This is a genomic window from Leclercia sp. GHBNCSD, assembly GCF_055805075.1.
The window spans coordinates 2,351,840-2,407,800 of sequence record NZ_JBQVYO010000001.1 but is presented as its reverse complement, the minus strand read 5'-3'; the positions used below and the strand labels follow the sequence as shown (position 1 = coordinate 2,407,800).

Here is a 55,961-nt window from a genome sequence, read left to right as displayed (position 1 = left end):
TCTTGGTGGCTTCTGCCGGCGCTTCTGGCTTCGCGTCAGGCTTAGCATCCGCTTTCGGCGCTGGCTTGATGTCCAGCAACTCTACGTCGAATACCAGGGTGGAGTTAGCCGGGATACCCGGGACACCCGTTTTGCCATAAGCCAGATCCGGTGGGATGACCAGCTTGATTTTACCGCCTTTCTTGATGTTCTTCAGGCCTTCAGTCCAGCCAGGGATAACACCATCAAGACGGAATGAGAGTGGCTCACCGCGGGTGTAAGAGTTATCGAACTCTTTACCGTCGGTCAGGGTACCTTTGTAGTTCACAACGACGGTATCGCTGTCTTTCGGTGCCTCGCCAGTCCCTTCTTTCTCTACTTTGTAGACCAGGCCAGTAGGAGAAGTTTTTGCGCCTTTCTCTTTAGCGAAAGCGTCACGGAAGGTTTTGCCTTTCGCTTCGTTCTCAGCCGCGTCTTTCTCCATCTTCTCCTGCGCTGCGCCTTTCACGCGCGCTTCGAAAGCCTGCAGAGTTTGCTCGATTTCCTGGTCAGACAGTTTGCTCTTGTCTGCAAAAGCATCCTGTACGCCCGCGATCAGCTGCGCCTGATCCAGCTTGATGCCCAGTTTTTCTTGCTCTTTCAGAGAGTTTTCCATGTAACGGCCCAGAGATGCGCCCAGTGCGTAGGCTGATTTCTGGTCGTCATTTTTGAACGCCGCATTGCTGTCAGCAGTCGCAGCAGGTTTCGCCGCGGTATCGGCAGCGAAAGTCAGCGGCGCATGCAAAGCGACAGCCATCGTGGTCGCCAGCAGCGTTACTTTAAACAGTGATTTCATCCATTTCTCCAGGGCCGGGGACTCTCACCCCGTGTTAAGCGTAAATGAGTAGCGTACTATAAAACGTTGAGGAACAAATCTACAGGTAGACACCCCTGATTAGCACCACATTTCAGACTATTTTTGTTTAAATTAGTTTCGCAGCAAGGGGATGTTTACTGCGCGCAAGGATAATCTCAGGTAAAATTCGCCGCCGCCAGCCCCGGACGGGTTTAACGAAACAAACGAGGTGAATCATGCAGAATAGAGAGATGGAAGCACGTCTGGCTGAGCTTGAAAGCCGCCTGGCTTTTCAGGAGATCACCATCGATGAGCTGAATCAGACCGTCACCGCCCACGAGCTGGAGATGGCAAAGCTGCGGGATCTGATGCGTCTGTTAACGGAAAAAGTAAAAGCCTCCCAGGCATCGCACATCGCGTCGCAGTCGGAAGAGACGCCGCCACCCCATTATTGAGACGTAAAAAAAGCGGGAATATCCCGCTTTTTTGTGCCTTAAGGCGTAACGCTTAGTGGCAACCGCAGCCGCCGTTACCGCCGCAGCCGCCTTTACCGTGCTCGTGGCCATGGTCGTGGCCATGGTCGTGATCGTGGCCGTGACCACCGCAGCAGCCATCGTGACCGTGATCGTGGTCATGACCGTGCGCACCATGAACGTGGCCGTGAGCCAGCTCTTCTTCAGTGGCTTCGCGGATCGCAACCACTTCAACGTTGAACTTCAGGTTCTGGCCAGCCAGCATGTGGTTGCCGTCAACCACAACGTGGTCGTCTTCAACTTCGGTAATTTCTACTGGAACCGGACCCTGGTCAGTTTCAGCCAGGAAACGCATGCCAACCTGCAGCTCATCAACGCCCATGAAGACGTCTTTAGGAACACGCTGAACCAGGTTTTCATCGTACTGACCGTAAGCGTCGTTTGCGCCTACAGCAACGTCAAATTTGTCACCAACTTCATGACCGTCCAGCGCGTTTTCCAGGCCGGAGATCAGGGAACCGTGACCGTGCAGGTAGTCCAGCGGCGCACTCACCGGAGACTCATCAACCAACACACCGTCTTCTGTACGTACCTGATAGGCCAGGCTGACCACCAGGTCTTTTGCTACTTTCATGATATCTCCTGAGCGTGGGAAAATTGCTGGCGCAGATTGTAGCCGAATTCTGCACCCGTGTACCCTTTAGCTTAAAAAAACTCGGGGCATATCGCTAGTCCGGATGAAAAATGCCGATCACTTGTTCTTCTTTGCGAACGTGATCGCGCACTTCTTTATCGGCTTCACGCATCTGGTGACCGCACTTAACACACTCAACAATATCGATATTGTTCTCTCGCCACATGGCCAGTGAATCCTGAGCCTGGCAGGCCGGGCATTTCGCGCCGGCGATAAAACGTTTACGTACCGCCATTCTTTACCTCGTTATTCATATTCATCCCAGCCGTCCGGCTGCCGACGCTCCTGCTGCATCTCACGCTGGAAAATCTCTTCCAGCTCGCGACGCGCCTCCCGTACGCGGGAAATCTGCACCGTATCGGTGTGGACCGGCATCAACTCGCGCAGCATGCGCATATCAAGACGACGGAAATGTAACTGCGCGCGCTGGGCCTGATGAGGATGCATACCCAACGTCACTAATGCTTTACGCCCCAGCTCCAGCGCACTGGAGAAGGTCTCGCGGGTAAAATACTTTACCCCTGCCTGAAGCAGCTCATGTGCCTCAACACGCCCTCGCGCCCGGGCCAGGATGTGCAGATGGGGAAAGTGCTGCTGGCAGATCTCCACCAGCTTCAGGGTGTCTTCCGGATCATTACAGGTGATAACAATCGACTCCGCCGCCTCTGCGCCTGCGGAGCGCAGCAGTTCGACCTGTGTAGCATCGCCGTAATAGACCTTATAACCGTACTTACGCATCAGGTTTACCGCGCTGATGTCGCGCTCAAGCACCGTCACGCGCATTTTATTCGCCATCAGCAGACGCCCGATCACCTGCCCAAACCGCCCGAAGCCCACCACAATCACCTGCGGTTTATCGTCCTCCACAAAGGGCGCTTCATGCTCATCTTCCGGGGCATTCATCCGGCGAGACAGCTGCTTATCGATAAGCTTCATGAGCAGCGGCGTGGTCATCATCGACAGCGTCACGGTCACTAACAGCAGCGCCATCTGGTCATCCTGAAACAATCTCTGGGACGATGCTGTGGAGAAGAGCACAAAAGCGAATTCGCCCCCCTGGCTCAGCACCCCGGCAAGCTGCGCCTTTTCCGCCTGCCGCAGGCCGTAAACCCGCGCCAGCCCATACAGCACCGCCATTTTAACCGTGACCAGCACGGCAACGCTCATCACCACCCACAGGATATGGGTGTAGAGCACGCCGAGATTGAGCGCCATACCGACAGAGATAAAGAACAGCCCTAACAGCAGCCCTTTAAAGGGATCGATGGCAATTTCCAGTTCATGCCGGTACTCACTCTCCGCCAGCAGCACACCCGCGATAAAAGTACCGAGCGCCATCGACAGGCCCAGCGCATCCATAAACAGGGCCGATCCCAGCACCAGCAGCAGCGTCGCGGCGGTAAATACCTCGCGTACGCCGGAGGCGGCAATAAACCGGAACACCGGGCGGAGCAGATAGCGCCCTCCCACCAGCATGCCGGCAAAGGCCAACACCTTCATGCCGATCTTCATCCAGTCGAAATGCTCCTCTCCCGATCCTGCCAGCAGTGGAACCAGGGCCAGCGCGGGGATCACCGCCAGATCCTGAAACAGCAGGATCGAGAAGCCCAGCTGCCCCGCTTCGTTGCGGTTCATGCCCTTATCGCGCATCAGCTGTAACGCCATTGCCGTAGAGGACATCGCCAGACCAATCCCGCCAACCACCGCGGCCTGCCATGAGAACTGGGTCAGCATCAGGAGTCCACCGAGGATCACCGCGCTGCACAGCACCTGCGCGGCACCCACACCAAAGATCGAGCGCCGTAGTTGCCAGAGCTTCGTCGGGTTCAGCTCAAGGCCGATAATAAACATCAGAAAGACGACGCCCAGCTCCGAGAAGTGCAGGATTTCGTCCACATCGCTGATGAACCCCAGCCCCCACGGACCGATGGCGATGCCCGCCAGCAGATAGCCGAGCACCGCGCCAATCCCCAGACGCGATGCCAACGGCACCGCCACCACGGCGGCAAACAGGAACAACACGCCTGCCAGTAAAAGATCTGAGCCTTCCATCAGTGACCTCCCGTCAGATTTGGCCCCGCCAGCCACTCACCGTACGCGCGGGCATGGCTGGCCAGCTCATCCTGATGCTGCCGACGAGCCCAGTAGATAATGATCGGACTCAGCCAGTGCATGCGGCACATGGCCGCAGTCAGCTCGAACGGGCGTAAGATCTCGTTCATCGAGTAGCGGTTAAGCCCATCGTGGCGATACGCACTCTCCGGCTCGCCAGTGGTAATGACGCTCCGCCAGGACTTTCCCGCCAGCTGGTTTCCTCCCACCCCACTGGCAAATCCACGGCTCAGGACGCGATCCAGCCACTCTTTCAGCAGCGCGGGGCAGCTGTAGGTGTAGAGAGGATGCTGAAATACGATGACGTCGTGCTGACGCAGCAGCTCCTGCTCATAGGGAATATCGATAAAAAAATCGGGGTAGTGCGCGTAAAGATCGTGCACTGTCACATTACTTAGCTGTAATGCCGGTTGTAGCAAAACCCGGTTGGCGACCGAGTCCTGAGACTCCGGATGGGCATACAGCAGCAGCACTTTGGCTGTCTGGGACATCATTCCTCTCCCGGGTCGTCATCACTGTTGTTTTGGGCTACCATGGCACACCCACGCGGCGCGTGGCGGCACATTTAACCTGATTATAATGACAACTTAACATAGTCGGAACATACGGCGCTCTATGATTGTTTTCTCCTCATTACAAATTCGTCGCGGCGTACGTGTCCTGCTGGACAACGCTACAGCCACCATTAACCCGGGCCAGAAAGTCGGCCTGGTGGGCAAAAACGGCTGCGGTAAATCCACGTTACTGTCATTGCTGAAAAACGAAATCAGTGCCGACGGCGGTAATTTTACCTACCCCGGCAACTGGCAGCTGGCCTGGGTAAACCAGGAGACGCCAGCCCTGAGCGTACCGGCGATGGATTATGTTATCGACGGCGATCGGGAATACCGCAAGCTGGAAGCGGAGCTGCATGCCGCCAACGAACGCAACGACGGCCATGCGATTGCCACCGTGCATGGCAAACTCGACGCTATTGATGCCTGGACTATTCGCTCCCGCGCCGCCAGCCTGTTGCACGGCCTGGGATTCAGTAACGAGCAGCTGGAACGCCCGGTCAGCGATTTCTCCGGTGGCTGGCGCATGCGCCTTAACCTGGCCCAGGCGCTGATCTGCCGCTCTGACCTGCTACTGCTCGATGAACCGACTAACCACCTCGATCTGGATGCGGTGATCTGGCTGGAGAAGTGGCTGAAGAGCTATCAGGGCACGCTGATCCTGATCTCCCACGACCGTGACTTCCTTGACCCGGTGGTGGATAAAATTATTCATATCGAACAGGAAACGATGTTCGAGTACACCGGCAACTACAGTTCGTTTGAGCGCCAGCGCGCGGTACGCCTCTCCCAGCAGCAGGCGATGTACGAAAGCCAGCAGCAGCGCGTGGCGCACCTGCAGAGCTTTGTCGATCGCTTCAAGGCGAAAGCATCAAAAGCCAAACAGGCCCAGAGCCGCATTAAGATGCTGGAACGCATGGAGATGATCGCCCCGGCGCACGTCGACAACCCGTTCCACTTTAGCTTCCGCGCGCCGGAAAGCCTGCCCAACCCGCTGCTGAAAATGGAAAAGGTCAGCGCGGGCTATGGCGAGCGCATCATCCTGGACTCCATCAAACTCAACCTGGTGCCGGGTTCCCGCATCGGTCTGCTCGGGCGCAATGGCGCCGGTAAATCGACGCTGATTAAGCTGCTGGCGGGCGAGCTTACGCCGGTACGTGGCGATATTGGTCTGGCGAAGGGCATCAAGCTTGGCTACTTCGCTCAGCATCAGCTGGAATTTTTGCGCGCGGACGAATCGCCACTACAGCACCTGGCGCGTCTGGCCCCGCAGGAGATGGAGCAGAAGCTGCGGGATTATCTGGGCGGCTTCGGCTTCCAGGGCGATAAAGTGACCGAGAATACTGAGCGCTTCTCCGGCGGCGAAAAAGCGCGTCTGGTGCTGGCCCTCATCGTCTGGCAGCGCCCTAACCTGCTGCTGCTCGATGAACCGACTAACCACCTGGATCTGGACATGCGCCAGGCGCTGACCGAGGCGCTGATTGAGTTCGAAGGCGCGCTGGTGGTCGTTTCGCACGATCGTCACCTGATCCGCTCCACCACCGACGATCTCTACCTGGTGCACGACAGTAAAGTAGAGCCTTTCGACGGCGATCTGGAAGATTATCAGCAATGGCTGACGGACGTACAGAAGCAGGAAAACCAGCCGGAAGAAGCTGCGAAAGAGAACGCCAACAGCGCCCAGGCCCGTAAGGATCAGAAGCGTCGCGAAGCTGAACTGCGCACCCAAACCCAGCCGCTGCGTAAAGAGATCACCCGTCTGGAAAAAGAGATGGAGAAGCTCAACGCCACGCTGGCCACCGTGGAAGAGAAGCTGGGCGACAGCGGCCTGTATGACCAGACTCGTAAAGCCGAGCTAACCGAGTGCCTGCAGGTGCAGGCTAAAACCAAATCCAGCCTTGAGGAGTGCGAAATGGCCTGGCTGGAGGCGCAGGAGCAGCTCGAAGAGATGCTGCAGGCGGACTAATCCTTCCTGGCTTAGCAGGCGGCAACTCAACCGCCTGATAAGCCGCGATTAAACAAATGTAAAAAGTATCAGGCTGTATAGTAAAAGCAGACCACACAAATACTTCACAACCCTATGACACAAACAATCCCATCCGAATTTAACTTTACGCCCGACGAGAGCGCGACCTTTGTCCCCATGCGGGGCCTGTCGAATCGACACCTGCAGACCATGCTGCCGCGTCTTATCCGTCGTAAAGTGCGTTTTACCCCTTTCTGGCAGCGCCTTGACCTGCCGGATGATGACTTCGTTGACTTAGCCTGGAGCGAAGATCCGCTTCAGGCACAGCACAAACCCCGGCTGGTGGTCTTTCACGGTCTGGAGGGCAGCCTGCACAGCCCCTATGCTCATGGTCTGATTGAGGCGGCGAAAGCGCGCGGTTGGCTGGGCGTGGTAATGCATTTCAGAGGCTGTAGCGGCGAACCCAATCGCCAGAAACGCATCTATCACTCTGGCGAAACAGAAGATGGTACCTGGTTCCTGCGCTGGCTGGCAGAGACTCACGGCCCTGCCCCCACCGCTGCGGTAGGCTATTCGCTGGGGGGAAACATGCTGGCCTGCCTGCTGGCAAAAGAGGGGGACGCTATTCCGCTGGACGCCGCCGTTATCGTTTCTGCTCCGTTTATGCTGGAACAGTGCAGCTATCATATGGATAAGGGCTTTTCGCGCGTCTATCAGCACTACCTGCTTAACCTGCTGAAAGGCAACGCCTCACGTAAACTGAAAGCCTATCCGGGCTCGCTGCCGGTCAACCTGGAGCAGCTCAAGCGCATGCGACGCATTCGTGAATTTGACGATCTGATCACCGCGAAAATCCATGGCTTTGCCGATGCGATTGACTACTATCGCCAGTGCAGCGCCATGCCGTTGCTGAATCAAATCACCCGGCCTACGCTGATTATTCACGCGAAAGACGATCCGTTTATGGATCATCACTCGATTCCGGCGCCGGAACATTTACCGGCAAACGTAGAGTATCAACTGACCGAACATGGTGGGCACGTGGGCTTTATCAGCGGAACGCTGCGTAGACCGCAGATGTGGCTGGAGACACGTATCCCGGACTGGCTAACCCCCTATCTGGAAAAATAGACATGATCATTCCCTGGCAGGATCTGGCTCCCGAAACGCTGGATAATCTGATTGAAAGCTTTGTGTTACGCGAAGGCACCGATTATGGTGAAGAGGAACGTTCGCTTGAGCAGAAGGTCGCTGATATCAGGCGCCAGCTGCAAAGCGGTGAGGTGCTGGTCGTATGGTCCGAGTTGCACGAAACTGTCAACATCATGCCTCGCAATCAATTTCGCGGTTAACCGCGACATCTTTCCACTCAGGGAGTTGCTATGTCCGCCAGACATCCGGTTATCGCCGTCACAGGGTCGAGTGGTGCAGGTACCACCACCACCAGCCTCGCCTTTCGTAAGATCTTCTCGCAACTGCATCTGCGTGCCGCGGAGGTCGAAGGCGACAGCTTTCACCGCTACACCCGCCCTGAGATGGATATGGCCATCCGCAAGGCCCGTGATTTAGGCAAACATATCAGCTACTTTGGCCCCGATGCTAACGACTTTGGCCTGCTGGAGCAGACCTTCGCAGAGTACGGGCGAAGCGGCACGGGCCAGTCGCGCAAATACCTGCATACCTATGACGAAGCGGTACCGTGGAACCAGGTTCCGGGCACCTTTACGCCCTGGCAGCCGCTGCCAGAACCCACCGACGTGCTGTTTTATGAAGGTCTGCACGGCGGGGTCGTCACGCCGCACCATGACGTGGCGCGCCATGTCGATCTGCTGGTGGGCGTCGTACCCATTGTAAACCTGGAGTGGATCCAGAAGCTGACGCGGGATACCAGCGAACGCGGCCATTCCCGAGAAGCGGTGATGGATTCGGTGGTTCGCTCCATGGAAGATTACATTAACTTCCTCACGCCGCAGTTTTCCCGCACCCATATTAACTTCCAGCGCGTCCCGACCGTGGACACCTCTAACCCCTTTGCCGCAAAAGCGATCCCGTCGCTGGATGAGAGCTTTGTGGTGATCCATTTCCGCAATCTGGACAATATCGATTACCCCTGGCTGCTGGCGATGCTGCAGGGCTCGTTTATCTCGCACATGAATACGCTGGTGGTCCCGGGCGGGAAGATGGGACTGGCGATGGAGTTGATCATGACGCCGCTGGTACAGCGGTTAATGGAAGGGAAGAAGATCGATTGAGGCTTGTAGGCCGGGCAAACGAAGTGCCGCCCGGCGTTTGATCCAGGACTTACGCCTCGATCACTTCATACGAATGGGTAATATTGACCGCTTTTTCCAGCATCAGCGCCACGGAGCAGTACTTCTCCGCAGAGAGATCCACCGCGCGGGAGACCGCAGCCTCTTTTAGCGCTTTGCCGGTTACCACGAAATGAAGGTTGATATGGGTAAAGAGACGCGGCGCTTCATCCCGGCGCTCTGAAGTCAGTTTCACTTCGCAATCGGTCACATCGTGACGCCCTTTTTGCAGAATCGAGACCACGTCGATAGCGCTGCATCCCCCTGCCGCCATCAGAACCACTTCCATCGGGCTGGGTGCTTTATCACCGGAGTTGCCATCCATCAGAATCTGGTGCCCCGAGGCGGACTCACCGAGGAACGTTAACCCTTCAACCCATTTCACACGTGCTTGCATTTTAACTCACTCCAGGCTTGCATTTTTTCTGTCAGATTACGCGCCAGTAACAATTCTGGCAAAGGAAGTCGACCTGCATCAAGCTGAAGCGAGACACCAGGAGACACGCGGCAAAACCTATGCTAAAACAGTCGTGATGCTACAGTAATACATTGACGTTGCACATGTATGCAGAGGACATCACACATTACAGGCTGCTAATTATTGTGACAGCCAGATCCCCAGGTAAGGGGAAGAATTCGATTGCAACCCCAGAGCGAAGGTAGAAAGCCTGACTCTGGAGACAGCTTATAACAGAGGATAACAGCGCATGGTGCTTGGCAAACCGCAAACAGACCCGACTCTCGAATGGTTCTTGTCTCATTGCCACATTCATAAGTACCCATCGAAGAGCACGCTGATTCACCAGGGTGAAAAAGCGGAAACGTTGTATTACATCGTCAAAGGCTCAGTGGCAGTGCTGATCAAAGATGAAGAAGGCAAAGAGATGATCCTCTCTTACCTGAATCAGGGAGACTTTATCGGTGAACTGGGCCTGTTTGAAGAAGGTCAGGAGCGTAGCGCCTGGGTCCGGGCAAAAACTGCGTGTGAAGTGGCTGAGATCTCTTATAAGAAATTCCGCCAGCTGATCCAGGTTAACCCGGATATCCTGATGCGCCTCTCTTCGCAGATGGCTCGCCGTCTGCAGGTCACCTCTGAGAAAGTGGGTAACCTCGCCTTCCTGGACGTGACGGGCCGTATCGCTCAGACGCTGCTGAACCTGGCGAAACAGCCAGACGCCATGACCCACCCGGACGGTATGCAAATTAAAATTACCCGTCAGGAGATCGGTCAGATCGTCGGTTGTTCCCGTGAGACAGTGGGTCGTATTCTGAAAATGCTGGAAGATCAGAACCTGATTTCCGCCCACGGTAAAACCATCGTGGTTTACGGAACACGTTAATTCCGCTAAGACGGCGTGGCATCGCATGATGACACGCCGTTTTTGTCTCTCTCACCCATGTGGCGCAGGCTCATTTATCACCCGGAAGTTAACTACGCACTACGGCAAACCCTGGTGCTGTGTCTCCCTGTGGCTGTGGGGTTAGTTCTCGGTTATCTGCAATACGGCCTTCTGTTTTCTCTTGTTCCCGCCTGCTGCAACATTGCGGGTCTCGACACGCCCCATAAACGCTTTTTTAAACGCCTGATAATTGGCGGCTGCCTGTTTGCCGGCTGTAGTCTGGCGGTACAATTGCTGCTGGCGCGTGATATTCCGCTGCCCCTCATTCTGACCGCACTGGCGATGACGTTAGGGGTCACGGCGGAGATCAGCGCCCTCCACGCCCGCCTGCTGCCCGCCTCGCTGATTGCGGCCATCTTTACCCTGAGCCTGGCGGGGAATTTACCGATCTGGGCGCCGCTGCTGATCTACGCCCTGGGGACACTCTGGTACGGGCTGTTTAACTGGTTCTGGTTCTGGCTGTGGCGGGAGCAGCCGCTGCGTGAATCCCTGAGCGTACTCTACCGCCAGCTGGCTGATTACTGTGAAGCCAAATATACCCTGCTGACCCAGCACACCGACCCGGAAAAATCGCTGCCGCCGCTGCTGGCGCGCCAGCAGAAGGTGGTGGACCTGATTAGTCAGTGTTACCAGCAACTGCATATGCTGGCGGCGAACAGGAATCATGAATACAAGCGGCTGCTGCGTATCTTCCAGGTGGGGCTGGATCTGCAGGAGCATATCTCCGTTAGCCTGCATCATCCGCAAGAGGTGCAAAAGCTGGTCGAGCGCAGCCACGCTGAAGCGGTGATCCGCTGGAACGCGCAGACCGTCGCCGCCCGGCTGCGGGTATTGGCCGACGATATTCTCTATCACCGCTATCCCACCCGCTTTAACATGGACAAACAGCTCGGCGCGCTGGAGAAAATTGCCCGCCAGCATGCGGATAACCCGGTCGGCCAGTTCGCCGCCTGGCACTTCAGCCGTATTGCCCGCGTGCTTCGCACCCAACGCCCGCTCTACCCGCGTGACCTGATGGCGGATAAGCAGAAGCGCCTGCCGCTGATCCCCGCCCTGAGAAGCTATCTGTCGCTAAAGTCTGCCGCCCTGCGTAATGCGGCACGTATCAGCGTCATGCTGAGTATCGCCAGCCTGATGGGTATGGCGCTGCACCTGCCTAAGCCTTACTGGATCTTAATGACCGTTCTGCTGGTGACGCAAAACGGCTACAGCGCCACGCGGGTGCGCATCCTCCACCGGGCAGGCGGCACGATGGCGGGGCTGATTATTGCGGGGATCACCCTGCACCTTCACGTCCCGGAAGGCTATACCCTGACGGGTATGCTGCTGGTAACGCTGGTGAGTTACCTCATCATCCGTAAGAACTACGGCTGGGCGACGGTGGGCTTTACGCTGACCGCGGTCTACACCCTGCAACTGATTACGCTCAATGGTGAGCAGTTTATTATCGCCCGGCTGGCAGATACGCTGATTGGCTGCCTGATTGCCTTTGGCGGCATGGTGTGGCTGTGGCCGCAGTGGCAGAGCGGATTGCTGCGACAGAACGCCCACGACGCGCTGGAGGCCGACCAGGAGGCCATCCGCCTGATCCTCAGCGACGATCCGCAACCCACGCCGCTGGCCTGGCAGCGCATGAAGGTCAACCAGGCGCATAATGCCCTGTTCAACTCCCTCAACCAGGCGATGCAGGAGCCGGGCTTCAATTCGGCCTATCTGGCGGATATGAAACTGTGGGTGACGCACAGCCAGTTTATCGTCGAGCATATCAACGCAATGACGACCCTGGCGCGGGAGCATACGATGCTGACGCCAGACCTGGCGCAGCGTTATTTGCAGTCGTGTGAAATCGGCCTTCAGCGCTGCCAGCAGCGCCTGGAGTATGATGAGCCGGGTGAGAGTGGGGACAGCAATATTCTGGAAGCGCCAGAGACGCTGACGCACGGCCCGATGAGCACGCTGGAACAGCATCTGCAGCGCATTCTGGGGCATCTGAATACTATGCACACCATTTCGTCGGTGGCCTGGCGCCAGCGTCCACATCATGGCATCTGGTTGATCCGGCGTTTGAAACGCACACCGTATTAAACGCCGGGTGGCGCTGCGCTTACCCGGCCTACGGTCTTGTAGGCCCGTGCAAGCGTAGCGCCGCCGGGCTACACAGCTACTGCTGAACCACCCGCTTCACCGCCTGCGCAAAGCGGGTCATCCCCTCTTCGATATCCTGGCTTTCCACCAGCAGCGACGGCGCAAAGCGCATCACGTCCGGCCCGGCGTTGAGCACCATCGTCCCTTCGCTGGCGGCGGCGTAGAGAAAATCGCGCGCCCGGCCTTTGTACTGCGGCTTCAGTTCGGCACCAATCAACAGTCCCATGCCACGGATATCACTGAAGACATCGTACTGCGCATCGATCTGCTGGAGATGCTTCACAAACTGCTCGCGCTTCGTATTGACGCCGCTCAGCACTTCCGGGGTATTGATGATATCGAACGCCGCTCCGGCAACCGCGCACGCCAGCGGGTTGCCGCCATAGGTCGAGCCGTGAGAGCCCACGTGGAATGCCGATGCGATATCCTGCGTGGTGAGCACGGCGCTCACCGGGAAGCCACCCCCGAGCGCTTTGGCGCTGGTCAGGATGTCCGGCGTCACGCCGTAGTGCATATAAGCAAAGAGATCCCCAGTACGGCCCATGCCGCTCTGCACTTCGTCAAAGACCAGCAGGGCCTGGTGCTGATCGCACAGATCGCGTAGCCCCTGCAGGAATTCTGGCGTTGCCGCCATCACGCCGCCTTCACCCTGGATCGGCTCAACCACCACCGCGCAGGTGTGATCGTCCATCACCGCTTTTACCGCATGCAGATCGTTAAACGGCACGTGGATGATGTCGGCCGGTTTCGGGCCAAAACCATCGGAATATTTTGGCTGACCGCCCACGGTCACGGTAAACAGCGAACGGCCATGAAACGCATTGTGGAAGGCGATGATTTTGGTTTTAAACGGGCTGTGGCGGGTGGAGGCGTAATAACGGGCCAGCTTGAAAGCGGTTTCGTTGGCTTCGGTGCCGGAGTTCATAAACAGCACACGCTCGGCAAAGGTAGCCTCGATGATTTTGCGCCCGAGACGTAGCGCAGGTTCGTTGGTAAAGACGTTGCTGGTGTGCCACAGGGTTTCGCCCTGGGTTTTCAGCGCCTCGACCAGCGCCGGGTGGCAGTGACCTAACGCCGTCACCGCAATGCCGCCCGCAAAATCAATGTACTCTTTGCCCTGCTGATCCCAGACGCGGCTGCCTTTCCCCTTCACCGGGATAAACTCAGCCGGTGCATAAACTGGCAGTATCACTTCATCGAATGTTGCGCGCGTAATTGCAGATTGTTCAGTTGCCATGTAACCCCACCCTTTTTTAAGTACAAAGCAGAAGTGAAAATATAATCACGAAATATGCTTAAAAAATCACTTTATGGCAACTAAAAATCAACGATTGAGGAAATTAGCCAGCAGCTGGTGGCCCTGTTCGCTGAGAATGCTTTCGGGGTGGAACTGCACCCCTTCCAGATCCCATTCACGGTGACGGATACCCATGATCTCCTGCGTTTCGCTCCAGGCGGTGACCTCAAAGCAGTCGGGTAAGGTGGGCGGATCGATAATCAGTGAGTGATAGCGGGTGACGGTAAGGGGGTTGTTCAGACCGCAGAAAACTCCGACGCCGTTGTGCGTCACCGGGGAGGTTTTGCCATGCATCACTTTCGCTGCCCGCACAATGGTGGCGCCAAAGACCTGGGCGATGGCCTGATGCCCGAGGCAGACGCCCAGAATCGGCACTTCACCGGCATAGCGCTGGATCACCGCCAGCGAGATGCCAGACTCATCCGGCGTGCAGGGGCCGGGGGAGATAACGATTTTTTGCGGATTGAGCGTGGCGACATCCTCCAGCGAGAGTGCGTCGTTGCGCCGGACCACCACCTCCGCCCCCAGCTCGCAAAAATACTGGTACAGGTTCCAGGTGAAGGAATCGTAGTTATCAATCAGCAGAATCATGGCGGCTCCTGAAAAAATGGCCGCCCTATTCTACTCAGTTTCCCCGGCTTCGCTTACCACTTTACTGAAGATTGCGTTCAACGCGCTCAGATCCCCCATCGCACCGCTCTGGTTGGCCTGCGCCCACTCTTCCGGATCGATATCGCGCCAGTCAAGCTGGTAGCCCGCATGGATCGCCAGCTGCTCAAAGAAGATGCGCTGAACAATACCGTTGCCGATGCGGAACGGATGCAGAACGTTGATCTCGCAATAGTAGTGGCTGAGGCGGTTAATGAACTCCTCTCTCTCCAGCCCAACGAGATAGCCCTCCTCCTCCAGATCCTGCATCAGGGCGTTGCCCTCTTTTTCGATGTAGGCGAAGTGGCAGAAGCGGGTATCGCCCTGGTAAATATCCATCTCACGAATATCACCCGCCCAGTCAAAGATATCCTGATAGATATGCTGATGAATGGCGCACAGATGTGGGAGGCCGCGCAGCAGCGGCCCCAGCCCCAGGGTTGCCGCTCGCAGTGCGGTAAATTCATACGCCGCCTGCGCCAGACGCTCCGCCTGGCGGATGCCCAGCCGGTTACGCATGACATTCAGGCCGGGATAGAGATAGGGATCGCGATCGTTGCCGTATTTATCGCTCATACTGCCTCCTGAGCTCCTCAAGACGCAGTTCTGCCTCGTCGGCATTGAGCGTGACTAAGGGACTATCGACGCCTTCAAGACGGCGACTGGCCTGAAAATTCGCGTTTCGCTGTTGTTCCCAAAGACGGGATTTTTGCTTATCAGTGAGTTTTTTCACCCTTTTCCTCCCTGCTTGTGCCCGTGTTGCCACAAGTATAAGCAGCAAACTGCGGTTTCGCAGGGAGGTAAAGGCAACGCGGGCAAAACCTGCCCGCGCCATTACGGATTAAGGCAGGACTTTCGCAGAGAGGATAACTATCGGTTTTGACGGCACATTCTGGTAAGGGCCGACGTCGTGCGTCTGCACCTGAGAAATTTTATCGGCTACATCCATGCCTTTCACAATTTTACCAAATACCGCATAGCCAAAGTCACGCTGGCCGTGGTCAAGGAAGGCGTTGTCCGCCACGTTGAGGAAGAACTGGCTGGTTGCGCTGTCTTTATCGGCGGTACGCGCCATAGAGATGGTGCCGCGGGTGTTACGCAGGCCGTTATCCGCTTCGTTCTTGATTGGCGGGTTTGGCTGCTTCTGCTGCATCTGATCGTTGAAGCCGCCGCCCTGCACCATAAAGCCCGGGATCACACGGTGGAACGTAGTGCCGTTATAAAAACCGCTGTTGACATAATCGAGGAAGTTTTTCACAGAAACGGGAGCTTTCTGACTGTTCAGTTCCAGCTCAATGTTGCCGGCAGAGGTGGTCAACAGAACGTGCGGGTCTCCTTTCGCTGCCAGCGCAGCAGGAGAGAGGGCTGAAAGAGCGAATACAGCCGCGACAGCCGCCAGAGTTGATTTGAGCATGAGAATTCCTTAACAAAGCGCAGTAAAGAAAGCGAATGGCTTGATTCTAAAGAGCAGTATGAATCCAGGCCAGCCCTTTACCTAATTTTACCTATTTGAAACAGATGTAACCGCCCGGCAAAGTCGTGCCAGCACCATTAACGTGATTAATATCACTATTTATAATGCAATGAATGATTAATTTGACCTAAAAGATTTAATTAGATCACATTCACGATTAAAATCTGGCCGCTCGCAGCGCAGCCAATGCGCTTTACACTTCTCTTCACAGGCCAGTCATGACTAACAGCAATCGTATCAAGCTCACATGGATCAGCTTCTTCTCCTACGCCCTCACCGGTGCGTTGGTAATTGTCACCGGGATGGTGATGGGAAATATCGCAGACTATTTCAACCTGCCCGTTTCCAGCATGAGTAACACCTTCACCTTTCTTAACGCCGGGATCCTGATCTCCATTTTTCTCAATGCCTGGCTGATGGAAATCGTCCCACTGAAAACCCAGCTGCGTTTTGGCTTTGTGCTGATGGTGCTTGCCGTGGCGGGTCTGATGCTCAGCCATAGCATCGCATTGTTCTCCGCCGCCATGTTTGTGCTGGGTCTGGTCAGCGGCATCACCATGTCGATTGGTACCTTCCTCATTACCCACATGTATGAAGGCCGTCAGCGCGGCGCGCGACTGCTCTTCACCGACTCCTTCTTCAGCATGGCAGGGATGATCTTCCCGATTGTGGCCGCCGCGCTGCTGGCCCGCAGCATTGAGTGGTACTGGGTTTACGCCTGCATTGGTCTGGTCTACGTGGCGATCTTTATTCTGACCTTCGGCTGTGACTTCCCGGTCCTGGGCAAAAAAGCGCAGACCACCAGCGAGCCGGTGGTGAAAGAAAAATGGGGGATTGGTGTCCTGTTCCTCTCCATCGCCGCCCTCTGCTACATCCTGGGTCAACTGGGCTTTATCTCTTGGGTGCCGGAGTATGCCAAAGGTCTGGGGATGAGCCTGAACGATGCCGGTAAGCTGGTGAGTGACTTCTGGATGTCCTACATGTTCGGCATGTGGGCGTTCAGCTTTATCCTGCGCTTCTTCGATCTGCAGCGGATCCTCACCGTGCTGGCGGGCGCCGCCACCGTGCTGATGTACCTGTTTATCAACGGCTCTCCGGAGCAGATGCCGTGGTTTATCCTGACGCTCGGCTTCTTCTCCAGCGCCATTTACACCTCGATCATCACTCTGGGCTCCCTGCAGACCAAAGTGGCTTCGCCGAAGCTGGTTAACTTCGTGCTGACCTGCGGCACCATCGGCACCATGCTGACCTTCGTGGTAACCGGCCCGATTGTGGCGCACAGCGGCCCGCTGGCAGCGTTACACACCGCCAATGGTCTTTATGCCGTGGTATTTGTAATGTGCCTGGTGCTGGGCTTCGTCACCCGCCACCGCCAGCATAACGCGGCGGCAGCGACGCACTAATCCTTATGCCCCTTTGCGCTCAGTAAAGGGGCTGTTTTTGGTAAAGCATACCTCTTCCCCACCGCTGTCCATCTGAACCCATGTCTGGGCTAACTGCGTGGCGGCAATGACCCTGCCCTGACGAATCGACCAGCGCACAGGCACCTGACAACGCACCGCCTCAAAGCCACTTTCCGCGGGCAGAATCACCAGATTCGCCGGATTCCCCGTCTCAATACCGTAATCGCTCAGCCCAAACGTTCTGGCGCTGTTATAGGTGATCAAGTTAAGTCCGCTATCAATTTGCTGATACCCCATCATCTGACAGACATGCAGCCCCATATGCAGCACCTGCAACATATTGCCGGTGCCCAGCGGATACCACGGATCAAACACGTCGTCATGGCCGAAGCAGACGTTGACGCCCGCCTCAAACAGCTCCTTCACGCGGGTAATGCCGCGCCGCTTCGGATAATCATCAAAGCGCCCCTGCAGATGGATATTCACCAGCGGATTGGCCACAAAGTTAATCCCGGAGAGCTTCAGCAGACGAAACAGCCGCGAAGTGTAAGCCCCGTTATAAGAGTGCATGGCGGTGGTATGGCTGGCAGTGACGCGCGGGCCGATCCCGGCCTCATACGCCAGCGTCGCCACCGTTTCGACAAACCGTGACTGTTCATCGTCGATCTCATCGCAGTGAATATCCAGCGGCCGGTCGTACTTCTTCGCCAGTTCAAAGGCGATATGCAGGGACTGGACGCCATACTCCCGGGTGAATTCGAAGTGCGGGATGGCGCCCACCACATCCGCCCCGAGCTTTAAGGCCTCTTCCAGCAGCGCCGCGCCATTCGGGTAAGAGAGAATCCCTTCCTGCGGGAAGGCCACAATCTGCAGCGTCACCCACGGGGCGACCTCCTGCTTCACCTCCAGCATCGCTTTCAGGGCGGTCAGCGTCGGGTCGGAGACATCCACATGGGTGCGCACAAACTGGATGCCGTTGGCGATCTGCCACTTCAGGGTTTTCCAGGCCCGGGCTTTGACATCCTCATGGCTGAGCAGCGCTTTGCGCTCTGCCCAACGCTCTATGCCTTCAAACAGCGTCCCGGACTGGTTCCAGTTCGGCTCACCTGCGGTCTGGGTGGTATCCAGGTGGATATGCGGTTCGATAAAAGGCGGGATGGCTAACCCTCCGCGGGCATTCAACACTTCATAGCTCTCAACCTGCTTTTCGCCCGTCGGGGTGATTTCGCCAAAACGACCGTTCTCAATAGTCAGTTGCCAAAAGCCGTCACGGCCCGGTAAACGGACGTTCTGAATAAGCCAAAGCGGTGCTGTAGACATCATATTCTCCCTAAGATGGGGGCTGAAATTCAGGAGTAGCTGAAATTAAAAACTAGCCTCCTGATTTGTACACATAATCATCGATTATGAAAAGCCTGCGATTTCCACGACTTATAAAAAACCTGACAAATCAGGCATCTACCCACTAAGGAGTAGTTGAAGGCGTATTTGATTTGCATCAATAAGCGCCGTTGCTGAATCGTTAAGGTAGGCAGTAATAGAAAAGAAATCGAGGCAAAAATGAGCAAAGTCAGACTCGCTATTATCGGTAACGGCATGGTCGGTCACCGCTTTATTGAGGATCTACTCGATAAAGCCGATGCCGCCCAGTTCGACATTACCGTGTTCTGTGAAGAACCCCGTAAGGCGTACGACCGCGTGCACCTCTCCTCCTATTTCTCTCACCACACCGCCGAGGAGCTCTCTCTGGTGCGCGAAGGTTTTTACGAGAAACATGGCGTGAAGGTGCTGGTGGGCGAGCGCGCTATCACCATCAACCGTCAGGAAAAAGTGATTCATTCCAGTGCGGGACGCACGGTTTTTTACGACAAGCTGATCATGGCGACTGGCTCCTATCCGTGGATCCCGCCGATCAAAGGCTCGGAAACTCAGGACTGCTTTGTCTATCGCACCATTGAAGATCTCAACGCCATCGAATCCTGCGCCCGTCGCAGTAAACGCGGCGCGGTAGTCGGCGGCGGCCTGCTCGGCCTCGAAGCCGCTGGCGCACTGAAGAACTTAGGCGTTGAAACCCACGTCATCGAATTTGCCCCGATGCTGATGGCAGAGCAGCTTGACCACATGGGTGGCGAGCAGCTCAAACGCAAAATTGAGAGCATGGGTGTGAAAGTTCACACCAGCAAAAATACCAAAGAGATCGTGCAGGAAGGCACCGAGGCGCGTAAAACCATGCGCTTTGCCGACGGCAGCGAGCTGGAAGTCGACTTTATCGTCTTCTCCACCGGTATTCGCCCACGCGACAAGCTGGCCACCCAGTGCGGCCTGGCGGTTGCCCAGCGCGGCGGGATCATGATCAACTCTACCTGCCAGACCTCCGATCCGGATATCTACGCCATCGGCGAGTGCGCCAGCTGGGAAAACCACGTCTACGGTCTGGTCGCCCCTGGCTACAAAATGGCGCAGGTCGCCGTTGACCATATCCTCGGCAATGAAAACGCCTTCGAAGGCGCGGACATGAGCGCCAAGCTGAAACTGCTGGGCGTGGACGTAGGCGGTATCGGCGATGCGCATGGCCGTACGCCAAACTCCCGCAGCTACGTCTATCTCGACGAAAGCAAAGAGGTCTATAAACGTCTTATCGTCAGCGAAGATAACAAAACCCTGCTCGGCGCGGTGCTGGTGGGTGACACCAGCGATTTCGGCAACCTGCTGCAGCTGGTGCTGAACGCTATCGAACTGCCGGAGAACCCGGATGCGCTGATCCTGCCTGCTCATGCGGCCAGCGGCAAACCCTCTATCGGTGTCGATAAGCTGCCGGACAGCGCGCAGATCTGCTCCTGCTTCGATGTCACCAAAGGCATGCTGATTTCTGCCATCAACAAAGGCTGCCACACCGTGGCGGCGCTGAAAGCGGAAACCAAAGCCGGTACCGGCTGCGGCGGCTGTATCCCACTGGTGACCCAGGTGCTCAACGCCGAGCTGGCGAAACAGGGTATCGAAGTGAACAACAACCTGTGCGAGCACTTCGCTTACTCTCGCCAGGAGCTGTACCACCTGATCCGCGTGGAAGGCATCAAATCCTTCGACGAGCTGCTGCAAAAACATGGCCAGGGTTATGGCTGTGAAGTGTGTAAACCGACCGTCGGTTCTCTGCTGGCCTCCTGCTGGAATGAGTATGTGCTCAAACCACAGCACACGCCGCTGCAGGACACCAACGACAACTTCCTGGCGAACATCCAGAAAGATGGCACCTACTCGGTGATCCCACGCTCTGCCGGCGGCGAAATCACCCCGGAAGGGCTGGTGGCGGTCGGCCGCATCGCCCGCGAATTTAACCTCTACACCAAAATCACCGGCTCCCAGCGTATCGGCCTGTTCGGTGCGCAGAAAGATGACCTGCCGGAAATCTGGCGTCAGCTGATTGAAGCGGGCTTCGAAACCGGTCACGCCTATGCCAAAGCGCTGCGTATGGCGAAAACCTGCGTCGGCAGCACCTGGTGCCGTTACGGCGTGGGCGACAGCGTCGGCTTCGGCGTCGAGCTGGAAAACCGCTACAAAGGTATTCGTACCCCGCACAAAATGAAGTTCGGCGTCTCCGGCTGTACCCGTGAATGTGCCGAAGCGCAGGGTAAAGATGTGGGTATCATCGCCACTGAGAAAGGCTGGAACCTGTACGTCTGCGGTAACGGCGGGATGAAACCACGCCATGCAGATCTGCTGGCGGCGGATATCGACCGTGAAACGCTGATCAAATACCTCGACCGCTTCATGATGTTCTACATCCGTACCGCGGACAAACTGACCCGTACCGCGCCGTGGCTGGATAACCTGGAAGGCGGCATCGACTACCTGAAGTCCGTCATCATCGACGACAAGCTCGGCCTGAACGCGACGCTGGAAGAAGAGATGGCTCGCCTTCGCGACGCCGTGATTTGCGAATGGACAGAAACCGTCAACACCCCGTCGGCGCAGGTTCGCTTCAAACACTTTATCAACAGCAACCAGCGCGATCCGAGCGTGCAGGTCGTGCCTGAGCGCGAGCAGCATCGCCCGGCAACGCCGTATGAACGTATTCCGGTGATGCTGGTGGAGGAAAACGTATGAGCCAGTGGGTAAACATCTGCAACATCGACGAGATCCTGCCTGCCACCGGCGTATGCGCGCTGTTAGGTCATGAGCAGGTTGCCATTTTCCGTCCGCGCCACGACGAACAGGTTTTTGCCATCAGCAATATCGACCCGTTCTTTGAGGCCAGCGTGCTTTCCCGTGGGATTATCGCTGAGCATCAGGGGGAGCTGTGGGTTGCCAGCCCGCTGAAAAAGCAGCGCTTCCGCCTGAGCGACGGCCACTGTATGGAAGACGAAACCCGCTCCGTTAAACACTATGACGTTCGCGTGAAGGACGGCAAGGTGCAGCTGAGAGGCTGATTGAAACGGGGGCGCAATGCCCCCGCTATTTGTTTTGATTTTGATGTTGTAGGCCCGGCAAGCGCTGCGCCGCCGGGCAATTGCCGGGTGGCGGAGCAGGCTCCTTATCCGGCCTACAACGTATTTATTCTTTCTTTCATTACTATTCTGGATAATCAAATGTTTACAGACACCATCAATAAGTGTGCGGCTAACGCTGCCCGGATTGCACGCCTCAGTAAAAACAGTCCTCTCGGCTTCTGGATCAGCTCCGCCATGGCGGGCGCCTATGTCGGCCTGGGGATCATTTTAATTTTCACTCTTGGTAACCTCGTCGACCCGTCTGTGCGTCCGCTGGTGATGGGCGCCACCTTCGGGATCGCTTTAACCCTGGTCATCATCGCCGGTTCTGAACTGTTCACCGGTCACACCATGTTCCTGACGCTGGGTGTCAAAGCGGGCACCATCACTCAGGGCCAGATGTGGGGCATTCTGCCGCAGACCTGGCTCGGTAACCTGGTGGGCTCGGTGTTTGTCGCGCTGCTGTATAGCTGGGGCGGCGGAAGCCTGTTGCCGGTCGATACCAGCCTCGTGCACACCGTCGCGCTGGCAAAAACTACCGCCCCGGCGATGGTGCTCTTCTTTAAAGGCGCGCTCTGTAACTGGCTGGTTTGCCTGGCTATCTGGATGGCAATCCGTACTGACGGCGCCGCGAAGTTCATCGCTATCTGGTGGTGTCTGCTGGCCTTTATCGCCTCTGGCTACGAACACTCCATCGCCAACATGACGCTGTTTGCCCTCTCCTGGTTCGGTCACCACAGCGAAGCGTATACCCTGTCAGGTATCGGCCATAACCTGTTGTGGGTAACGCTTGGCAATACCCTTTCCGGGGTTGTATTTATGGGTTGGGGTTACTGGTATGCTACCCCTAAAGCGGAGCGTCCGACTCCTGCAACCATCGCAACCGTTCAGGCGAAAGCCAACCAGTAAGAGGTAATGTCGTGGATCACCTGCCAATATTCTGTCAATTACGCAATCGTGACTGCCTGCTCGTAGGTGGTGGCGATGTGGCTGAACGCAAAGCCCGCCTGCTGTTAGACGCAGGTGCCCGACTTACCGTCAACGCCCTCGACTTCGCCCCGCAATTCACCGTGTGGGCGCAGGAAGGGATGCTCACCCTCGTTGAGGGTGAGTTCAACGAAACGCTGCTCGATACCTGCTGGCTGACCATCGCCGCCACCGACGACGATGCGGTTAACCAGCGCGTTAGCGATGCCTGTGAAGCGCGGCGGATCTTCTGCAACGTGGTGGATGCGCCGAAAGAGGCGAGCTTTATCATGCCGTCGATTATCGACCGCTCGCCGTTGATGGTCGCTGTCTCCTCCGGTGGCACCTCGCCGGTACTGGCGCGCCTGCTGCGTGAAAAGCTGGAAGCCATTCTGCCGCAGCATTTAGGCCAGGTGGCCCAGTATGCGGGGCAGCTGCGAAGCCGTGTGAAAAAGCAGTTTGCCACCGTGGGCGAACGCCGTCGTTTCTGGGAAAAATTCTTTGTGAACGACCGGCTGGCGCAGTCGCTGGCGAATCAGGATCAAAAGGCCGTGGATGAAACCACCGAGCAACTGATCAATGCCCCGCTCGATCACCGGGGCGAAGTGGTGCTGGTGGGTGCCGGTCCGGGTGATGCCGGCCTGTTAACCCTGAAAGGGCTACAGCAGATCCAGCAGGCGGATATCGTGGTCTATGACCGCCTGGTCTCTGACGACATTATGAACCTGGTGCGCCGGGATGCCGACCGGGTGTTTGTCGGCAAGCGCGCAGGTTATCACTGCGTTCCGCAGGAAGAGATTAACCAGATCCTGCTGCGTGAAGCCCAGAAGGGTAAACGCGTGGTGCGGCTGAAAGGCGGCGATCCGTTTATCTTCGGGCGCGGCGGCGAGGAGCTGGAGACGCTATGCGAAGCGGGCATTCCCTTCTCGGTGGTGCCGGGCATTACCGCAGCCTCCGGTTGCTCCGCCTATTCCGGCATTCCGCTGACCCATCGCGATTACGCCCAGAGCGTACGTCTGGTTACCGGCCATCTGAAAACCGGCAGCGAGCTGGACTGGCATAACCTGGCCGCAGAAAAACAGACTCTGGTCTTCTATATGGGGCTGAACCAGGCGGCGACGATACAGGCGAAACTGCTTGAACATGGCATGGATGCAGAAATGCCGGTTGCGCTGGTAGAGAACGGCACATCGATTAAACAGCGCGTGGTCAGCGGCGTGTTAACCCAGTTGGGCGAGCTGGCGCAGCAGGTTGAAAGCCCGGCGCTGATCGTGGTGGGTCGCGTGGTGGCGCTGCGTGACAAACTCAACTGGTTTTCAAACCATTAAGCCAGGCTGAACATATTCCCCGCTAAATGAGTAGTCCTGTAATGGACTACTCCTCTCCTGACGCTGCCGATAACATACCTTCCGCGAAAGCACATTTTCTATATATTCCCTCACGTTACAGACAAGGAAGCGTTATGTTTAAACTGGCAAAGATTGCCCTGGTTGCAGGCATCTTAACAACCCTGACGGCGTGCACTGGCCACGTGCAAAACACCAAAAATAACTGCAGCTACGATTACCTGCTCCACCCGGCGATCTCCATCTCTAAGATCATCGGTGGCTGCGGCCCGGCAGCGAATCAGTAACCGTTTCGCAGGCAATAGAAAAAACCGGGAAATTCCCGGTTTTTTTATATCCCGTAGGCCGGGTAAGGCGAAGCCGCCACCCGGCAAACAAGCTTAAGGCTTCGCCACAAACCCAATCGCTTCGTAGACCGCTTTCAGGGTTTCTGAGGCGCGTGCGCTGGCCTTCTCGGCGCCCTCTTTCATCACCTTCTGCAGGTAAGCTTCGTCATTGCGGAACTGGTGATAGCGCGCCTGCAGCTCGGTGAGCATGCCGGAAACCGCTTCAGCCACTTCACCTTTCAGATGGCCATACATCTTACCTTCGAAGTGCTGCTCCAGCTCCGGAATGGTACGGCCCGTCACGCCAGAGAGAATATCCAGTAGGTTAGAGACGCCCGCTTTGTTCTGCACGTCGTAACGCACCACAGGCGGCTCGTCCGAATCGGTCACCGCACGCTTGAGCTTTTTCACCACCGCTTTCGGATCTTCCAGCAGGCCGATAACGTTGTTGCGGTTATCGTCCGACTTGGACATCTTTTTGGTCGGCTCCAGCAGGGACATCACGCGGGCGCCGGACTTCGGAATAAACGGCTCCGGCACTTTGAAGACATCACCATACAGCGCGTTAAAGCGCTGGGCGATATCGCGGCTCAGCTCCAGATGCTGCTTCTGATCTTCACCCACCGGCACCTGGTTGGTCTGGTAGAGCAGAATGTCAGCGGCCATCAGCACCGGGTAATCAAACAGACCGGCGTTGATGTTTTCCGAGTAGCGGGCCGATTTGTCCTTGAACTGCGTCATGCGGCTCAGTTCGCCAAAGTAGGTGTAGCAGTTCAGCGCCCAGCCCAGCTGCGCATGCTCCGGCACGTGAGACTGAACGAAAATGGTGCTTTTCTCCGGGTCGATACCACAGGCCAGATAGAGCGCAAGCGTATCCAGCGTGGCCTTACGCAGTTTCTCAGGATCCTGACGCGCGGTGATAGCGTGCAAATCCACGATGCAATAAATGCAGTGGTAATCATCCTGCATGCCAACCCACTGACGCAGCGCACCCATATAGTTGCCAATGGTCAGTTCACCTGAGGGCTGTGCGCCACTAAATACGATGGGCTTAGTCATTTTTCAATTCCTGATTTTCACTGTGCGAAAGCCCGAGAACGGGCAACAAATCTTTGAAGTGGTCGAAGACAAAATCCGGCTCACTCAGCGTAATGGATTCACCGTAGTTATAGCCATAAGTCAGGCCAACGGACGGGCAGCCTGCGGCCCTGGCAGCCAGAATATCATTGCGCGAATCACCCACAAAGAGCAGCGCTTCAGGCGGTAAGGATAATTTTCCTGCCACCAGCAGTAGCGGTTCGGGATGCGGCTTCTTGTTCTGCACATCGTCGCCGCCGACAATAACCGAGAAATAGTGAGCGATATCGAGCGCTTCCAGCAGCGGGGCGACGAACGCCGTCGGCTTGTTGGTCACCAGCCCTAGCGGCAGACCCTGAGCATGCAGCGCGCTCAGCGTAGCGGCCACATCCGGGAACAGGAAGCTACCCTCTTCCACCGTCTCTTCATAAAAACGGTTAAACAGCTTACGCAGGATACGCACCTGCTCTTCCTGAGGGATGTCTGCATGATCGACACCCGGCTTGCCCTGCGCCGCACGTTGAACAGCACGCTCCTGGCGCGCCCAGGTCAGCGCGCGCTCCATCAGCACGTCAGCCCCGTTACCGATCCACGTCACCACACGTTCTTCGCCCGCCACCGGCAGCTCCAGCGCGTACAGCGCCTGATCGACCGCCGCGGTTAAACCCGGTGCGCTGTCCACCAGCGTACCGTCGAGGTCAAATGCAACACCCCGAATTGCCTGCAAATTATCCATGACTTACCTTTGCCAGTTCACTGCGCATTTCATCAATGACTTTTTTGTAGTCCGGCTGATCGAAAATAGCCGAACCCGCGACAAACATATCTGCCCCCGCCGCCGCGATTTCGCCGATGTTGCTGACCTTCACGCCGCCATCCACTTCGAGGCGGATATCAAAGCCAGACTCGTCGATACGGCGACGTACTTCCCGCAGTTTATCCAGCGTATGCGGAATGAAAGACTGCCCGCCAAAGCCCGGGTTAACGGACATCAGCAGGATCACGTCCAGCTTGTCCATGACGTAATCCAGGTAGCTCAGCGGCGTGGCCGGATTGAAGACCAGGCCCGCCTTACAGCCGTGCTCTTTGATCAGCTGTAGCGTACGGTCAACGTGTTCGGAGGCTTCAGGATGGAAGGTGATGATGCTGGCACCCGCGGCGGCAAAATCTGGCACGATGCGATCGACCGGTTTTACCATCAGGTGCACGTCAATCGGTGCGGTCACGCCATAATTGCGCAGCGCCTTCAGGACCATCGGGCCGATGGTCAGGTTAGGCACGTAGTGGTTATCCATAACGTCGAAATGAACGACATCCGCACCGGCAGCCAGTGCTTTCGCGGTATCTTCGCCCAGCCGGGCAAAATCAGCCGAAAGAATTGAGGGTGCAATCAAATACTGTTTCATCCGCATCTCCTTGAACTTTGTTTAACGGCGGGCGAAACGGCTCAGGGCAGATAGAGTGCCAGCAGTTCGTCCACCTTTTTACGTGTGCCGCCGTTGCTGCTGATGCTGCGCCGGACTTTGACCTGAAAATGCTCCGCGGCCTTGTACCATTCGCGCGTATCGGGCGTATCGTGATTCGAAATTAACACCGGGATACTTTTGCTGACCAGCTTTTCCGCCATCCCCGCCAGATGCGCCTGCTCGGCAGGGCTAAAGCTGTTGGTGTGATAAGCGGTAAAGTTCGCCGTAGCAGACAGCGGTGCGTACGGGGGGTCACAGTAAACCACCGAATTGACGTCAGCAAGGTTCATACACTCTTCATACGAGAGGCAATAAAACTCTGCATTCTGCGCTTTTTCAGCAAAGTGATACAGCTCGGCCTGAGGGAAATAGGGGCGCTTGTAGCGGCCAAACGGCACGTTGAATTCACCACGCAGATTATACCGGCACAGGCCGTTGTAACCGTGGCGATTAAGATAGAGGAACAGCAGCGCACGGCGGAACTTATCCTGGCACTGATTAAACTCAGCGCGGTGCTGATAGTAAACGTCCGGGGTGTTGTTCTCTGGCGTAAACAGCTTGCGCGCCTCATCGACGTACTCATCGGTACGCTCTTTTACGATGTTGTAAAGACTGATCAGGTCGCTGTTGATATCCGCAAGGATATAGCGGGAGTAGTTGGTATTGAGAAATACCGAGCCCGCACCAACAAAGGGTTCGACAAGACACTCGCCGTCTGGCAGGTGTTTTTGAATATCATCGAGCAGGGGGTATTTCCCCCCTGCCCATTTCAAAAAAGCGCGATTTTTTTTCATGCTGACTAACTGATTACACCTTCTCCGGCTGTGGAGAAAGCTCCGACAGCATCCTGCGCTTCACAGATTACTTCAAATCGGACTGAACCTGACGGATCGGCTTCGCCCACGGATTTTTCGCCTGAACGTCGGCTGGCAGTGTGGCAACCGCGCGTTTTGCTTCGTCTTTCGATGAGTACACACCGCTTACCAGCACATACCATGGCTGACCGTTACGGGTGGTCTCATAGACAACAAAGTTTTTCAGGTTCGATTTTTTCGCCCAGCCGTTGAGGTTGTCATAGCTGGAAGAGCTGCTCAGCTGCAACGTGTAGTTGGTGGACGGCGCAGACTTCAGTGAACTCACGTTCCCTGTCGATTTACCGGTGCTGGCAGAAGCCGCCGGGGCGCTCGCCGCTGGCGTCGATGCTGTTGCGGTCGGCGCTGGCGTTGCTTTCGGTGCCGTCGCGGTTGTCGCAGGCGCTTTCGCCGGGGCGCTGGTTGCCGTTTCAGTGTGCTTCGGCTGCGCGGCTGCTTTTGGCGCTTCTGCTTTCGCAACAGGCTGCGGCTTCGCTTCACGCTTCGGCTCAATTACCGCCTGCTTACGCTCCTGATGCTGCGCAGGTTTAGTCTGACGTGGCGCAGATTCTGCCGCCGCCGTCTGCTGTTGCCCGGTAGCACCACGGATTGGCGCTACGGTCGCAGGCTCGGTCGGCAGGGTGGAGTTCACCACTACATTGTTAACCTGCTGCTCGCTCTGCGGCTGCGTCAGGGCGTTATTCAGATCGCCCTGAACCTCAACGCGCTGCTGGCCTTCAGGAGTAGCCGGAGACTGGCCCTGAGTCGGCGTGGAGGCAACAGGCGGCAGAGAGATCTCCTGCTGCGTATTCTCTGCGGAGGTAGCGCCTGGCGCTGGCTGCGAGCCATTTGCCTGGTCGGCAGCGCTGCCGGAAAGATCGATACTCTTCTCGCCGGAAGCAGTTTGTTCTGCAGGCGAGGTGGACGGGGCTTTCAGTGCGGAGCCGACGCCGATAATCAGCAGCAGCAGGACCAGCACCCCCAGGCCCATCATAATATATTGGCGGGAAGCGGGTTTCGCCGCAGCGGCCTTACGCTTGCGCGGGCGACGCTGTACGGGCGCTTCGTCCATTGAATCATCTTCGGACTCATAATCCTCTTCTTCACGCTCCTCGCGGGCGGCGCGGCCACGCGAAGGACGAGGATCGTCATTGTCCAGATCGACCTCATCAAAGTTGATTTGCGGCTCGTTATCGCGTTCTGAAGATTGGCGAGTACGACCAGTACGACGATCGCTGGGATCGGGTTTCAGCTCGTCTTCTGGTTTGAATTCATCCATTTAACACCCCACTAAAAGGCTTATGCCTACGACTTTGCACATCACCTGAAGCAAAATGGCTACGTATTACCGCAGCCGGACCTTTCTAATAGTTACGCTTGCTGGCAATCAGCAATAGCGCCAAGAACGACATCGTGCGGCACACCGCCACGAACTTCACTCTTTCCGATTGCAAGCGGGAGTACCAGACGCATCTCGCCTGCTAATACTTTTTTATCACGCATCATGTGCGGCAAGTAGGCCTGCGCTGACATTTCGCGCGGTCCCGTCACCGGTAACCCGGCACGCTCAAGCAACGTGATAATGCGTTGTGTATCCGCCTTGCTGAACTGACCCAGACGCTCCGAGGTGCGAGCGGCCATCACCATCCCTGCCGCCACGGCCTCGCCATGCAGCCAGTTACCGTAGCCCATTTCGGCTTCGATAGCATGGCCATAGGTGTGCCCCAGATTCAGTAAAGCACGTAAGCCTGTTTCGCGCTCGTCTGCGGCAACCACTTCTGCTTTCAGCTCACAACAACGGCGAATACAGTACGCCATCGCCTGACCATCCAGGCGCAATAAGGCGTCCATATTCTCTTCAAGCCAGCTAAAGAACTCGCCATCCAGAATAATGCCGTACTTGATCACTTCCGCCAGGCCAGATGCCAGCTCGCGCTTCGGCAGCGTTTGCAGGCAGTCGAGATCCACCACCACCGACGCGGGCTGATAGAACGCGCCAATCATGTTTTTGCCAAGCGGATGGTTTACGGCGGTTTTGCCGCCAACAGAAGAGTCAACCTGCGACAACAGCGTGGTCGGGATCTGAATAAAACGAACGCCACGCTGATAGCTTGCTGCCGCAAACCCGGTCAGATCGCCAACAACACCGCCGCCTAATGCCAGCAGTGTTGTGTCGCGACCGTGCGGTTTTTGCAGTAATGCGGTGAAGACGGTATCAAGTACCGTCAGGCTTTTATACTGCTCGCCATCAGGCAGAATCACACTGTCGACCTTCACGCCAGCCTGTTCAAGCAGCTGACGTACGCGGTCGAGATAAAGCGGAGCCAGCGTCTCATTGGTGACCAGCATTGCCTGATCACCCGCTTTCAGTGGTAAGAAGGAAGCTGGGTCGTTAAACAAACCAGCCGCGATAGTGATAGGGTAACTCCGTTCACCGAGAGTGACTGTAATCCTCTCCATAGCGCGACATCCACCTTAAATACTTTTTACCCGCAGGCGAGTATATATAAAGCCAGAATCAGTTGCTTTCCAGCATATGAATAATCTGGTTTGCGACCACTTTAGCGCTCTGATCGTCTGTGCGAATGGTGACGTCAGCAATCTCTTCGTACAGGGGATTGCGTTCATCTGCCAGCGCTTCCAGAACTTCACGTGGAGGCGTCTCAACCTGCAGCAACGGGCGTTTTTTATCACGCTGCGTACGCGCCAGTTGTTTTTCGATGGTCGTTTCGAGATAGACCACGACACCGCGGGCGGAGAGACGGTTGCGAGTTTCGCGAGATTTTACAGAGCCGCCGCCAGTAGCCAGCACAATGCCCTGTTTTTCCGTAAGTTCATTGATGACTTTTTCTTCTCGGTCACGGAAACCCTCTTCGCCTTCTACATCGAAGACCCAGCCCACATCAGCTCCGGTTCGTTTCTCAATCTCTTGATCAGAATCGTAAAATTCCATATTGAGTTGTTGAGCTAACTGGCGCCCAATAGTGCTTTTGCCGGCACCCATAGGCCCAACCAGAAAGATATTGCGTTTCTCTGCCATTTTTTCGGTACTACTAAGACTATTCGTTAATGGTAAACCCGCTTCGCCGATACCTGGCGTAACAGGACATGAACTGAAACCTCATATGCGATAGAGCGAGAGTCAGACTAAAAATTATCTCAATACTCCAGCTTGTTTGGCAACAGAATAAATCACCCTGCCTGCCGCTTAAGTTGTTAAGGTGTGAGATTGAGTAGGCTGATTCTCAAATCGGTACTCCTTGTATGCTAATTAATGCCCCACGTCAAACATCTGCAACAAACAGAATGCAAAATCAGGTGGGGCGTTACCGCTTATCAGGGTGTCGCAACCAGACGAGGGGTAATAAAAACCACTAATTCCCGGCGCTCGTTGTCTTTACCCTGATGGCGAAAAAACTGCCCCAGGATGGGGATACGGCTCAAGCCTGGCACATTTTCACTCCCGCTTTTATGTCTCTGAGAAAAAATTCCACCTAAGGCCAGCGTTTCACCACTTTTGACCTCTACCTGGGTTTCGATCTCCTGCTTGTCTATCATCATGGTTTCACTGTCGGCCTGCTTCAGCACCTGGCCCGGGCTGTTCTCGCTGATGCGCAGCTTCAGGCGTACACGTCCATTGGCCAGCACCACCGGGGTCACCTCCATGCCCAGTACCGCCTCTTTAAATTCCACCGACGTCGCGCCGCTCTCTCCGCTGGAGACCTGATAGGGAATTTCACTCCCCTGTTTAATGCTGGCAGGCTGCATGTGCGACGCCAGCAGACGCGGGCTGGCGATAATATCCACCTGCTGTTTTTGTTCCAGGGCGGAGAGCTCAATGTCCAGCAACCGGCCATTAATCCGGCCGATAGTGAAACCCACCTGCGTCGTGGCGTTGGTCACCGCAAGATCGCTGTTGAGTATCGTCAGCTCTCCGGGCTTACCGGGCTGCTGCGCCTGCGCCAGACTCCACTTTACGCCCAGCTCCCGCAGGCTTTTTTCACTCATGCTGACAATGTGTGCCGCCAACTCGACCTGGGCTACCGGCAGATCCATCTGCCCCACCCAGTGCTGTAACGCATCCAGCGCAGCCCGGCTGTCGCGCACCAGCAGACGGTTGGTGCGTTTGTCCACCGCAAGGCTGCCTTTTGGGCTGAGGAGCTTTTCGGCAGCCTGCCTGAGATCGCCCGCATCCGCATAGGAGAGAGAAAAACTGCGCGCCTCCAGCGGCACACTGAGCTGACGCTTAGCGCGCTCCGCCTCTTTTCTGGCCTGCTGCTGTTGTTGCCAGGCGGCGCTGTGGATATAAAAGATGCCCTCCTGCTGGCGCATCACCAGCCCGGCGCTGGTCACCACCGTCTGTATCGCCTGTAACCAGGGAACCTTTTGCAGACGCAGAGAGACATTGCCGCTCACGTCCGGTGCGATAATCATATTGCGGTTCTCCTGCTCCGCCAGGGCCTGCAGAAGCTGGGCGACCGGCACATCATCCACGACCAGATTCACGGCCAACGGTTCCGCTGCCAGCGTCTGGCCGCCGATCAGCAGCAATGCCACCATCCCTCTTTTCATCCTGTTTCGTTCCTTGTCGTTGCCATCGCCATAACGGCGGTTCACACGCCTCAGACGTGTCGATGACCAACTCCTTTTCATCCAGCACCCTTACCCGCCAGCCCTGAGGCAACGTGTCGCCGCGACGCACCCGCAACCAGCGGGACTTTTCATCCCTGACGATGCCCACCGGCACCGCGCCGGATACCAGCCCGGCATAATGCCACTGGCTCAGGGCTGCATCGGGGCAGCGTGACACCGGAGCCTGAAACGGATCGCGCATGCCGAGAAGAAGCGGCAGCAGAAGCAGTACGCCACCGCTAACCCGCATTCTGGCGCTCCAGGTGCAGGGTGAGGCGCAGCTTTTGCTGTTCTGGCTGGAGCGTAAAACGCGCCACCGCCACGTCGCGTTGGGCGAGAGTGGCAAACAGCCCGGGGATCTGCCCCCAGACCGCCTCGACCACCAGTTCGCCTCCAGCACTGACGGGTTGCCAGCGCACCATGCGTAGCTCACCGGTATCGAACTCCAGCGGCGAAAAGGGCCGTGACGCCACGGACGATGGCGCCTCCTCAACGGGCGAGAGCTTACGCACCGCGGTCCATAAGCGGCCGTTGATCGCCGCGTCACGCGCGTGCTGAGCCTGGTGTGTGGCAAGCTGTTGCTGCTGCATGCCTAGCTGCCCCCCGATCACGCAGAGCAGCATCAACCCTGAGCTGAGGCCCCAGCACAGCCAGCGCCAGCGCGGGGACAACGCGTACCAGATGTCAGGAGGGATCCGCATCAGCCTGCTCCTTGCGGGTCAGCGCCCAGCTAAATTGCCAGCGCCCCTGCGCGTCCTGGCGCATCTCGCCGGGCGCGGTGGGGGTAAACCCCGGCAGCTGGCGTAGCGCTCTCTCCAGCGCCGCAAGCGCCGGTAACGTGGCGGCGTAGCCACTCAGGGAGAGGGTGGAGTGCTGGAAACGGAGCTGCGCCAGCCATGCCTGCTCCGGCAGGGCGCGGGCCAGGGCGATGAGGATCGTCTGCCATGCCTCCGTCTGCGCTTTTTTTTGCGCCCAGCGCTGCTGTTGCTGGCGTTGAACAATACGCGCCGTCCACTGCGTTTGCCGCTGCGCCAGCGCCTGCCTCAGCGCCACATCGCTGGCCTGTCGCTGCGCGAAAACCTGCGCTTGCAGCGGGGCGTCGGCCCGCCGGGCGATCCAGAGCCCCAGCGTTACCAGCAGCGAGCCGGTGAACAGCAAGCCCCAGAAGCGCAGGCAGTGGCGTTTTTGTTGCTGACGCCACGGCAGCAGATTGGCCGCGCTCATCGCGCATAGCCTCCCGTCGCCAGCGCTAACGCCAGTGCGACGCTAAAATCCGCGCCATTTTCAGGCAGCGGCGGTTGCCGGTGGGACAACACGTTCCAGGGGTCGAAACTGCGCATATCGCAGCAGGCGATCTCCTCAACCCTTAGCGCCAGCAGGGCTGCAAGGCTTTCAACATCGGGCGCCTCCGCCAGCCCACGCCTGCCCCACTGGTGACGCATCGCCCATAGCCATTGATCCCGATCGCGCCAGACAACGCACTGGGCAGGCGCGTCTACAAAAGGCAGAAAATGGGCCAGCGCCCCGGCATCGGGTGTGATCGCGGCCAGCCGCAGACGTAACACCCGGGCCAGCTCCAGCAGCGTGGCGATCTCTTTATTTTGTGCCGCGGTAACCTGATACCCCTGGCTGAACGTATCTTCCGCATAATCAAAACGCAGGGCATCGGGTGCCATCTCCAGCTCGCGGCTCAAGGCCGCGCCAATCCAGGCCGTCTCTTCGCTGTCGCGCAGGGTTATCGCCGGGCGCGGAAAGGTGCGTTGCAGGGTGCGGGCGGCCGGAAAGGCGAGAAGTACCTGATGCTGGTAAGGCAGCCACTGTCGCCACTCGCGCAGCGCTGCAGCCAGTTGTTCGGGCTGAAGAATTTGCCCGTCGCGGATAACACCCTCCGCGAGGGGGAGCTGCCACCAGCGGCGCAGCCCCCAGCCCGACTTTCTGCGTACCAGCGCGACGGCCAGCACCTTATCCTGTTGAATATGAACGCCTGTTCGCCATGTTTTAAATACCATGTTTCACGATCTCCTTATCGTCCGGGGGGATAACGGCTATATCAATGCTACAGGCTTGCCTTTATACTACCGCGCGATTGTTTAGAAACTGCCCAGTTCAAACTAAATGGGAAATCTCCAGTGAAGTTCGTAAAGTATTTATTGATCCTTGCAGTCTGTTGCATTCTGCTTGGAGCAGGCTCGATTTTTGGTTTGTACAAATATATTGAGCCGCAACTGCCTGATGTCGCTACGCTTCGTGACGTACGCCTTCAGATCCCGATGCAGGTTTATAGCGCCGATGGCGAGCTGATTGCCCAGTACGGCGAAAAGCGGCGTATCCCGCTGACGCTGAATCAAATTCCGCCAGAAATGGTGAAAGCCTTCATTGCCACAGAAGATAGCCGCTTTTATGAGCACCACGGCGTCGACCCGGTGGGGATTTTCCGTGCCGCAAGCGTGGCGCTCTTCTCCGGCCATGCTTCGCAGGGGGCGAGTACCATCACCCAGCAGCTGGCGCGTAACTTCTTCCTGAGTCCTGAAAAAACGCTGATGCGTAAGATTAAGGAAGTCTTCCTGGCGATCCGCATTGAGCAGCTGCTGAATAAAGATGAGATCCTTGAGCTTTACCTCAACAAGATCTATCTCGGCTACCGTGCCTATGGCGTGGGCGCGGCGGCGCAGGTCTATTTCGGTAAATCCATCGAACAGCTGACCCTGAGTGAAATGGCGACCATCGCCGGTTTGCCGAAGGCGCCTTCTACCTTCAACCCGCTCTACTCGCTGGATCGCGCGACAGCACGTCGCAATGTGGTGCTGTCGCGTATGCTGAGCGAGGGCTATATCAGCCAGACGCAGTACGATCAGGCGCGCAGTGAGGTGATTGATGCCAACTATCACGCGCCGGAAATTGCCTTCTCCGCTCCCTATCTGAGTGAAATGGTTCGTCAGGAGATGGTCTCCCGCTACGGCGAACAAGCCTACGAGGATGGCTACCGCGTCTACACCACCATCAGCCGCAACATCCAGCAGGGCGCGCAGCAGGCGGTGCGTAACAATGTAATAGATTACGATATGCGCCACGGCTACCGCGGCCCGTCAAACGTGCTGTGGAAGGTGGGTGAATCCGCCTGGAGCAGTAAAAAAATTACCGACACCCTGAAGCCGCTGCCGGGCTATGGGCCCTTCGTGGCGGCGGTGGTGACCCAGGCCAATCCGCAGGAAGCCACGGCGATGCTCGCCGACGGCACCTCCGTGTCGCTGCGGATGGAAGGGGTACGCTGGGCACGTCCGTATCGCTCTGATACACAGCAGGGCGCGACGCCACGCAAAGTGACCGACGTAGTACAGGTGGGCCAGCAAATCTGGGTCCGCCAGGTTAACGACGCCTGGTGGCTGGGACAGATCCCGGACGTTAACTCGGCGCTGGTCTCTATCGACCCGCATAACGGCGCGGTCCTGGCGCTGGTGGGCGGCTTCGACTTCAATCAGAGCAAGTTTAACCGTGCCACTCAGGCGCTGCGTCAGGTCGGTTCCAATATCAAGCCGTTCCTCTACACCGCGGCAATGGACAAGGGTCTGACCCTCGCCAGTATTCTCAATGACGTGCCGATCTCCCGCTGGGATGCCGGGGCCGGTTCCGACTGGCGGCCAAAAAACTCACCGGCAGAGTACGCGGGTCCGATTCGCCTGCGTCAGGGACTGGGGCAGTCGAAAAACGTAGTGATGGTGCGCGCCATGCGTGCCATGGGCGTCGATTATGCGGCGGAGTACCTGCAGCGCTTCGGCTTCCCGGCGCAGAATATCGTGCATACCGAGTCGCTGGCGCTGGGCTCCGCGTCGTTTACCCCGCTACAGGTCGCCCGCGGTTATGCGGTGATGGCCAACGGCGGCTTCCTGGTCGATCCGTTCTTCATCAGCAAAATCGAGAACGACCAGGGCGGCGTGCTGTTTGAGGCCAAGCCGAAGATCGCCTGCGCCGAGTGTGACATTCCCGTCATCTATGGCGATACGCCTAAGTCAGACGCGCTGAACAACCAGGACATGGAGGATGTGGCGATTTCACAGGAGCGGCAAAATGCGGCGGTGCCGATGCCGCAGCTCCAGCAGGCGAACCAGGCGCTGGTCGCCCAGACCGGTGCTCAGGAGTACGCCCCGCACGTGATTAACACTCCGCTGGCGTTCCTGATCAAGAGCGCGCTGAACAGCAACATCTTTGGTGAACCGGGCTGGCAGGGTACAGGCTGGCGTGCCGGTCGTGATTTGCAGCGCAAGGATATCGGCGGCAAAACCGGCACCACCAACAGCTCCAAAGATGCCTGGTTCTCAGGTTATGGCCCGGGCGCGGTCACTTCGGTGTGGATCGGCTTTGACGATCACCGTCGCGATTTAGGTCGTACCACGGCTTCCGGGGCGATTAAAGATCAGATCTCCGGTTACGAGGGCGGAGCCAAAAGCGCGCAGCCCGCGTGGGATGCCTTTATGAAGATCGTTCTTGATGGCGTACCGGAAGAGCCGCTCACGCCACCGCCGGGCATCGTAACGGTCAATATCGATCGCAGCAGCGGTCAGCTGGCTAACGGGGGTAACAGTCGTGAGGAGTATTTCATCGAAGGTACGCAGCCAACGCATCAGGTGGTGCATGAGGTGGGTACAACGTTGATAGATAACGGCGAAACGCAAGAACTCTTCTGATCTATCTCCCCCTTCCCTGTGGAGGGGGGATTTTCCGCTACAGCCTTCCCTGCCCTTTCAGCCACTCCCGCACCAGAAACAGTGCGCTCACGTTTCGGGCTTCGTTAAAATCGGGCTCTTCAAGCAGATCCATCAGATGCGCCAGCGGCCAGCGTACCTGCGGCAGCGGTTCAGGTTCATCGCCTTCCAGCGATTCAGGATAGAGATCTTCCGCCAGCACGATATTCATCTTGCTGGAGAAATAGGAGGGCGCCATGCTGAGTTTTTTCAGGAAGGTAAGCTCCTTTGCGCCAAAACCTACCTCTTCTTTCAGTTCACGGTTCGCAGCTTCATAAACCGACTCGCCGGGATCGATAAGTCCTTTGGAGAAGCCCAGCTCATAAGATTCCGTTCCCACCGCGTATTCGCGGATCAGGATCAGATGCTCGTCGACAATAGGCACAATCATGACGGCTTCGCGCGTGGAGGGACGCATACGCTCGTAGACGCGGCGCACGCCGTTACTGAACTCCAGGTCCACGCTCTCAACGTTAAACAGCCGCGATTTGGCGACGGTCTCCACATTCAGGATAGTGGGCTTTTGTAAGGGTTTGCTCATTTTGACGGGTCTTTGCTGGGTGAACTGGCCTCATTGTGCGATACGCCGCACGGTTTCGGCAATGTCATTCGCGCTTTATTTACATTTGTGCAACCTAATCAGATTCATTACGCATTTCAACACAAAAGTCAATAGGTTGAAATTATTCCAGGAATTTGCTGATATTCCGCCACGGTTGCCTTTGCTATCATCAGCGAACACTGGGATGCGCTTCAAATTGCTCAAGTTCAACGCCTTACATGCCGATAGCCAACCACAGACACGCATTCACTGTTAAAGGTGCTACTGACTACACCTGTAAGAAAAGTAAGATGGGGAAAGCATGAGCACCATTTTAATAATTATCGCTGCTATGCTGGCCTGCGCATTGATTGCAGGGTGGTTGTTCAGACGTCGTTCGCAGCGTCGATATCGCCTGCCTTATCTCAACGCCTTTACCGGGGCGAGCACACGTAAACTCGCCGCCGAAGAGCGCAGCGCGATTGAGCAATATCTCGAGTCGTTTAACCGCATTCAGCAGATGCCTGCGACAGGTGCCAGCGCGGCCCCGGTCTCGTTAAGCCTGAACGCTGAGAGCAATACCGTGCTCTGCCTGACGCGCTCCATTACCCGCTATGGCATTACTACAGACGATCCCAATAAATGGCGCTACTACCTCGACTCCATCGAAGTGCACCTGCCGCCGTTCTGGGAGCAGTACATCAATGATGAAAACAGCGTTGAGCTGATCCACACCGACACTATCCCGCTGGTGATTGTCCTGAACGGCCACTCCATCGCCGAGTATGTCCAGGAAGCGCCGCATCTGGCGCTGGAACATGTCAGCTCAACCCAGGCGTCGATTCGTGGCGAAGAGACAGAGCAGATCGAGCTGCTGAACATTCGTCAGGAGACCCACGAAGAGTATGCCCTCAGCCGCCCGGATGGCATTCGTGAAGCGCTGCTGATTGTCGCCGCCTTCCTGCTGTTCTTCTTCTGCCTGCTGAGCCCGGATGTGTTTGCTCCGTGGCTTGCCGGTGGCGGCGTGCTGCTGCTGGCGGCGGGCTTATGGGGATTATTTGCCCCGCCAGCGAAAAACGCGCTGCGTGAGATCCACTGCCTGCGCGGAACGCCAAAGCGCTGGGGTCTGTTTGGCGAAAACGATCAGGATCACGTCAACAACATCTCGATGGGCATTATTGACCTGATCTACCCGCGCCACTGGCAGCCGTGGCTGGCCCAGGATTTAGGGCAAAAGACCGACGTTGATATCTATCTGGACAGGCATGTGGTGCGCCAGGGACGTTACTTATCCCTGCATGACGAAGTGAAAAACTTCCCGCTGCAGCACTGGTTGCGCAGCACGGTGATTGCCTGTGGCGCAGCGCTGGTGCTGGCGATGCTGATTTTCCTCGTGCCGCTGGATATGCCGATTAAATTTACCCTGTCGTGGATCAAAGGCGCCCAGACCATCGAGGCCACCAGCGTCGAGCAGCTTGAAAACGCCGGCGTGCGTGTCGGCGATACGCTGAATCTGAAGGGAACGGGAATGTGTAATATCCACGCGCCGGGCAACTGGAACGCCCGCCAGAGTTCCCCTTTTGCGCCTTTTGACTGCTCGCAGCTGATCTGGAATGACGCGGCCCCGCTGCCGCTGCCGGAATCGGACACGGTTAACAAAGCCACGGCGCTGACCCAGGCCCTGAGCCGACAGCTCCATCCAAAACCGGAAGATATAACGCGAGTCAGCCCGGCGTTGCGCTCCGCCATTCAGAAATCGGGCATGATCCTGCTGGATGATTTTGGCGATATCGTACTGAAGACCCAGGATCTGTGCGCAGAGGCGGATGAGTGCATCCGGCTGAAGAACGCGCTGGTGAACCTCGGCAACAGCAAAGACTGGGAAGCGCTGGTGAAACGTGCCACGAATGGCCGTCTTGATGGTGTTAACGTCCTGCTGCGTCCGGTGAGCGCCGAGTCGCTGGAAAACCTGGTCGCCACCTCTACCGCGCCATTCGTTATGCGCGAAACTTCACGTGCCGCGCAGGCGCTTAACAGCCCGGCACCCGGCGGCTTTGTGATTGTCAGCGATGAAGGCAGCGATCTGGTCGATCAGCCCTACCCGCCGGTAGCGCTGTATGACTACCCTGCGCAGGAGCAGTGGGAAGAGTTTCAACGACTGGCGCAGATGCTGATGCGTACGCCGTTCAGCGCCGAAGGGATTGTCACCGGCATCTTTACCGATGCCAATGGCACCCGTCATATCGAGCTGCACCGGATACCGGATAGCGCCGTTTTATGGCGCTACATTGCCACTTCGCTGCTGATGCTGGCGATGGTGGTCTGCATTATCTGGAACGGCGTGATGGCGTTACGCCGCTACCAGCGCTCGCGCACCCGCCTGGCGGAGATCCAGCAGTACTACGAAAATTGCCTCAATCCGAAGCTTGTTCCTACCCCTGAGAGCCTGATCGGATAACCTCTGTGCGCGAGCAGATATGCTACCCTGTCGCGCACGATTCTTCTGGCTGGAGTATTCCCTATGCATCTTGATATCGCCTGGCAGGACGTTGATACCGTTCTGCTGGATATGGACGGCACGCTGCTGGACCTCGCGTTTGATAACTACTTCTGGCAAAAACTGGTGCCGGAAACCTACGGCGAGCAGCAAGGGATCACCCCGCTGGAGGCGCAGGAATTCATACGCCAGCAATATACCGCCGTACAACATACGCTAAACTGGTACTGTCTGGACTACTGGAGCGAACGCCTTGGTCTGGATATTTGTGCCATGACCACTGCTCAGGGCCCGCGCGCCGTTTTGCGTGAAGATACCGTCCCCTTTCTGGAGGCACTCAAAGCCAGCGGCAAGCGGCGCATTTTGCTGACCAACGCGCACCCGCATAATCTGGCGGTGAAGCTGGAACATACCGGGCTGGGTTCACACCTTGATTTATTACTTTCCACCCACACATTTGGTTATCCGAAAGAGGATCAGCGATTGTGGCAGGCGGTGGCAGAAGAGACCGGCCTGCAGCCAGAAAGAACGTTGTTCATTGATGACAGCGAACCCATTCTGGATGCGGCGGCAAAATTTGGCATTCGTTATTGCCTTGGCGTGACCAATCCTGATTCTGGCCTGGCTGAAAAAAGCTATCTGCGACATCCGGGAATGAACGACTATCGCCGGATGATCCCCTCACTCACCGTGAAGGAGACGCCATGAAAGAGAAACCCTCTGAAGGGGTAAGACTGGATAAATGGTTATGGGCTGCCCGCTTTTACAAAACGCGCGCCCTGGCCCGCGAAATGATTGAAGGCGGCAAGGTGCATTACAACGGGCAGCGCAGCAAGCCGAGCAAGCTCGTGGAGCTGAACGCCACCCTGACCCTGCGTCAGGGCAACGACGAGCGGACGGTGATCGTGAAGAACGTGACCGAACAACGTCGCCCGGCAGTGGAAGCCAGCACCCTGTACGAAGAGACGGCAGAAAGCGTGGAGAAGCGCGAAAAGATGGCGCAGGCGCGAAAGCTGAATGCCCTGACCATGCCGCATCCCGACAGACGCCCTGACAAGAAAGAACGTCGCGATCTGATTAAATTTAAAAATGGCGAGAATGAGTGATTCTTGCTGAACGAGAGATGACTATGGCCCAACACGACCAATTACACCGCTATCTGTTTGAACAATTTGCCGTTCGCGGCGAGCTGGTTACCGTATCCGAAACCTGGAAACAGATTCTGGAAAACCACAACTACCCGCTGCCGGTGAAAACCGTGCTGGGCGAGCTGCTGGTCGCGACCAGCCTGCTGACTGCGACCCTGAAATTTGCCGGTGACATCACCGTGCAGCTGCAGGGTGATGGCCCGATGAGCCTGGCGGTGATCAACGGCAACAACCAGCAGCAGATGCGCGGCGTGGCGCGCGTACAGGGCGATATCCCTGAAAACGCAGACCTGAAAACGCTGGTGGGCAATGGCTACCTGGTGATCACCATCTCCCCGGAAGAGGGCGAGCGCTATCAGGGGGTCGTCGGTCTGGAAGGCGATACGCTGGCAGCCTGCCTGGAAGACTACTTCCTGCGCTCCGAACAGCTGCCGACGCGCCTGTTTATCCGTACCGGCGAAGTCGACGGCCAGCCGTGTGCCGGCGGGATGCTGCTCCAGGTACTGCCAGCCCAGAACGCGCAGGCAGATGATTTTGATCACCTGGCCACCCTGACCGAAACCATCAAAGCCGAAGAGCTGTTCACCTTACCGGCGAACGAAGTACTGTGGCGTCTGTATCACGAAGAAGAGGTGACGCTCTACGATCCGCAGGATGTCGAGTTCAAGTGCACCTGTTCCCGTGAACGCTGCGCGGGTGCGCTGAAAACATTGCCGGATGAAGAGATTGACAGCATCCTGGCAGAAGATGGCGAAATCGACATGAACTGCGATTACTGCGGCTCTCACTACGTCTTTAACGCAATGGACATTGCCGAGATCCGCAACAACGCCTCCCCGGCCGATCCGCAGCTGCACTAAGTTCTGCCGTTAACTGCCCTCTTGAGGGGGGCAGTTAACCTTTCCCCCTCCCCTACTCATTAATTTCATTCACTATTTACCCCAATCTGCTGAATCGTTATCAGTGATGTAAGACTTTCGTAATTTTCTTTCATGTATGCGCTTACATTCACATTCTCGCAGTTTAATTTATCGCTCATTAACCTTTTCGGAACATTTTCCCCAACCGAAAAGTGATTCCTGCCATAATCTGCACCGCAAAGTGACAGGAGTCACAGCGTTTTCCGTCATAAAGGGTTTTTGTCCAGATACGCAAATCTATGAGCCCGGTCGCGGTTAACATTCGAAGAAAACCCCTACAATTTCAGGCAGTATAAATTGGCTAAGGAGCAGTGATATGCGTGTTAATGGTTTAACCCCGCAAGATCTCAAGGCTTATGGTATCAACGACGCTCGCGATATCGTCTATAACCCTGATTACGATACGCTTTATCAGGAAGAGCTCAATCCAGCACTCGAAGGATACGAGCGCGGTATATTGACGACGACCGGCGCTATCGCTGTCGACACCGGTATCTTTACCGGCCGTTCGCCGAAAGATAAGTACATTGTCCGTGACGATACCACCCGCGACACCTTTTGGTGGGCGGATAAGGGCAAAGGGAAGAACGACAACAAAGCGATCTCCCCTGAAATCTGGCAGCATCTGAAATCCCTCGTCACCCAACAACTTTCCGGTAAACGTCTGTTCATTATCGACGCTTACTGCGGTGCCAACGCCGATACCCGCCTTTCCGTTCGTTTTATCACTGAGGTCGCCTGGCAGGCCCATTTCGTGAAGAACATGTTCATTCGCCCGACCGAGGAAGAGTTACAGAGCTTCGAGCCTGACTTTGTGGTGATGAACGGTGCGAAATGCACCAACCCGCAGTGGAAAGAGCAGGGGCTGAACTCGGAAAACTTTGTCGCCTTTAACCTGACGGAGCGTATCCAGCTTATCGGCGGCACCTGGTACGGCGGCGAAATGAAGAAAGGGATGTTCTCGGTGATGAACTACCTGCTGCCGTTAAAAGGTATTGCCTCCATGCACTGCTCGGCGAACGTGGGCGAGAAAGGCGACGTGGCGGTCTTCTTTGGCCTCTCCGGCACCGGTAAAACTACCCTCTCCACCGATCCGAAACGCCGCCTGATTGGCGATGACGAGCACGGCTGGGATGACGACGGCGTGTTTAACTTCGAAGGCGGCTGTTACGCCAAGACCATTCGTCTGTCGGCTGAAGCGGAGCCGGATATCTTCCAGGCGATCCGTCGTGATGCGCTGCTGGAGAACGTGACGGTACGTGCTGACGGCACGGTCGATTTTGACGATGCGTCAAAAACGGAAAACACCCGCGTCAGTTACCCTATCTACCACATCGACAATATCGTTAAGCCGGTTTCAAAAGCGGGCCACGCGACCAAGGTGATCTTTCTCACCGCCGACGCGTTTGGTGTGCTGCCGCCGGTTTCACGCCTTACCGCCAGCCAGACGCAGTATCACTTCCTCTCCGGGTTTACCGCCAAGCTGGCCGGTACCGAACGGGGTGTGACTGAGCCGACGCCTACCTTCTCCGCCTGCTTTGGCGCAGCCTTCCTGTCGCTGCACCCGACGCAGTACGCCGAAGTGCTGGTGAAACGCATGCAGGCCTCGGGTGCCCAGGCGTATCTGGTCAACACCGGCTGGAACGGCACTGGCAAACGTATCTCCATCAAAGATACCCGCGCCATTATCGACGCCATTCTGAATGGTTCGCTGGATGATGCGGAAACCTTCACCCTGCCGATGTTCGATCTGGCAATCCCGACCGAACTGCCGGGCGTGGACAGCCATATCCTCGACCCACGCAACACCTACGCGTCGCCGGAGCAGTGGCAGGAAAAAGCCACCACGCTTGCGAAGCTGTTTGTGCAAAACTTTGAGAAGTACACCGATACGCCAGCGGGTGCGGCGTTGGTGAGTGCGGGTCCGAAGCTGTAAAAATTGTGCCGGGTAGCGCTGCGCTTACCCGGCATGCCCATAAAAACGGTAACCTGCGGGTTACCGTTTTGCTGTTAACTCTCTTTCGCCTGCCCCGCGCGGAAATGGAACCGGCAGCCAGGCGCGGATACTCAACCCACCCCGTTCGCTGGTGCCAATCTCCAGCAGACCGTTATGGTTATCCACAATACGCTGCACAATCGCCAGACCTAAACCGGTGCCGCTGGTGCTGCGCGCGCTGTCGCCGCGCACAAACGGCTGGAACAGGTGTTTACGCTGCTCCGGTTTGATCCCCGGGCCGTCATCTTCCACCTGGAACCAGGCGCGGCTCAGCTCGGAGCCGCTGCTGACCTTGATCCAGCCGTTGCCGTACCGGGCGGCATTGACCACCATATTCGCCACGGCGCGCTTAATGGAGAGCGGGTGCATCCGCACGGTGATATCGCCCGGCTGCAGATCGGTTTCGATCTCACGCTCGTAGCCGCTTTCGGCCGCCACCACTTCACCCAGCACCGCGTTCAGATCCGCCATCTCCATCGGCATCTCCTGCCCGGTGCGCAGGTAGTCGATGAACTGCTCGATAATGGCGTTGCACTCTTCGATGTCCTTGTTGATGGACTCCGCCAGGTAGCCATCTTCCTCGCCCATCATTTCGGTCGCCAGACGGATACGCGTTAACGGGGTGCGCAGGTCATGGCTGACGCCAGCCATCAGCAGGGTACGGTCATCGGCCAGTTGTTTCACCCCCGCCGCCATATGGTTGAACGCGCGGGTAACGGAACGCACTTCCGACGCACCATATTCGCGCAGCGGAGGAGGAATAATCCCTTTACCGACCTGGAGCGCCGCATGCTCCAGGTCGACCAGAGGTCGGTTCTGGATGCGGATAAACAGCCACGCGCCGCCTATCGCCAGCAGCATGATCGCCAGGGTGTAGCGGAACAGCGGCGAGAAGTCGCCCTGATGGATTTCGGTGAGGGGCACGCGTACCCAGATGTTGGGTGAGAGCCAGGTTTTTAGCCAGACCACCGGCGAGCTTTTGTTGACCTCAACGCGTACTTCCGTTGGGCCGCCCAGCTGCTGCGCCATCTGCTGGCTTAAAAATTCATAATGTTGCGCCCAGCGCAGACCTGCGTCTTCCGCCGCTTCGTTAGAGTAGAGCGATATCCCCAGCTCACGGTAGATTTCACGGCGAAACGCAGGGGGAACCACCAGCTGCGTGCCATCTTCCAGCTGCAGTTTATCGGTCATCAGCATACGCACTTCGTAGGCCAGGACCTTATTAAACTGCTGAAGGCTCGGTAGGATCGCAAAGTTCAGCACCACCAGATAGGTCGTCACCAGGCTGACAAACAGCAGGGTGACGATCAGTAACAGGGTGCGGGCAAACGAGCTTCGCGGCGAAAAACGCATTCGCCTCATGCTTTAGAGCCGTCCGGGACAAACACGTAGCCCAGACCCCAGACGGTCTGGATATAGCGCGGATGCGCCGGATCCTCTTCCACCATGCGGCGCAGGCGGGAGATCTGTACGTCGATGGAACGCTCCATCGCGGAGTACTCACGGCCACGGGCCAGATTCATCAGCTTATCGCGCGACAGCGGCTCGCGCGGGTGGCTGACCAGCGCTTTCAGCACCGCGAACTCACCGCTGGTGAGCGGCATCGGCTCATCTTCGCGGAACATCTCGCGGGTGCCGAGATTCAGCTTGAACTTACCGAAGGCGATTACCGCCTCTTCCTGCGACGGTGCGCCAGGCAGTTCGTTCGCCTGACGGCGCAGTACGGCACGGATACGCGCCAGCAGCTCACGCGGGTTAAACGGTTTTGGAATGTAGTCGTCGGCGCCAATTTCCAGCCCCACGATACGGTCAACCTCTTCCCCTTTCGCCGTCACCATAATGATCGGCATTGGGTTGCTTTGGCTGCGCAGACGACGGCAGATAGAGAGGCCATCTTCGCCCGGCAGCATCAGATCCAGCACCATCAGGTGGAAGGATTCGCGGGTCAGCAGGCGATCCATCTGTTCGGCGTTAGCCACGCTACGAACCTGGAAGCCCTGCTCGGTCAGATAACGCTCAAGGAGCGCACGCAGGCGCATGTCGTCATCCACCACCAGAATCTTATAATTCTCTTGCATTGTCAGTACTCCCAAAGGTTCGGATAATCTTGCAGATGCGTATTCTAAAAAAGTGCGCGTCTACGACCAGCTAATTCTGGTATAAATTCTAGTCGAAATTGTTACAAAGCATATTTAACAGCAGCTTATATATACATTCCATCACATAACTCATTATTAATCCTGTCTGTTAAGATAAGTGATACGTAATGTGCGCAAGGTAAGCAACCTCGTCGTAAGGCAAAAGAATGAAAACGCCCCTGATCACCCGCGAAGGGTATGAAAACCTGAAGAAAGAGCTGGACACCCTGTGGCGGGAAGAGCGCCCGGAAGTGACGAAAAAAGTGACCTGGGCAGCAAGTCTCGGCGATCGCAGTGAGAATGCCGACTACCAGTACAACAAAAAGCGGCTGCGCGAAATCGACCGCCGGGTGCGTTATCTGACCAAATGCCTCGAGAACCTGAAAATCGTCGACTATTCCCCGCAGCAGGAGGGCAAAGTCTTCTTCGGCGCATGGGTCGAAATTGAAAACGACGATGGCGATCTCAAGCGCTTTCGTATCGTCGGTTACGATGAAATTTTTGGTCGTAAGGATTACATTTCTATCGATTCGCCAATGGCCCGCGCGCTGCTGAAAAAAGAGGTGGGCGATCTGGCTATCGTCCAGACCCCGGCGGGAGAAGCCAGCTGGTATGTAAATGAAATCGAGTACGTAAAATAGTCCTGGAGCGCCCTCCGCGACTGGCATTTTGCTGTGCCAGTCCGTATAACTATCCCCTGATTTTTTGACCCACAAGATGAAATAGCCATGATGAAAGATTCGCTCTGCCGCATTATTGCGGGTGAACTTCAGGCAAGGGCTGAACAGGTAGAAGCTGCCGTTCGCCTGCTTGATGAAGGGAACACCGTGCCGTTTATTGCACGTTATCGTAAGGAAGTCACCGGCGGTCTGGATGATACGCAGCTGCGTAACCTGGAGACCCGCCTTGGCTATCTCCGTGAGCTGGAAGAGAGGCGCCAGGCGATTCTGAAATCCATCGGCGAACAGGGCAAGCTGACCAGCGATCTGGAAAAAGCCATTAATGGCACCCTGAGCAAAACCGAGCTGGAAGACCTCTATCTTCCCTATAAACCCAAGCGCCGTACCCGCGGGCAGATTGCCATCGAAGCCGGCCTGGAGCCGCTGGCCGATCTGCTGTGGAACGAACCCGCACACGACCCGGAAACCGAAGCCGCGAAATTTATCGATGCCGATAAAGGCGTGGCCGACACCAAAGCCGCCCTTGATGGCGCTCGCTACATCCTGATGGAGCGCTTCGCCGAAGATGCAGCCCTGCTGGCAAAAGTGCGTGATTACCTGTGGAAGAACGCCCATATCGTCTCCACCGTGGTCAGCGGCAAAGAGGAAGAAGGGGCGAAGTTCCGCGACTACTTCGATCACCATGAACCGATCTCAACCGTGCCCTCTCACCGTGCGCTGGCGATGTTCCGCGGTCGCAACGAGGGCATTTTGCAGCTCTCCCTGAACGCCGACCCGCAGTTCGACGAGCCGCCGAAAGAGAGCCACGGCGAGCAGATCATCACCGATCATCTCGGTCTGCGCCTGAACAACGCCCCGGCAGACAGCTGGCGCAAAGGGGTGGTGAGCTGGACCTGGCGTATCAAGGTGCTGATGCATCTCGAAACCGAACTGATGGGCACCGTGCGCGAGCGCGCCGAGGACGAAGCGATCAACGTCTTTGCCCGTAACCTGCACGACCTGCTGATGGCTGCCCCTGCCGGCCTGCGCGCCACCATGGGCCTCGATCCGGGTCTGCGTACCGGCGTGAAGGTCGCCGTGGTGGATGGCACCGGCAAGCTGGTTGCCACCGATACCATTTATCCGCATACCGGCCAGGCGGCAAAAGCTGCGGTCGCGGTTGCGGCGCTGTGCGAAAAGCACAACGTCGAGCTGGTGGCGATCGGTAACGGCACCGCCTCCCGCGAAACCGAGCGTTTCTTCCTCGATCTGCAAAAGCAGTTCCCGAAAGTGACCGCCCAGAAGGTGATTGTCAGCGAAGCGGGGGCCTCGGTCTACTCGGCATCCGAACTGGCTGCGCAGGAGTTCCCGGATCTCGATGTTTCCCTGCGCGGCGCGGTCTCTATCGCCCGCCGCCTGCAGGATCCGCTGGCGGAGCTGGTGAAGATCGACCCGAAATCCATCGGCGTGGGCCAGTACCAGCATGACGTCAGCCAGACCCAGCTGGCGCGTAAGCTGGACGCGGTGGTGGAAGACTGCGTGAACGCCGTGGGCGTTGACCTGAATACCGCCTCCGTTCCCCTGCTGACCCGCGTGGCGGGCTTAACCCGCATGATGGCGCAGAACATCGTCGCCTGGCGTGATGAGAACGGTCAGTTCCAGAACCGCCAGCAGCTGCTGAAGGTAAGCCGTCTCGGGCCGAAAGCGTTTGAGCAGTGCGCGGGCTTCCTGCGCATCAACCACGGCGATAACCCGCTGGACGCCTCCACCGTTCACCCGGAAGCCTACCCGGTGGTCGAGCGCATTCTGGCCGCTACCCAGCAGGCGCTGAAGACGCTGATGGGCAACAGCAGCGAGCTGCGTAACCTGAAAGCCGTTGACTTCACCGACGAGAAATTCGGTGTGCCGACCGTGACCGACATCATCAAAGAGCTGGAAAAACCTGGCCGCGACCCGCGTCCGGAGTTCAAAACCGCGCAGTTTGCGGAAGGCGTCGAGACGATGAACGACCTGCTGCCGGGTATGGTGCTGGAAGGCGCGGTCACTAACGTCACCAACTTTGGCGCGTTTGTGGATATCGGCGTGCATCAGGATGGCCTGGTGCATATCTCCTCTCTGGCCGACAAGTTCGTGGAAGATCCACATACCGTGGTGAAAGCTGGCGACATCGTAAAAGTGAAAGTGCTGGAGGTGGATCTGCAGCGCAAGCGTATCGCCCTCACCATGCGTCTGGACGAGCAGCCTGGCGAGACCAACGCCCGTCGTGGCGGCGGTAACAGCGAGGCACGTCAGCAGCGTCCGGCGGCGAAACCGCGCGGGCGTGAAGCACAACCCGCCGGCAACAGCGCGATGATGGATGCGCTGGCGGCGGCGATGGGTAAGAAACGCTAGCTTACGTAATGCCCGGTGGCGCTTCGCTTACCGGGCCTACGGTTTTGTCGCCCAACGCACGAATTACATTAAAATGTACTCACTCATTTCTTTATCAATATGTAACCTATTGCACATCCATATTTAAACCGATAATTATCACTCCGTTAACAATAAATCTTTTTATCTCTTCCCTTCAGCGCCGTAAATATTGAGCAAGGTCAACCAGGCTGCAAATTAATAGCGCCATGCACATTCCGTCACATATTTAATATTGATGATAGAAACCATTCTCATTACCATTGTGTCTGTTGATTATTTAACCTTCCGTTAAGTAGGCACTATGCAATTTACTCCAGACAGCGCGTGGAAGATCACCGGCTTCACCCGCGAAATCAGCCCGGCCTATCGCCAGAAGCTGCTCTCTTTGGGGATGCTTCCCGGCTCCTCATTCCACGTTGTACGTGTGGCCCCGCTGGGCGATCCGGTCCATATCGAAACCCGACGTGTGAATCTGGTTCTGCGTAAGAAAGATCTCGCCTTAATAGAAGTTGAAGCTCTGTCACAATAAAACGCCAGCTCTCGTAGCGAGTCTGAAAAAATGAAAAAATTAACCATTGGCTTAATTGGCAACCCCAATTCCGGCAAGACAACGTTATTTAACCAGCTTACCGGCGCCCGTCAGCGCGTCGGTAACTGGGCGGGCGTCACGGTCGAGCGTAAAGAGGGCCAGTTTACGACCACCGACAATCAGGTCACCCTCGTCGATCTGCCCGGCACCTACTCGTTAACCACCATCTCCTCCCAGACCTCGCTCGATGAGCAGATCGCCTGCCACTATATTCTGAGCGGCGACGCCGACCTGCTGATCAATGTGGTGGACGCCTCAAACCTTGAGCGAAACCTCTACCTCACGTTGCAGCTTCTGGAGCTGGGTATCCCCTGCGTGGTGGCGCTGAACATGCTCGATATTGCGGAAAAACAGCAGATCCGCATCGATGTCGACGCGCTTTCCGCCCGTCTCGGTTGCCCGGTGGTGCCGCTGGTCTCAACCCGCGCCCGCGGTATCGACGCCCTGAAGCTTGCCATTGACCGCCACAGCCGCAATGCTGAGGTGGAGCTGGTGCACTATGCCCAGCCCCTGCTGAGTGAAGCCGGGATCCTCGCAAAGGCAATGGCGCACAGCATGCCGTTCAGACAGCGCCACTGGCTCGGCCTGCAAATGCTGGAAGGCGATATCTACAGTCGTGCCTATGCCGGTGATGCCGCCCACCAGCTGGATGCCTCCCTTGCGCGACTGAATGACGAGCTGGACGACCCTGCCCTGCACATTGCCGATGCCCGCTATCAAAGCATCGCTGCCATTTGCGACGTGGTCAGCAATGCCCTTACCGCCGAGCCGAGCCGTTTTACCCAGGCGATGGACACGGTCATCCTCAACCGTTTCCTCGGTCTGCCGGTCTTTCTGCTGGTGATGTACGTGATGTTCCTGCTGGCCATCAACATTGGCGGCGCGCTGCAGCCGCTGTTTGACGTCGGCTCCGTCGCCCTCTTTATTCACGGCATTCAGTGGCTGGGTTATACGCTGCATCTGCCGGAATGGCTGACTATCTTCCTCGCTCAGGGGCTGGGCGGCGGGATCAACACCGTCCTGCCGCTGGTGCCGCAGATCGGCATGATGTATCTGTTCCTCTCTTTCCTGGAGGACTCCGGCTACATGGCCCGCGCCGCCTTCGTGATGGATCGTCTGATGCAGGCCCTTGGCCTGCCGGGCAAATCGTTCGTGCCGCTGATTGTCGGCTTCGGCTGCAACGTGCCGTCGGTGATGGGGGCGCGCACGCTGGATGCGCCCCGCGAGCGCCTGATGACCATCATGATGGCGCCGTTTATGTCCTGCGGCGCACGGCTGGCGATCTTCGCGGTGTTTGCCGCCGCCTTCTTTGGCCAGGAGGGGGCCCTGGCGGTCTTCTCGCTCTACGTGCTGGGGATCGTGATGGCGATCCTTACCGGTCTGATGCTCAAGCACACCATCATGCGTGGTGAGGCGACCCCGTTTGTGATGGAGCTGCCGGTTTACCACGTTCCACACCTGAAAAGCCTGCTGATCCAGACCTGGCAGCGGCTTAAAGGCTTTGTGCTGCGGGCGGGTAAAGTGATTGTGGTGGTCAGCATCTTCCTCAGCGCGCTCAACAGCTTCTCCCTGAACGGCAAGGCGGTAGACAACATTGACGACTCCGCCCTGGCCTCCGTCAGCCGCGTTATCACCCCGCTGTTCAAACCCATTGGCGTGCATGAAGACAACTGGCAGGCTACCGTCGGGCTGTTCACCGGCGCAATGGCGAAAGAGGTGGTGGTGGGTACGCTTAACACCCTCTATACCGCCGAGAATATTCAGGAAGCCGCGTTTAACCCGGCCGATTTCCACCTCGGCGACGAGCTGGTCAGCGCCGTGGATGAAACCTGGCAGAGCCTGAAAGCGACCTTCAGCCTGAGCGTTCTTGCAAACCCGATTGAAGCCAGCAAAGGCGACGGCGAGATGGCGACGGGCGCAATGGGCGTGATGAGCGAGAAGTTTGGCAGCGCCTCAGCGGCCTACAGCTACCTGATCTTCGTTCTGCTCTACATTCCCTGCATCTCGGTCATGGGAGCCATCGCCCGCGAATCGAGCCGCGGCTGGATGGGCTTTTCGGTGCTGTGGGGGCTGAACATCGCCTACTCGCTGGCGACGGTCTACTACCAGACGGTCAATTTTACTCAGCATCCGCAGTACAGCCTGGTCTGCATCCTGGCAGTGGTACTGTTTAACGTGGTGGTGATCGGGCTGTTACGCCGGGCCCGCAGCCGTGTGGACGTTAATCTGCTGGCGAAAGGCAGAACCGCGGCGGCCTGCTGTGAAAGTCCGGTAAGCGACTGTCATTAGGAGGCGGCATGGCATCGTTAATTGAAGTACGTGATTTACTGGCGCTACAGGGAAGAATGGAGGCCACCCAGCTTAGCCAGATGCTGCATACCCCGCAGGCGATGATCGAGGCCATGCTGCAACGTCTTGAGGCGATGGGCAAAGCGAAGCGGATTCAGGAAGATGCCGACGGCTGCTTAACCGGCAGCTGTAAAAGCTGCCCCGAAGGAAAAGCCTGCCTCAGGGAGTGGTGGGCGCTGCGTTAAGTGTGAATAAAGCCGGGCAACTCTGCCCGGCTTTGTGCAATTATTTGTAGACTTCTGCGGTCGCGCGGATGTCTTTCGAATCTTTGTTGGCGCTGGTGACGACAAAGTACTTACCGCCCATCTCATCAGCTTTCTGTGAAAGCTCTTTTCGCGCATCCATTGGCGCGGTGGTGTCAGACGTAGAGATATGGCCAACTTTCGTCAAATTCATCTCTTTCACTTTGTCTTTCTGGATCTCTTCCGCCGCCATAACACCGAAAGAGAGTGATCCAATAACCAGAGAAGCAACAATACCTGTGACAAGTTTCATAGTCATGACTCCCAAAGATGATTGTAATTTTGATTATCGAACGCGGGATAACCGCAACGATATATTGAGTATTGTTGCGGTACGTCACTTTTTCCAGCTGAAATGAAAAATAATCAGTTTAAACGACGACTTAAGGCGATCAACGCCGCGCAAAATTCGTCGGAGTGAGAGATAAAGGGCGCATGCGCCGCTTTAGCGATGATCAGGGCTTCACTCTGCGGCCATTGCTCATCCAGCAGCGGCACGATTTTGCGCGGCACCAGCCCGTCGAGATAGCCATAAATTCGCAGATGCGGCAGCGAAAGCGTCGCCAGCGGCGCGCGGAGATCGACCGTTTTCAGGATCTCCAGCCCGCCATTCAGCACCGCCACCTCCGGCATCGGCAATGACAGCACCGTGGTTTTCAGCGTGCGGGCATCCTGGCGCGCCGTTTCTGTGCCCATGGTTTGCAGGGCGAGGAAGCGCTCCACCGTGCGCTGGAAGTCATTGCTCAGCTGCTGCTGGAAGCCGGCCAGCACCTCAGGTTTGATCCCCGGCCACTCCTCCTGGGCGCTAAAACAGGGGGAAGAGGCGACGGTCACCAGAGCATGCACCCGCTCAGGGTGCGTCAGGGCAATCTGGCTCGCCACCAGCCCGCCCAGGCTCCAGCCCAGCCAGATCGCCCGATCCGGAGCCTGAGCCAGCACCTGCTCCGCCATCTCCTCAAGCGTCATTGCGCCAAAATCCCGGCTGCGGCCAAAGCCCGGCAGATCCACCAGGTGCAGCGTAAAATGCGAGGCCAGTTCCTCACTGACGCAACGCCATACTTCGGCATTCAGCCCCCATCCGTGCAGCAGCACAAGATGACAATTTCCTGTCCCGACGGTCTGCCACCAAAGGTTGTTCATCGATTACTGTTCTCTTTTTTCACAAGGAGGTTGTCTATGCTAACAGTGCCCGGCTTGTGCTGGCTATGCCGGATGCCGCTGACCCTCGGCCATTGGGGAGTCTGTTCCGTATGTGAAAGGGGAATAGCCCCGCGGGGGAGCCGTTGCCCCCGGTGCGGCTTGCCGGCCATTCACCCTCACCTGCCCTGTGGGCGCTGCCTCTGTAAACCGCCGCCGTGGCAGGCACTGGTGGCGGTGTGCGGTTACAGGCCGCCGGTGAGCCTGCTTGTCCATCAGCTAAAATTTTCCCGCCGCAGCCAGCTGGCCCAGCCGCTGGCGAGGCTGTTACTGTTGGCGCTGTTGCGGGCCAGGCGCAGCCACGGTTTACCGCGTGTCGATATGATGGTCAGCGTGCCGCTCTGGTCCCGGCGGCACTGGCGGCGCGGTTTTAACCAGAGTGACCTGCTCTGTCGCCCGCTGGCCCGCTGGCTAAACTGCCGCTATGTTCCCGACGCGCTTCGCCGCATCCGCGCGACCCCGGCCCAGCATCGGCTCAGCGCGCGACTGCGTAAACGCAACCTGCGGCACGCCTTTGCGCTTGAATTTCCGGTGGCAGGGCGCCATATCGCTCTGGTGGATGATGTCGTGACAACAGGTGCTACCGTTGCGGAGCTCTCCCGCCTGCTTTTGCGAAGCGGCGCGGCGTCGGTTCAGGTATGGTGTCTGTGTCGAACCTTGTAGCGCCCTCAGGTTGGGCGTATTATACCCAGGTAATTTAGTCAACTATTAGGCCAATTCTATGATCCGTATTTCCGATGCTGCACAAGCGCACTTTGCCAAACTGCTGGCAAATCAGGAAGAAGGGACCCAGATCCGCGTTTTCGTGATCAACCCTGGCACCCCGAATGCAGAATGCGGCGTCTCTTATTGCCCACCGGATGCTGTGGAAGCAACTGACACCGCCCTGAAATTTGAGCAGCTCACTGCCTATGTCGATGAGCTGAGCGCCCCGTATCTGGAAGATGCGGAAATCGATTTTGTCACCGACCAGCTGGGCTCGCAGTTAACGCTGAAAGCGCCAAACGCCAAAATGCGTAAAGTAGGCGATGACGCTCCGCTGATGGAGCGCGTGGAGTATCTGCTGCAGTCCCAGATCAACCCGCAGCTGGCGGGCCACGGCGGTCGTGTTTCCCTGATGGAGATCACCGACGAAGGCTTCGCCATTCTGCAGTTTGGCGGCGGCTGTAACGGCTGTTCAATGGTCGACGTCACCCTGAAAGAGGGGATCGAGAAGCAGCTGCTGAACGAGTTCCCGGAGCTGAAAGGCGTACGCGATCTTACCGAACACCAGCGCGGCGAACACTCTTACTACTGATTGCCCGTTTGCTTGCCCGGTGGCGCTACGCTTACCGGGCCTACAAACGCACATCCCCTCTTCCCTTGCCTCATAACATGACCTGCGTCTCAGAATTCACATTTTGACCGCGGGGGTCATTCTCAAGCCGCACATGTTACCCGTATCATTCTCACGGGCACTAAAACAGCTTTACGCCGACCGACTAAACTAAAGATTTAGAAGGCAGCCTCTCTGTGTGCCATCAGTTAGCCGTTCCCAGTTGGGGCAACATTAGTATGTCGTTGAAATAATGACGTTACCCATAACAATTTTTAAGGCCAGATAATCATGCCATTAGTCATTGTCGCTATCGGTGTAATCCTGTTACTGCTCTTGATGATCCGTTTCAAAATGAACGGTTTTATCGCCCTTGTTCTGGTGGCACTTGCTGTCGGCCTGATGCAGGGTATGCCGCTGGTAAAAGTTATCAGCTCCATTAAAGCTGGCGTGGGCGGTACGCTCGGTAGCCTCGCGCTGATCATGGGCTTCGGTGCCATGCTCGGTAAAATGCTGGCTGACTGCGGTGGCGCACAGCGCATCGCAACCACGCTGATTGCTAAATTCGGCAAAAACAACATTCAGTGGGCGGTGGTTTTAACCGGCTTCACCGTTGGTTTCGCGCTGTTCTACGAAGTGGGCTTCGTGCTGATGCTGCCGCTGGTGTTCACCATCGCCGCTTCTGCCAGCATCCCGCTGCTCTATGTCGGTGTGCCGATGGCTGCTGCACTGTCAGTGACACACGGCTTCCTGCCGCCGCACCCGGGCCCGACCGCTAT

Annotated in this window: 56 protein-coding genes (2 of these 56 running past the window's edge); 27 read left to right on the top strand and 29 right to left on the bottom strand. The window is 57.1% G+C overall.

What is annotated here, in order from left to right:
- On the bottom strand, positions 1-814 hold the 5' portion of the coding sequence (fkpA, locus tag ACT3IC_RS11580; RefSeq protein ID WP_103177274.1) for an FKBP-type peptidyl-prolyl cis-trans isomerase. It extends 5 nt beyond the left edge of the window; 814 of the gene's 819 nt are visible here — the first part of the coding sequence; its start codon is at positions 812-814; its stop codon lies beyond the left edge, outside the window.
- Between the two features lie 236 nt (positions 815-1,050).
- Between fkpA and ACT3IC_RS11575 the strand changes: the two genes are divergently transcribed.
- Positions 1,051-1,269 (top strand): protein SlyX, encoded by a 219-nt coding sequence (locus ACT3IC_RS11575; RefSeq protein ID WP_103177275.1) that lies wholly within the window; start codon positions 1,051-1,053, stop codon positions 1,267-1,269.
- A 52-nt stretch (positions 1,270-1,321) separates the two neighbouring features.
- Here the strand turns inward: ACT3IC_RS11575 and slyD are convergent, their stop codons facing one another.
- From slyD to kefG, 4 genes are all read right to left on the bottom strand, one after another.
- Positions 1,322-1,921, bottom strand: a complete 600-nt coding sequence (slyD, locus tag ACT3IC_RS11570; RefSeq protein WP_420193808.1) for a peptidylprolyl isomerase — start codon at positions 1,919-1,921, stop codon at positions 1,322-1,324.
- Positions 1,922-2,015: 94 nt separating this feature from the next.
- Entirely contained in the window at positions 2,016-2,216 is a 201-nt protein-coding gene (locus ACT3IC_RS11565; protein ID WP_103177277.1) for a YheV family putative zinc ribbon protein, read from the bottom strand.
- A gap of 11 nt (positions 2,217-2,227) precedes the next feature.
- Positions 2,228-4,033, bottom strand: coding sequence for a glutathione-regulated potassium-efflux system protein KefB (gene kefB / locus ACT3IC_RS11560; RefSeq protein ID WP_103177278.1), 1,806 nt, complete (start codon positions 4,031-4,033; stop codon positions 2,228-2,230).
- Positions 4,033-4,587, bottom strand: a complete 555-nt coding sequence (gene kefG, locus ACT3IC_RS11555; RefSeq protein WP_103177279.1) for a glutathione-regulated potassium-efflux system ancillary protein KefG — start codon at positions 4,585-4,587, stop codon at positions 4,033-4,035. The genes kefB and kefG overlap by 1 nt, the downstream gene beginning before the upstream one ends.
- Positions 4,588-4,708: 121 nt before the next feature.
- On the opposite strand from kefG, the gene ACT3IC_RS11550 reads away from it, so the two are divergent.
- From ACT3IC_RS11550 to ACT3IC_RS11535, 4 genes are all read left to right on the top strand, one after another.
- Complete coding sequence (locus ACT3IC_RS11550) at positions 4,709-6,613, top strand: ABC transporter ATP-binding protein (RefSeq protein ID WP_159340226.1); 1,905 nt, start codon at positions 4,709-4,711, stop codon at positions 6,611-6,613.
- A 114-nt stretch (positions 6,614-6,727) separates the two neighbouring features.
- A complete protein-coding gene (locus ACT3IC_RS11545) occupies positions 6,728-7,744 on the top strand; it encodes a hydrolase (RefSeq protein ID WP_103177281.1) in 1,017 nt (338 codons plus the stop codon).
- 2 nt (positions 7,745-7,746) lie between these two features.
- Positions 7,747-7,965 (top strand): YheU family protein, encoded by a 219-nt coding sequence (locus tag ACT3IC_RS11540; protein ID WP_103177282.1) that lies wholly within the window; start codon positions 7,747-7,749, stop codon positions 7,963-7,965.
- Positions 7,966-7,995: 30 nt separating this feature from the next.
- Positions 7,996-8,865: a phosphoribulokinase gene (locus ACT3IC_RS11535; protein WP_103177283.1), complete on the top strand. Its 870-nt coding sequence runs from the start codon at positions 7,996-7,998 to the stop codon at positions 8,863-8,865.
- Positions 8,866-8,914: 49 nt separating this feature from the next.
- Here ACT3IC_RS11535 and ACT3IC_RS11530 read toward each other — a convergent pair whose 3' ends face one another.
- The gene (locus ACT3IC_RS11530) at positions 8,915-9,319 is read right to left on the bottom strand and encodes an OsmC family protein (protein ID WP_103177284.1); all 405 of its coding nucleotides are present in this window, start codon (positions 9,317-9,319) and stop codon (positions 8,915-8,917) included.
- 310 nt (positions 9,320-9,629) lie between these two features.
- Between ACT3IC_RS11530 and crp the strand changes: the two genes are divergently transcribed.
- Both crp and ACT3IC_RS11520 read left to right on the top strand, forming a co-directional pair.
- Entirely contained in the window at positions 9,630-10,262 is a 633-nt protein-coding gene (gene crp / locus ACT3IC_RS11525; RefSeq protein WP_000242758.1) for a cAMP-activated global transcriptional regulator CRP, read from the top strand.
- Between the two features lie 57 nt (positions 10,263-10,319).
- Positions 10,320-12,407 (top strand): YccS/YhfK family putative transporter, encoded by a 2,088-nt coding sequence (locus tag ACT3IC_RS11520; RefSeq protein WP_159340230.1) that lies wholly within the window; start codon positions 10,320-10,322, stop codon positions 12,405-12,407.
- A gap of 76 nt (positions 12,408-12,483) precedes the next feature.
- Here the strand turns inward: ACT3IC_RS11520 and argD are convergent, their stop codons facing one another.
- From argD to ppiA, 5 genes are all read right to left on the bottom strand, one after another.
- Positions 12,484-13,704: a bifunctional acetylornithine/succinyldiaminopimelate transaminase gene (argD, locus tag ACT3IC_RS11515; protein WP_159340225.1), complete on the bottom strand. Its 1,221-nt coding sequence runs from the start codon at positions 13,702-13,704 to the stop codon at positions 12,484-12,486.
- Positions 13,705-13,791: 87 nt separating this feature from the next.
- A complete protein-coding gene (gene pabA, locus ACT3IC_RS11510; protein ID WP_156655299.1) occupies positions 13,792-14,355 on the bottom strand; it encodes an aminodeoxychorismate synthase component 2 in 564 nt (187 codons plus the stop codon).
- Between the two features lie 30 nt (positions 14,356-14,385).
- Positions 14,386-14,988 (bottom strand): putative adenosine monophosphate-protein transferase Fic, encoded by a 603-nt coding sequence (locus tag ACT3IC_RS11505; protein ID WP_336997756.1) that lies wholly within the window; start codon positions 14,986-14,988, stop codon positions 14,386-14,388.
- Entirely contained in the window at positions 14,978-15,145 is a 168-nt protein-coding gene (locus ACT3IC_RS11500) for a YhfG family protein (protein ID WP_103177289.1), read from the bottom strand. Before ACT3IC_RS11500 ends, ACT3IC_RS11505 begins: the two co-directional genes overlap by 11 nt.
- Positions 15,146-15,253: 108 nt before the next feature.
- Complete coding sequence (gene ppiA, locus ACT3IC_RS11495; protein WP_159340223.1) at positions 15,254-15,826, bottom strand: peptidylprolyl isomerase A; 573 nt, start codon at positions 15,824-15,826, stop codon at positions 15,254-15,256.
- A gap of 278 nt (positions 15,827-16,104) precedes the next feature.
- Between ppiA and tsgA the strand changes: the two genes are divergently transcribed.
- Entirely contained in the window at positions 16,105-17,289 is a 1,185-nt protein-coding gene (tsgA, locus tag ACT3IC_RS11490) for an MFS transporter TsgA (RefSeq protein WP_103177291.1), read from the top strand.
- Positions 17,290-17,292: 3 nt separating this feature from the next.
- Here the strand turns inward: tsgA and ACT3IC_RS11485 are convergent, their stop codons facing one another.
- Positions 17,293-18,609, bottom strand: coding sequence for a cytosine deaminase (locus ACT3IC_RS11485; protein ID WP_473477495.1), 1,317 nt, complete (start codon positions 18,607-18,609; stop codon positions 17,293-17,295).
- Positions 18,610-18,849: 240 nt separating this feature from the next.
- Between ACT3IC_RS11485 and nirB the strand changes: the two genes are divergently transcribed.
- The 5 genes from nirB to ACT3IC_RS11460 all read left to right on the top strand — a co-directional run bounded on the left by nirB (position 18,850) and on the right by ACT3IC_RS11460 (position 24,375).
- Positions 18,850-21,393 (top strand): nitrite reductase large subunit NirB, encoded by a 2,544-nt coding sequence (gene nirB / locus ACT3IC_RS11480; RefSeq protein ID WP_103177293.1) that lies wholly within the window; start codon positions 18,850-18,852, stop codon positions 21,391-21,393.
- The gene (nirD, locus tag ACT3IC_RS11475; protein ID WP_103177294.1) at positions 21,390-21,716 is read left to right on the top strand and encodes a nitrite reductase small subunit NirD; all 327 of its coding nucleotides are present in this window, start codon (positions 21,390-21,392) and stop codon (positions 21,714-21,716) included. Before nirB ends, nirD begins: the two co-directional genes overlap by 4 nt.
- Before the next feature lie 159 nt (positions 21,717-21,875).
- On the top strand, positions 21,876-22,685 hold the full coding sequence (nirC, locus tag ACT3IC_RS11470; protein WP_103177295.1) for a nitrite transporter NirC: 810 nt from the start codon (positions 21,876-21,878) through the stop codon (positions 22,683-22,685).
- Between the two features lie 11 nt (positions 22,686-22,696).
- Positions 22,697-24,070, top strand: coding sequence for a siroheme synthase CysG (gene cysG, locus ACT3IC_RS11465; protein WP_103177296.1), 1,374 nt, complete (start codon positions 22,697-22,699; stop codon positions 24,068-24,070).
- A 134-nt stretch (positions 24,071-24,204) separates the two neighbouring features.
- Positions 24,205-24,375 carry a YhfL family protein gene (locus ACT3IC_RS11460; RefSeq protein ID WP_032614785.1) on the top strand — a complete coding sequence of 57 codons (171 nt, stop codon included), beginning with the start codon at positions 24,205-24,207 and terminating at the stop codon, positions 24,373-24,375.
- A gap of 93 nt (positions 24,376-24,468) precedes the next feature.
- Here the strand turns inward: ACT3IC_RS11460 and trpS are convergent, their stop codons facing one another.
- From trpS to ACT3IC_RS11400, 12 genes are all read right to left on the bottom strand, one after another.
- Positions 24,469-25,473, bottom strand: coding sequence for a tryptophan--tRNA ligase (gene trpS, locus ACT3IC_RS11455; RefSeq protein WP_103177297.1), 1,005 nt, complete (start codon positions 25,471-25,473; stop codon positions 24,469-24,471).
- Positions 25,466-26,227 carry a phosphoglycolate phosphatase gene (gene gph / locus ACT3IC_RS11450; protein ID WP_103177298.1) on the bottom strand — a complete coding sequence of 254 codons (762 nt, stop codon included), beginning with the start codon at positions 26,225-26,227 and terminating at the stop codon, positions 25,466-25,468. Before gph ends, trpS begins: the two co-directional genes overlap by 8 nt.
- Complete coding sequence (gene rpe / locus ACT3IC_RS11445) at positions 26,220-26,897, bottom strand: ribulose-phosphate 3-epimerase (RefSeq protein WP_103824819.1); 678 nt, start codon at positions 26,895-26,897, stop codon at positions 26,220-26,222. The genes gph and rpe overlap by 8 nt, the downstream gene beginning before the upstream one ends.
- Positions 26,898-26,938: 41 nt before the next feature.
- Positions 26,939-27,751, bottom strand: a complete 813-nt coding sequence (gene dam, locus ACT3IC_RS11440; protein ID WP_103177300.1) for an adenine-specific DNA-methyltransferase — start codon at positions 27,749-27,751, stop codon at positions 26,939-26,941.
- 67 nt (positions 27,752-27,818) lie between these two features.
- Positions 27,819-29,087, bottom strand: coding sequence for a cell division protein DamX (gene damX / locus ACT3IC_RS11435; protein WP_473477488.1), 1,269 nt, complete (start codon positions 29,085-29,087; stop codon positions 27,819-27,821).
- A 92-nt stretch (positions 29,088-29,179) separates the two neighbouring features.
- Entirely contained in the window at positions 29,180-30,268 is a 1,089-nt protein-coding gene (aroB, locus tag ACT3IC_RS11430; RefSeq protein WP_103177302.1) for a 3-dehydroquinate synthase, read from the bottom strand.
- A gap of 58 nt (positions 30,269-30,326) precedes the next feature.
- The gene (aroK, locus tag ACT3IC_RS11425; protein ID WP_003861630.1) at positions 30,327-30,848 is read right to left on the bottom strand and encodes a shikimate kinase AroK; all 522 of its coding nucleotides are present in this window, start codon (positions 30,846-30,848) and stop codon (positions 30,327-30,329) included.
- A gap of 296 nt (positions 30,849-31,144) precedes the next feature.
- The gene (gene hofQ, locus ACT3IC_RS11420; RefSeq protein WP_473477482.1) at positions 31,145-32,380 is read right to left on the bottom strand and encodes a DNA uptake porin HofQ; all 1,236 of its coding nucleotides are present in this window, start codon (positions 32,378-32,380) and stop codon (positions 31,145-31,147) included.
- Positions 32,295-32,690 (bottom strand): HofP DNA utilization family protein, encoded by a 396-nt coding sequence (locus ACT3IC_RS11415; RefSeq protein ID WP_103177304.1) that lies wholly within the window; start codon positions 32,688-32,690, stop codon positions 32,295-32,297. The genes hofQ and ACT3IC_RS11415 overlap by 86 nt, the downstream gene beginning before the upstream one ends.
- The gene (locus ACT3IC_RS11410; RefSeq protein ID WP_103177305.1) at positions 32,680-33,141 is read right to left on the bottom strand and encodes a HofO family protein; all 462 of its coding nucleotides are present in this window, start codon (positions 33,139-33,141) and stop codon (positions 32,680-32,682) included. Before ACT3IC_RS11410 ends, ACT3IC_RS11415 begins: the two co-directional genes overlap by 11 nt.
- Positions 33,125-33,664, bottom strand: a complete 540-nt coding sequence (locus tag ACT3IC_RS11405) for a PilN domain-containing protein (RefSeq protein WP_473477478.1) — start codon at positions 33,662-33,664, stop codon at positions 33,125-33,127. Before ACT3IC_RS11405 ends, ACT3IC_RS11410 begins: the two co-directional genes overlap by 17 nt.
- Positions 33,661-34,449 carry a type IV pilus biogenesis protein PilM gene (locus ACT3IC_RS11400; protein ID WP_473477475.1) on the bottom strand — a complete coding sequence of 263 codons (789 nt, stop codon included), beginning with the start codon at positions 34,447-34,449 and terminating at the stop codon, positions 33,661-33,663. The genes ACT3IC_RS11405 and ACT3IC_RS11400 overlap by 4 nt, the downstream gene beginning before the upstream one ends.
- A 120-nt stretch (positions 34,450-34,569) precedes the next feature.
- Between ACT3IC_RS11400 and mrcA the strand changes: the two genes are divergently transcribed.
- Positions 34,570-37,122, top strand: a complete 2,553-nt coding sequence (gene mrcA / locus ACT3IC_RS11395) for a peptidoglycan glycosyltransferase/peptidoglycan DD-transpeptidase MrcA (RefSeq protein ID WP_103177308.1) — start codon at positions 34,570-34,572, stop codon at positions 37,120-37,122.
- Between the two features lie 37 nt (positions 37,123-37,159).
- Here mrcA and nudE read toward each other — a convergent pair whose 3' ends face one another.
- Positions 37,160-37,720: an ADP compounds hydrolase NudE gene (gene nudE / locus ACT3IC_RS11390; protein ID WP_039031517.1), complete on the bottom strand. Its 561-nt coding sequence runs from the start codon at positions 37,718-37,720 to the stop codon at positions 37,160-37,162.
- A gap of 322 nt (positions 37,721-38,042) precedes the next feature.
- Here nudE and ACT3IC_RS11385 point away from each other — a divergent pair, with 322 nt between their 5' ends.
- The 5 genes from ACT3IC_RS11385 (at position 38,043) to pckA (ending at position 44,221) form a co-directional block, all read left to right on the top strand.
- The gene (locus ACT3IC_RS11385; RefSeq protein ID WP_159340221.1) at positions 38,043-40,178 is read left to right on the top strand and encodes an intracellular growth attenuator family protein; all 2,136 of its coding nucleotides are present in this window, start codon (positions 38,043-38,045) and stop codon (positions 40,176-40,178) included.
- Positions 40,179-40,241: 63 nt separating this feature from the next.
- On the top strand, positions 40,242-40,925 hold the full coding sequence (gene yrfG / locus ACT3IC_RS11380) for a GMP/IMP nucleotidase (RefSeq protein ID WP_103177310.1): 684 nt from the start codon (positions 40,242-40,244) through the stop codon (positions 40,923-40,925).
- Positions 40,922-41,323 carry a ribosome-associated heat shock protein Hsp15 gene (gene hslR, locus ACT3IC_RS11375; protein WP_103177311.1) on the top strand — a complete coding sequence of 134 codons (402 nt, stop codon included), beginning with the start codon at positions 40,922-40,924 and terminating at the stop codon, positions 41,321-41,323. The genes yrfG and hslR overlap by 4 nt, the downstream gene beginning before the upstream one ends.
- 23 nt (positions 41,324-41,346) lie before the next feature.
- Positions 41,347-42,225: an Hsp33 family molecular chaperone HslO gene (gene hslO / locus ACT3IC_RS11370; RefSeq protein WP_103177312.1), complete on the top strand. Its 879-nt coding sequence runs from the start codon at positions 41,347-41,349 to the stop codon at positions 42,223-42,225.
- A 376-nt stretch (positions 42,226-42,601) separates the two neighbouring features.
- Positions 42,602-44,221, top strand: a complete 1,620-nt coding sequence (pckA, locus tag ACT3IC_RS11365) for a phosphoenolpyruvate carboxykinase (ATP) (protein WP_159340219.1) — start codon at positions 42,602-42,604, stop codon at positions 44,219-44,221.
- Between the two features lie 60 nt (positions 44,222-44,281).
- Here pckA and envZ read toward each other — a convergent pair whose 3' ends face one another.
- Together envZ and ompR are read right to left on the bottom strand one after the other, a co-directional pair.
- Positions 44,282-45,643, bottom strand: a complete 1,362-nt coding sequence (gene envZ, locus ACT3IC_RS11360) for a two-component system sensor histidine kinase EnvZ (protein WP_103177314.1) — start codon at positions 45,641-45,643, stop codon at positions 44,282-44,284.
- Positions 45,640-46,359, bottom strand: coding sequence for an osmolarity response regulator transcription factor OmpR (gene ompR / locus ACT3IC_RS11355; protein WP_001157751.1), 720 nt, complete (start codon positions 46,357-46,359; stop codon positions 45,640-45,642). Before ompR ends, envZ begins: the two co-directional genes overlap by 4 nt.
- Positions 46,360-46,586: 227 nt before the next feature.
- Between ompR and greB the strand changes: the two genes are divergently transcribed.
- From greB to feoC, 5 genes are all read left to right on the top strand, one after another.
- On the top strand, positions 46,587-47,060 hold the full coding sequence (greB, locus tag ACT3IC_RS11350) for a transcription elongation factor GreB (protein ID WP_103177315.1): 474 nt from the start codon (positions 46,587-46,589) through the stop codon (positions 47,058-47,060).
- Between the two features lie 87 nt (positions 47,061-47,147).
- On the top strand, positions 47,148-49,469 hold the full coding sequence (locus ACT3IC_RS11345; RefSeq protein WP_103177316.1) for a Tex family protein: 2,322 nt from the start codon (positions 47,148-47,150) through the stop codon (positions 49,467-49,469).
- Between the two features lie 322 nt (positions 49,470-49,791).
- Positions 49,792-50,019 carry a ferrous iron transporter A gene (gene feoA / locus ACT3IC_RS11340; RefSeq protein WP_103177317.1) on the top strand — a complete coding sequence of 76 codons (228 nt, stop codon included), beginning with the start codon at positions 49,792-49,794 and terminating at the stop codon, positions 50,017-50,019.
- A 30-nt stretch (positions 50,020-50,049) separates the two neighbouring features.
- Complete coding sequence (feoB, locus tag ACT3IC_RS11335; protein WP_103177318.1) at positions 50,050-52,368, top strand: Fe(2+) transporter permease subunit FeoB; 2,319 nt, start codon at positions 50,050-50,052, stop codon at positions 52,366-52,368.
- Between the two features lie 8 nt (positions 52,369-52,376).
- Entirely contained in the window at positions 52,377-52,613 is a 237-nt protein-coding gene (gene feoC / locus ACT3IC_RS11330; protein ID WP_103177319.1) for a [Fe-S]-dependent transcriptional repressor FeoC, read from the top strand.
- 40 nt (positions 52,614-52,653) lie between these two features.
- On the opposite strand, the gene ACT3IC_RS11325 is transcribed toward feoC, so the two are convergent.
- Both ACT3IC_RS11325 and bioH read right to left on the bottom strand, forming a co-directional pair.
- On the bottom strand, positions 52,654-52,923 hold the full coding sequence (locus ACT3IC_RS11325) for a YdgH/BhsA/McbA-like domain containing protein (protein ID WP_103177320.1): 270 nt from the start codon (positions 52,921-52,923) through the stop codon (positions 52,654-52,656).
- A gap of 113 nt (positions 52,924-53,036) precedes the next feature.
- On the bottom strand, positions 53,037-53,810 hold the full coding sequence (bioH, locus tag ACT3IC_RS11320) for a pimeloyl-ACP methyl ester esterase BioH (protein WP_156655307.1): 774 nt from the start codon (positions 53,808-53,810) through the stop codon (positions 53,037-53,039).
- 36 nt (positions 53,811-53,846) lie between these two features.
- On the opposite strand from bioH, the gene gntX reads away from it, so the two are divergent.
- From gntX to gntT, 3 genes are all read left to right on the top strand, one after another.
- Positions 53,847-54,530 (top strand): DNA utilization protein GntX, encoded by a 684-nt coding sequence (gntX, locus tag ACT3IC_RS11315; RefSeq protein ID WP_156655308.1) that lies wholly within the window; start codon positions 53,847-53,849, stop codon positions 54,528-54,530.
- A 58-nt stretch (positions 54,531-54,588) separates the two neighbouring features.
- A complete protein-coding gene (gene nfuA, locus ACT3IC_RS11310) occupies positions 54,589-55,164 on the top strand; it encodes a Fe-S biogenesis protein NfuA (protein WP_103177323.1) in 576 nt (191 codons plus the stop codon).
- Positions 55,165-55,473: 309 nt separating this feature from the next.
- On the top strand, positions 55,474-55,961 hold the 5' portion of the coding sequence (gntT, locus tag ACT3IC_RS11305) for a gluconate transporter (protein WP_103177324.1). The gene runs 829 nt beyond the window's last position; the window shows 488 of its 1,317 coding nt (coding positions 1-488); it begins with the start codon at positions 55,474-55,476; its stop codon lies beyond the right edge, outside the window.

Bases quoted from the DNA above. Each gene is read 5' to 3' on its own strand.
- pckA (WP_159340219.1), top strand. From the start codon at position 42,602: ATGCGTGTTAATGGTTTAACCCCGCAAGATCTCAAGGCTTATGGTATC.
- ACT3IC_RS11325 (WP_103177320.1), bottom strand. From the start codon at position 52,923: ATGAAACTTGTCACAGGTATTGTTGCTTCTCTGGTTATTGGATCACTC.
- ACT3IC_RS11400 (WP_473477475.1), bottom strand. From the start codon at position 34,449: ATGGTATTTAAAACATGGCGAACAGGCGTTCATATTCAACAGGATAAG.
- gph (WP_103177298.1), bottom strand. From the start codon at position 26,227: ATGGATAATTTGCAGGCAATTCGGGGTGTTGCATTTGACCTCGACGGT.
- dam (WP_103177300.1), bottom strand. From the start codon at position 27,751: ATGAAAAAAAATCGCGCTTTTTTGAAATGGGCAGGGGGGAAATACCCC.
- kefB (WP_103177278.1), bottom strand. From the start codon at position 4,033: ATGGAAGGCTCAGATCTTTTACTGGCAGGCGTGTTGTTCCTGTTTGCC.
- bioH (WP_156655307.1), bottom strand. From the start codon at position 53,810: ATGAACAACCTTTGGTGGCAGACCGTCGGGACAGGAAATTGTCATCTT.
- slyD (WP_420193808.1), bottom strand. From the start codon at position 1,921: ATGAAAGTAGCAAAAGACCTGGTGGTCAGCCTGGCCTATCAGGTACGT.
- hslO (WP_103177312.1), top strand. From the start codon at position 41,347: ATGGCCCAACACGACCAATTACACCGCTATCTGTTTGAACAATTTGCC.
- ACT3IC_RS11415 (WP_103177304.1), bottom strand. From the start codon at position 32,690: ATGCGGGTTAGCGGTGGCGTACTGCTTCTGCTGCCGCTTCTTCTCGGC.
- nfuA (WP_103177323.1), top strand. From the start codon at position 54,589: ATGATCCGTATTTCCGATGCTGCACAAGCGCACTTTGCCAAACTGCTG.
- hslR (WP_103177311.1), top strand. From the start codon at position 40,922: ATGAAAGAGAAACCCTCTGAAGGGGTAAGACTGGATAAATGGTTATGG.
- ACT3IC_RS11345 (WP_103177316.1), top strand. From the start codon at position 47,148: ATGATGAAAGATTCGCTCTGCCGCATTATTGCGGGTGAACTTCAGGCA.
- ACT3IC_RS11565 (WP_103177277.1), bottom strand. From the start codon at position 2,216: ATGGCGGTACGTAAACGTTTTATCGCCGGCGCGAAATGCCCGGCCTGC.
- nirC (WP_103177295.1), top strand. From the start codon at position 21,876: ATGTTTACAGACACCATCAATAAGTGTGCGGCTAACGCTGCCCGGATT.
- ACT3IC_RS11545 (WP_103177281.1), top strand. From the start codon at position 6,728: ATGACACAAACAATCCCATCCGAATTTAACTTTACGCCCGACGAGAGC.
- ACT3IC_RS11460 (WP_032614785.1), top strand. From the start codon at position 24,205: ATGTTTAAACTGGCAAAGATTGCCCTGGTTGCAGGCATCTTAACAACC.
- nirD (WP_103177294.1), top strand. From the start codon at position 21,390: ATGAGCCAGTGGGTAAACATCTGCAACATCGACGAGATCCTGCCTGCC.
- nudE (WP_039031517.1), bottom strand. From the start codon at position 37,720: ATGAGCAAACCCTTACAAAAGCCCACTATCCTGAATGTGGAGACCGTC.
- ACT3IC_RS11535 (WP_103177283.1), top strand. From the start codon at position 7,996: ATGTCCGCCAGACATCCGGTTATCGCCGTCACAGGGTCGAGTGGTGCA.
- ppiA (WP_159340223.1), bottom strand. From the start codon at position 15,826: ATGCTCAAATCAACTCTGGCGGCTGTCGCGGCTGTATTCGCTCTTTCA.
- trpS (WP_103177297.1), bottom strand. From the start codon at position 25,473: ATGACTAAGCCCATCGTATTTAGTGGCGCACAGCCCTCAGGTGAACTG.
- feoB (WP_103177318.1), top strand. From the start codon at position 50,050: ATGAAAAAATTAACCATTGGCTTAATTGGCAACCCCAATTCCGGCAAG.
- kefG (WP_103177279.1), bottom strand. From the start codon at position 4,587: ATGATGTCCCAGACAGCCAAAGTGCTGCTGCTGTATGCCCATCCGGAG.
- damX (WP_473477488.1), bottom strand. From the start codon at position 29,087: ATGGATGAATTCAAACCAGAAGACGAGCTGAAACCCGATCCCAGCGAT.
- greB (WP_103177315.1), top strand. From the start codon at position 46,587: ATGAAAACGCCCCTGATCACCCGCGAAGGGTATGAAAACCTGAAGAAA.
- aroB (WP_103177302.1), bottom strand. From the start codon at position 30,268: ATGGAGAGGATTACAGTCACTCTCGGTGAACGGAGTTACCCTATCACT.
- feoC (WP_103177319.1), top strand. From the start codon at position 52,377: ATGGCATCGTTAATTGAAGTACGTGATTTACTGGCGCTACAGGGAAGA.
- argD (WP_159340225.1), bottom strand. From the start codon at position 13,704: ATGGCAACTGAACAATCTGCAATTACGCGCGCAACATTCGATGAAGTG.
- pabA (WP_156655299.1), bottom strand. From the start codon at position 14,355: ATGATTCTGCTGATTGATAACTACGATTCCTTCACCTGGAACCTGTAC.
- ACT3IC_RS11385 (WP_159340221.1), top strand. From the start codon at position 38,043: ATGAGCACCATTTTAATAATTATCGCTGCTATGCTGGCCTGCGCATTG.
- ACT3IC_RS11485 (WP_473477495.1), bottom strand. From the start codon at position 18,609: ATGTCTACAGCACCGCTTTGGCTTATTCAGAACGTCCGTTTACCGGGC.
- ACT3IC_RS11575 (WP_103177275.1), top strand. From the start codon at position 1,051: ATGCAGAATAGAGAGATGGAAGCACGTCTGGCTGAGCTTGAAAGCCGC.
- ACT3IC_RS11540 (WP_103177282.1), top strand. From the start codon at position 7,747: ATGATCATTCCCTGGCAGGATCTGGCTCCCGAAACGCTGGATAATCTG.
- aroK (WP_003861630.1), bottom strand. From the start codon at position 30,848: ATGGCAGAGAAACGCAATATCTTTCTGGTTGGGCCTATGGGTGCCGGC.
- ACT3IC_RS11550 (WP_159340226.1), top strand. From the start codon at position 4,709: ATGATTGTTTTCTCCTCATTACAAATTCGTCGCGGCGTACGTGTCCTG.
- envZ (WP_103177314.1), bottom strand. From the start codon at position 45,643: ATGAGGCGAATGCGTTTTTCGCCGCGAAGCTCGTTTGCCCGCACCCTG.
- ACT3IC_RS11530 (WP_103177284.1), bottom strand. From the start codon at position 9,319: ATGCAAGCACGTGTGAAATGGGTTGAAGGGTTAACGTTCCTCGGTGAG.
- yrfG (WP_103177310.1), top strand. From the start codon at position 40,242: ATGCATCTTGATATCGCCTGGCAGGACGTTGATACCGTTCTGCTGGAT.
- ACT3IC_RS11405 (WP_473477478.1), bottom strand. From the start codon at position 33,664: ATGAGCGCGGCCAATCTGCTGCCGTGGCGTCAGCAACAAAAACGCCAC.
- ACT3IC_RS11520 (WP_159340230.1), top strand. From the start codon at position 10,320: ATGTGGCGCAGGCTCATTTATCACCCGGAAGTTAACTACGCACTACGG.
- ACT3IC_RS11410 (WP_103177305.1), bottom strand. From the start codon at position 33,141: ATGCGGATCCCTCCTGACATCTGGTACGCGTTGTCCCCGCGCTGGCGC.
- ACT3IC_RS11505 (WP_336997756.1), bottom strand. From the start codon at position 14,988: ATGAGCGATAAATACGGCAACGATCGCGATCCCTATCTCTATCCCGGC.
- rpe (WP_103824819.1), bottom strand. From the start codon at position 26,897: ATGAAACAGTATTTGATTGCACCCTCAATTCTTTCGGCTGATTTTGCC.
- gntX (WP_156655308.1), top strand. From the start codon at position 53,847: ATGCTAACAGTGCCCGGCTTGTGCTGGCTATGCCGGATGCCGCTGACC.
- tsgA (WP_103177291.1), top strand. From the start codon at position 16,105: ATGACTAACAGCAATCGTATCAAGCTCACATGGATCAGCTTCTTCTCC.
- hofQ (WP_473477482.1), bottom strand. From the start codon at position 32,380: ATGAAAAGAGGGATGGTGGCATTGCTGCTGATCGGCGGCCAGACGCTG.
- crp (WP_000242758.1), top strand. From the start codon at position 9,630: ATGGTGCTTGGCAAACCGCAAACAGACCCGACTCTCGAATGGTTCTTG.
- feoA (WP_103177317.1), top strand. From the start codon at position 49,792: ATGCAATTTACTCCAGACAGCGCGTGGAAGATCACCGGCTTCACCCGC.
- ompR (WP_001157751.1), bottom strand. From the start codon at position 46,359: ATGCAAGAGAATTATAAGATTCTGGTGGTGGATGACGACATGCGCCTG.
- nirB (WP_103177293.1), top strand. From the start codon at position 18,850: ATGAGCAAAGTCAGACTCGCTATTATCGGTAACGGCATGGTCGGTCAC.